We start from the raw sequence: 57,671 nt of genomic DNA, 5'->3' as shown, positions 1-57,671 counted from the left end.
CGCCTGCGGGTTCTCCCCTGTCCCTTCCTCCCGCAGGACAAGGAATACTTCGACAACGATACATCGCACGAAGAAATTGCGATAGCATTTTCGAGGAGTCTTCGAGCCTTCCACTCCGATCAACAAGGATTCTTCTTTTACTTACTCAATTGGAAAATCCCCCATCATTATATGATAGGGGATTGTGAATGCTTAAGCAAATATTAAATCCAGCCTCTAAAGCGGGATGCTTCGGCCATTTTACGAGCACCGACCATATAAGCAGATAATCGCATATCTACACGGCGGCTTTGTGAAGTTTCATACACATTATTGAATGATTTAACCATTACTTTTTCAAGCTTTTCTTCTACTTCTTCTTCCGTCCAGTAGTAGCCTTGATTATTTTGTACCCATTCGAAGTAGGAGACAGTCACACCGCCTGCACTTGCAAGTACATCTGGAACAAGCAGTATGCCACGGTCTGTTAGAATTTGCGTACCTTCAATCGTTGTAGGGCCATTGGCTGCTTCTACCACGATTTTAGCACGTATATTGTGTGCGTTCTCTTCCGTAATTTGGTTTTCAATGGCTGCCGGAACTAAAATATCACATTCAAGCTCAAGCAATTCCTTGTTCGTAATAGTGTTATTGAAAAGTTTTGTCACCGTTCCGAAACTGTCACGACGATCTAATAAATAGTCAATGTCCAGACCATTTGGATCATACAGCCCACCGTAAGCATCAGAAATACCTACAACCTTCGCTCCTGCGTCATGCATGAACTTGGAAAGATAACTACCTGCATTACCAAACCCTTGTACAACAACACGAGCACCTTCAATGTTAATTCCTTTTTTCTTCGCTGCTTCACGAATGCAGATGGTAACACCTTTTGCAGTAGCTGATTCACGACCGTGGGAACCACCTAACACTAAAGGTTTTCCTGTGATGAATCCAGGTGAGTTGAATTCATCTATTCTGCTATATTCATCCATCATCCAAGCCATAATCTGAGAATTCGTAAAAACGTCTGGAGCAGGAATATCTTTTGTCGGTCCTACAATCTGACTGATTGCACGAACGTAGCCACGGCTTAATCTTTCTAGTTCTCTAAATGACATCTCACGGGGATCACAGACAATCCCGCCTTTACCTCCACCATAAGGAAGGTCCACAATACCACATTTCAAACTCATCCAGATGGATAGTGCTTTAACTTCTTTTTCAGAGACATTTGGATGGAAACGGATTCCACCTTTAGTTGGACCAACTGCATCATTATGTTGTGCGCGATATCCAGTAAAGATCTTCACTGATCCGTCATCCATACGAACAGGGATTTTTACCGTAAGCATACGCATAGGTTCTTTTAATAATTCATAAACTTCTTCGGGATAGCCTAGCCTCTCTAACGCTTTATGTATAACAACTTGTGTCGATTTTAATACATCTAACTTATCTTCGTTAGTACTTTTTTTATCATTGCTTTTCTCGGCTACCATAAGTAAACCTCCTAGATTGTCTCACATAATAAGATTGAAAAAAGTCCATCTTCATGACATAGTATACACCTTACTTGAACTTATGCAAAGATAGAAAATAAACTTTTATTAAAAAAATGAAACCGATTACAAAACGTAAGAAATATCTGAAAATACTTACAGCCTACACTACAAATTTATATATGTAGAATAGGCTGTTTTCTAATTAAAATACGTATTAATTTGCTTTATAGCGGAATGTTTCATTATTAACTTTCCATACTCTTCAATTCGATGTATCGTCATGGTCGATGGTGTGCCGTATTCAGACAAAAGTGCGATTAAGGTGTCAATATCCCAATCAGTATCAACATCTTCATCCAGCAGAAGATAGAACATTTGCTCATGAGAATAAATGGTACCGCCATTTATGTTGAGGCCTCGCAGCCTTTTGGCTAAATCAATTAAGTGGTCGAACGATTGGAACACATAAAATAACTCTTGGCATTCATCTACTGTCACTTGCATCTCTATATAATCATCATTGAACTCTTCTTCTAATTCTTCATGTTCTGTTGATGTTACGATAACCACCATTCCCTGAGCTTGAAGAGCGTATACTTCTACATTCAATGATCCGCTCACTTCAAAACCCAGCTCCGCACTAGCTTCATCAATCATGTCTCGAAACAGCTGATGAACCTTTTGCGAATCTTTCCATAGATCCTCTTTTGTTAACCCGCGGTCTTCCAAGTCATCAAATGTGAGGAATATCTTTATCTTGTTGTAGTTTAAACGTTCCAGCCGCATGAAAGACTCCTCCCAACCTTTAACACCATTGAACTTCTTACATTTTATGATAAAAGGTGTAAGTTGGTTCGTGAGTAATTGTTATTGTTGGGGATGAAATCAGTTCATTCTTAATCTCAGCCAATTTTCCCATTCTTTCATTGAATTTCCAATTAAATGTTCATGGTATTGGCTTTTTTTATTTTCAGGCATTTTATCCACAGCTGTGCCACCCAAACCAATAATCAACTCCGGATATTGTTCTTTAAGTGACGTCACTAACTCTAATGTTTTTGGCAGATTTATGGAGAGTGTACATGATAGGAATAGAAACTTAGGTTGTACTTCTTTTAGAACAACATGTATATCATCATCGGCAATACTTGTACCTAAATATATTGTTTCAAACCCTTTTCTACGTACAAACAAAGTATAGATTAGTAAACCAAGCTCATGCCATTCTCCTGGTCCGCACACTGAGACGGTTTTAGGCAGGAACCCATTAACAGGTAATCCATGAAGAATCATTCCTATTCGAGAACGTAAAAATGCAGACGCAAAGTGTTCATGGGCGCTTGATATCTCATCATTCTCCCACATGTCACCAACCTTCACGAGCAGAGTCCCCAAAATATCTATCAAAACTTTTTCTACAGAATATAAGCTAAATATTTTATCCATTAATTCGTGCGCTTGACCTTCATTAAACTCTAAAAGAGCTTCTAGCAACTGGTTTAGCAAATCAGTAGATAAATCTTCTTTATCCGTATGATGTGGGGAATCTGATTCCAAAAGAGCCTGATTGTTTTTTTCAAATAGTGAAACAGCTTGACTGATGGTAAACCCTTTATTTACCCTCTGAATTAACCATTTGAGTATTTTAATATGCTCTTCTGTGTATAAGCGATGCCCAGATTCGTTCCTTACGGGTGCAATAATCTGATATCTTCTTTCCCATGCCCGTAATGTACCCGGTTGGATACCCAGCATTTTGGATGCTGCCTTAATATTATATTTACCTTCGTTATTTGCCATACAGATCCCTTTCTCTCTTTGCAAAATCATTACTTGCATTATATAGTACGAATGTTGTTGTGTAAACTTTGTATAGGTTTTGAATAGGCTGACACAGAAAAAAGCGGCACCTGAAAATCAGGTCTCCGCTCTAGTGGTAATGGTCAATATATGTGTTTCAGGTGGAGCCCCGAGTCTTAACGGCACCAAGGATGTCCCAAAGCCATTACTAATTAACTGTGTTGTATGAGGCAGATGAGTCAGTCCTCCTCTTTCATGGGGACCGAAACCAAAGATCCTAATTTGCCCTCCGTGAGTATGACCACTTAAAACCAGGCTGATTTTTTCCTCATCTGTAAACTTATCGACTATCTCAGGTTCATGACTGACCAAGATTTTAAAACTGTCTCTCTTTGTATCTTCTAGAGCGGTTCCAAGCTCGTCCCGTTCATGTACCATGTCGTCCACACCAACTAACTCAAGCATGTGTCCTTGTTCGCTCTCAAATAAATAGCTCGAGTTATCAAGTATTTTTACTCCGTGTTGAAGAAGAAGGGAGTCTAATTCGTGGTAATCAACCTCGTAGTCATTATTTCCCCATACGAAAAAAACAATGCCCAGTTTCTTTAGTTGTTTGATATTTTCAGAAACTTGCTTTAAAGGTACCTTCTTTTCCGTTAAATCTCCACCTATAATGACCAAGTCTATGTTTTTAATCCTATCAATGAATTCGGGATTAATTTTACGCTTATGAATGTCGGAGATAAAAAAGATTCTAATTTTACCAAAGCTTTGCGGAAAATCTGGAAAAGCTAGCGTTTGCTCCATAATATTTTCTTGTGTTGCTTGCTTATACATATAAAAAAGAAGTGATACTCCAAAAAGAGCTATCACTCCAAGTAGAATCCATAACATTTTGAAGTTCCCCTTTTGCACATAATTGTAAATCAACTATATCATACTCATGGGAAATTGTATTACACTCACTTTGTCTCATGATATAAATTAATATCAAACTCTTTTTTCATTAGATCAAATACGTGGTGTCTTTGCTTCCAATCAGCCGGTTTGGACCAATAGTCGTCACTGCGCTTTACCATTTCCTTTCTGAGGTCATGGTATTCCTTTTCTGCCTTATCTTTTTTATATAGTAGGTATTTTATCATCCCGATTTGATAGGCAATAAACATGACAATCCAAAAATGAATAGAACGATCAAAGAAATAGGAAATGCTTGCTGAAGAAGAAGAGAACTGTTTAAAAATAAAAAAATAAATGTATGTTAAAAAAAGGCCTAACGTCATGCAACAGGAAATTCTCCATCTCCACTCCCGCTTCTTAAATGTATCTTGTTTACGCTTTTTGTCTACTAATAGTTGTAGTGTTTGTTTTGTTGCTTCGTCTGTATGGTGATTTAGTGTTTTTATTACATGTTCCAATGTCATCCCCTCTTTCCAACCTGTCCTACTAGAAAACTATGCAGGACACACCCACTCTATGATTTACTAATGGAGAGATTTAGGGGATATAGAAAAAAACAAACCGAGCAGAAATACCACCCGGTCTTAAAAAGCGAAAATTTTTAGTTATTGGTTAATCACCGCTGTTCCTTTTCGCAAATAGCTACGCTTTCCAAGGGGCGACCTTGAGCCTCCTCGGCAAGCCTGCGGGGTCTCAACATTGTCGCTACTACCCCGTAGGATAAGGAAGGCTTCGACAGCGAATCATCGCACGAAGAAAATGCGTAGCATTTTCGAGGAGTCTCCGCCATTTGCTCCAATATACAGCTGAAAATCACGTAAACTTAACATTAATGCTTTGAGAGCTTTATCAATTAACCAAGTTAAATACCTTAACACAATCCCTATGCGAATGAAGACACCTTGTTGATTGGAGTGGAAGGCGCGCAGACGCCCGCGGGAGGAAGGGACAGGTGAGACCCCACAGGAGCAAGCCGAGGAGGCTCACGGACCACCCGCAGGCAAGCGAAGCGTCTGGAACGGAAATCAACGGTATTATGCTCTCTTTACTTCAAATTTGCTTTGGTGCTTCTTGTTATCTATTTATAGGAATGAGAAGCTTTTGACCGACATTAACTTGGTCGTTTACAAGGTTATTGTGGTCACTGATGATTCTTTCTCCATCTCTGCTGCTGAAGTATTTCATGGAAATACGATAAAGTGTTTCACTTTCTTGGACAATATGCTCTACATATGTCACATTAGATGGTTCTTCTTTCACTTCCTCTTCCGTTATATCTTCTTCTTCGGATTCCGGTTGTGAAACAGGAGATGAATCTGTTTGATTAGTAGAGCTTTGATTCTCTTTATTATCTGCAGTTTTTCCAGAGCCCTCTTCATCATTTCCTTGATTAGTACTTTCATTTGATTCTTTTTCTTGGGTAGACATTTTTTCAACATCTACTGGGTCTTTCTCTTCTTCCTTATCAGCTGGATCTACAGTACTTGCAGAAACATTCGTAGGAATGGAGATTTGCTCCACGTTTTTAACTGCTGGTGTAAACATTTTGTCTAAGAAATTAGTTTCCTGATTATTAAAATGAATGGCCATAATACTGATAGGAATCAACAAAAACAATACACCAATTAGCCTGACGAACGGAAAGTTCACTTTCCACTTTGTTTTCTTGCTTCGCTTTTGTGCGTGAAGTTCACTTCTAGATGGAAGTTTATTTGCTTCTTTTTGTACTTCTTCCCGTAAGCCGTCTGCTTGATCTAAACCTCTATTATTCTCCATCTCTCTCCACTCCCGTCTTCCACTTATTTTTATTTTTTAAATAGTCTGCTCTTATCTTGCAGGCGAGCAACATATCAATTAGAAAATGGGCCCAAATTGTAACCCATAAACTTCCAGTCACCTCATAGGTGTAACCCAGTATAAAGCTGATAATGACAACCGAGATGAACAATACCCATTTATGTAAATACCTGATATGAAGTACTGCAAACAAAATACTGGCAACCCAAATCCCAAAATGAGTTTGAATTACTCCCCTAAAAAGGAATTCCTCTGCAAAGGCTATAATGAATGCTAATAAGATAATGTGCGGGAATGACCTTGTCTGAAACATTTTCTCATTTATACCGCCGTCATCTAAAAGCCTCTTAGGTACCAACTTCATGAGTAAGAGATCAACACCTACCACAATAAGTGCGACTACTGTCCCAATGACAAAGATGTTTATGGGCTGCCATGCAAATATTTCTCTTACGGATTGGATACTGCTAAACAAAAAATAGGCTAGTACTAGTCCGATAACGAAAAAAGCAATCTGAGAAAGATAAAGATGATATAAAAGCTCTCTCGCATTCATATGTTTAATAATTTCTGCTTGTCTGTTTTTCAATTCTCATCTTCCTGCCAAAATATTTTCTTCAAAACCTTCTCCCAGCTTACAGGTTCATCAAAATTACTCGTTGATGTGATACTTAATTCCTTATTATAAATGTCCATATTCAATCCACAGTTATCACAACATTGTTCAATAGGAGTGGACATGTTTTCATCGAAATATAAAAGCAATTCTTTTCTCCTGCAAAGAGATGTTGTAGTCCATTTATTAAATTTCTCAAGCTTGGAGCGTTTCATGGAGGTTCGCTTTTCAATCCTGCTTTGTATCAGGTGTATACATTGTTCAAGGGAAGTGATATTCAGTTTTCCGTATCTTTCTAAGAACTCGTTTAGTTGAAAGAAGAGATACCTCCAATGGGACTCTTGCTCTAGATAATCTTCCATCCATACTTTCATTTGTTGCTTTGATAAAGATTCCATTTCACCATACTTTTTCACGAGGTTTTGAAGAGTAAATGACACCCACTGCGGGTCAGGTAATTCATTACCAATAATAAACTCTGGTAACATCGCATCTTCCTTACTTTTCAGCAAGAGCGCGATACTTTGGTTTCCCCCTCTTCCTGCACGACCAATTTCCTGTACATAAGACTCCATCTGAGTTGGCTGGTGGTAGTGAAGGACATATCGAACATTACTTTTATTGATGCCCATTCCAAAAGCACTGGTACAGCAGATAATATCTATCTGATCCATCAAGAACTGTTGTTGAATTAAAATCCGTTGTTCTTGTGTTAATCCAGCATGATAATAGGCGATCTTATTTGTTCCATTTTCTGTTAGATATGCATATAGCTCTTCCGTTTTTGTTCTGCTTGAAAAGTAGATAATACCAGGAGGTTGCAGGAGAGTCACCAATTCCAATAGTCTTTCCTTCTTTTCTTGATTATTGATGACCTCTTCCACTTTTAAAGCTATGTTTGGCCTGTCCAATGAATTGATATGAAAAGCAGGGTCTGACATGCATAAAAATGTTTGAATATCCTTAATGACGGCTTTAGTTGCTGTAGCTGTCAGAGCCAGAGTTGGTGGCTCCCCAAGCAATTTCTTAACCTTTCCCAATTTTAGATAATCTGTCCGAAAGTCATGACCCCATTGCGATACACAATGCGCTTCATCTACTACGAACAAATCAATTCGTACAGATTGAAGTTTCTTGATCCATTTATCTACCTGAAGCATTTCTGGTGAAATAAAAAGGTATTTATACGAGTTCAAGTCGATGGACAACAGCTTTTCCTTTTCAGAGAAAGTTAAAAAAGAATTTAATGCGACGACACTCTTTTCTCCACTTGACCTCAGTTGTTGTACCTGGTCTTCCATTAGGGATAATAAAGGGGAAACAACGACGACAGTGCCCCGAAGAGCGTAGCCTGGCAGTTGATAACATAGAGATTTACCCCCTCCTGTAGGAAGTAATGCAATGACATCTTTTTTGAAAAGGACATCCTGGATAATTTCTTTTTGCCCAGGTCTAAAAGAAGAAAAACTTGTTTTAACTTCCAGCAGGTTGTCTAGATTCATCGCTATCCCCCATCCTTGTCAGCACTAACCTTATTTGAAAATAGCTGATATCCTGGTTGTTTAACTTCTCTTTTATTCTTCGAAGTTGGTGTGTTTGCAAATCATCAATAACAGCTTTGACTGCTTGAACGTCGTCCTCTTTTACATAAGGAGTTATGGAAAAGTCATGAATCTGCATGGCAATCTCTACAATGTGATCTTCAATCGTACTTTCCTTCAATCTCCGAATATTGGCGATTTCCCTTAAAGTGAGCCCTTGATGAAGCAACTTCAAACTTTTTTGTGTCGTTTCCGTAAGAAGTGGTTTCTCCAGCAAATCACGACATATTTGGAAGAGATGTTTGTTTGTTGACACAGCATCTTTATCTTCTAAGCGTTGAATAATATAGTGCAAAGCAGATTGAAATTCTACATGGATCCATGCATTGTCTTTTTTTAAGGTTCTGGCTATTTGCTCATCTGTATTTCCTGCACGACGATAACCCGATAGTTTAAGTGCAAAAACAGTTGCCTGATCTGCCGGCAATTGAGTTAGCAAACCGTTCGTTTCTTTAAATAAATCGTTTAACAACCGTTTCTTCGAACTGCCTTTTTGACTAAGCAAATAATTTTTTACCCAACTCTGGACATAGTCGTCATATTGAATAGGGATAAAAGTACTTTCTTTCCCTGCCAGATTAGACAAAGTTTGAACGAGTAGTGAATATCTCTTCCAGAATGTCAAACTTTTGTCTTTGTATGCATATCCATTTAAATAGGGAGCTAAATCGAAAAGTTTTTCGTCATTTGACAACTGGATTTTCCCTTTGTGCGTAAGTTCAAAATGCTCGCTATGTACTTCACGTATCAGTTGTTCCGTCTGTAATATTTGTATTGATTGTTGAAGGAAATTTCTGTTTAAATCGGGAAAAATTCCATAAACATTCACCAATGCAAAGATGTTGGCATCCTGTATAGTTTGAGAAGATTTCTTACCTCTAAACAAATGGTATATCGCTGAAATGCTCCGTTCTCCTCTAAATGATTGAAGACATTTCAGGCACAAATATTCGAATGATTTCATCAAATTTCTACACCTTTCTTCCCCTACAGACATTTTATCAAAATTTTGTAAAGGATGACATGTTTATCACATCTTTTCGTCGGGTAATCTAACAATATGTTTCAAAACCCTTGTGTGATAAGCATTCTCATTGAGTTTTCTATTGAAAAGTTGGGAAAACAGTTTTACAATATATAATATGAGGAATTGGTTTCCAACTAAATATTGGAAATCATTTAATTGACTAGTTACTATTTGGGAGGTATATTTTCATGGCAAAATACACGATTGTTGACAAAGATACTTGTATCGCTTGTGGAGCGTGCGGTGCTGCAGCTCCAGACATCTATGATTACGATGATGAAGGTATTGCATTCGTAACACTTGATGACAACCAAGGAATTGTAGAAATTCCAGATGTACTTGAAGAAGATATGATGGACGCGTTTGAAGGCTGTCCAACTGATTCAATTAAAATTGCTGATGAGCCATTCGATGGCGACGCATTAAAATTTGAGTAGTAAATAGTAAGAAGCCCCAATCCTGATATGGAATTGGGGCTTCTTTTATTGAGTATTCATTTATACATTTTTCGTTTCTAACTGACGGTCAAGCCAAACTGCAAGCTTCTTATATAACAATAAGAACAAGAAAGTGACAATCAACCCTTTGATTATGTTAAATGGAAGGATCCCTTTCACAATTCCTTCAATCATCTGAGCTGAAGACCCGGATGGTACATTGAGGAAATAAGTGAATGCGGGTAGGAAGATATAGTAGTTAAGCACACTCATGATTAACGCCATGGAAACTGTACCTGCAACCAAACCTAACCCTAATCCTTTCGTTGTACGAATTTTATTAAAGATGAAATAAGTCGGCAATATAAACAAGATACCTGCTGTAAAATTAGCCAACTGACCAACAGGAACTCCTGTCATGCTTCCTTGCACAATGTAATGCAGGATATTTTTTATTGCTTCGACTGTGATGCCAGCAACAGGTCCAAAGATGATGGCTGCCAGTAATGCTGGAACGTCACTAAAGTCCACTGATAAAAATGGTGGCAACAAAGGCAGTGGAAAACTTAGCCACATAAGCAGGTACGAAATCCCACTTAACATCCCTACTGTTACCATTTTTTTGACGCGTTTTGATTGATTCATTTTTCTTCTCTCCTTTTCAAATGGAGATCCATCTCGTACGAAAAGAGAGAATTCAAAGATGTGTGTTTATTTCTTGATGCCAAACCACGCAAATAACCGTTTGTCAAATAAACAAACGGGAGTACGAAGGCATCAGGAAATAAGCATCGAAAATGAAGAATTTTCGACAACTTTGAACCTCCATCTTCTCCCATCCAGACTATACTGTCGGCTTTGGAATCGCACCAAATCCTGCCCCATTATCAGGCTCGCGGGCTTAGAGAATACCTCTCATCACCGCCGATCGGGAATTTCACCCTGCCCCGAAGATAGATCATATTATTAACTTACGAATTTATTATACTCAAAAAATAGTAAAAAGGGAAGGGAAATGAACTGTTATTCATTTTTTATAGGAATATTGAAACAATAAGCGCTTACATAGGTTCGACCTGTTGTAAAGTTATTGACAGTCCCTCTGATAGATGATAAATTATCAGAAATTTTATATATTTTTGGAGGGATTGCATTTATGTTTCATGTGCTCGTTGTAGATTCTATAAGTTCAGATGGACTGACTCCGCTCTTAGAAGCGGAAAACATTAAAGTATATCGGAAAGATCGTGAAGGAGACAACTACAATCCAGATGACATCGATGCGCTACTCGTACGAAGTGCTACCCAGGTGGATGATGCCCTTCTCTCTTCCCTTACCAATCTCAAAGTAGTCGCCAGAGCCGGAGTGGGCGTAGACAATATTGATATAACCGCTGCAACCAAAAGAGGCATAGTCGTTATAAATGCACCCGACGGGAATACAATTTCCACTGCAGAGCATACTTTTGCCATGATATCTTCATTAGTGCGCCATATTCCTCAAGCAAATATGAATGTGAAAGGCTCCCAATGGAGCAGAAAAAAGTTTATAGGTACAGAGCTATTCGGAAAGACCCTTGGAATTGTGGGATTTGGACGTATTGGCGGAGAAATTGCCAAGCGTGCAAAAGCTTTTCAAATGAAAGTAGTAGTTTACGATCCGTTTTTAACAGACACGCGGGCTGAGAAATTAAGTGTCACCTCCTTACCTCTAGAAGAGGTGATGAAGCAAGCAGATATCATTACAGTACATACACCTCTCACGAAAGAAACGAAAGGTTTATTTAATAAAGAAAATATTCCTCAATTAAAGAAAGGTGTTTATCTAGTTAACTGTGCCCGTGGTGGAATCATTGATGAAGAAGCATTGCTTCACCATTTAAACACAGGCCATGTTGCTGGTGCCGCTCTTGATGTTTTTGAAGTGGAACCTCCAACCAATTATGATTTGGTACAGCATGACCATGTAATTGTGACGCCGCATCTTGGGGCATCCACCAAAGAAGCACAATACAACGTAGCTTTCCAAGTTTCAAAAGATGTACTGGCCTATTTAAATGGCCAATCTGTCAACACAAGCATCAACTTGCCAACCATTCCAAAAGAAATTTACAAAAAGATTCAACCGTTTTATCAACTTGGAAAAACGTTGGGTTCTATCCTTTCACAATCAGCCAAAACACCAATTGAAGAAATTACTGCAACCTACGCCGGTGTAATAACGGAGTGGGAAACATCCATTTTGACTAAAAGTATTATAGCAGGGTTTTTGAGAAATCGTGTCGATACGACTGTCAACGAAGTGAATGCTGCTACCATTGCAAAAGAACGCGGCATCAGTTACGGAGAAAAACATCAAACAGATAGTTATGGATACTCCAATATCATTCAAGTCGAGGCACGGGGAAAAGATGTTAACTTAGTAGTAAGGGCGACTTTCATTGAAGGTTTTGGCGCAAGAATTGTTCATATGAATGGATTTGACATCGATTTTGCACCTAGTGGACATTTACTTTATGTGCAGCATAAGGATCGTCCTGGTGTAATCGGGCAACTCGGACTCATTTTCGGTAAACATGAAACGAATATTGCGACGATGCATGTGGGCCGGATGCTCCAAGGCGGTAAAGCCATAATGATGCTTTCTTTTGACCAGCCGCTTGAAAAAATGCTTGTAGATGAAATCCTTCTCATACCGGATATCTCCTCTGCGATTATATTAGAGTTATAGGCCGAAAAATTATCCCCTCACGTATGTAAGGGGATTACTTGTTGTCATAAAAGGAAAAAGGATTAACCCAATTCCATTTCTCTGCGTTCGCCTCTGTTAAAGGTCATAACTGTCTTGTAACCTACTTCTTTGGCAAGTAGAACAGCTTGGTCATAATCCGCACCAACATGTTCAGGTACATGAGCATCCGAGGAAAGCACAATTGGCACCCCTTTATCATGACACATCTTCAATAACCGTTTATCAGGATATAGTTCCCCAACAGGCTTCCGGAGTCCCGCTGTACTAATTTCCACACATGTTTTTGAGTTGGCAAGTGCAGAGGCTGCTCGATCATATTGCTCCAATAGAAACTCTTCATCCTTCGGCACATATTTGAAAATTTTCACCAGATCTAGGTGTCCTATAATATCAAACAAATTTGACTGTGCTAAGGTGACAACTTGATCAAAATATTTGGTATATACCTCATTGGTATCCCTGAGGTCCCATTCTTTACGAAACTCAGCCAAGTCAATTCCAAAGTCTTCTACCCAATGTATGGAACCGATCACATAGTCAAAAGGATATGTATCAATAAACTTTTTCATCTCTGCGTGCTTGCCAGGTGTATAATCCATCTCTATGGACATTTTTACATTGATCCCTTCATTCCAAGCTTGCTGAAAAAGTTGATAATAATCTGCCATATCATAATATCTTCGTTCTTCCACCCATGGATTACTTAGGATATCCTTTGTTTGATAGAAATGATAGGCATGTTCTGAGATACCAAACTCGTGAATGCCTTTTTGTTGAGCTACTCTCGTAAATTGTTTCAAATAATCTAACGTTAATGTCCCTCTCTCCAGATGGTTATGATAATCAGTCAGCATAGATATATCCCCTCTCTTCTTTTTTGCTAATTATACTATTTATCCAGAGAAAGTTGGTACATATTTTCAAAAAATTCACAAATAAAAAAGATGCTAATCAGCACCTTTTTCCTCATCATTTAATAGTGGAGTACTATCTCCCAGATTGTATAAGCTGCCGTCCTGATGATCTGAATCATGATAGAACTTCTGCTCAAGTTTCATGTTTGTAGCAGTTGCTTCTTCCTGCGCCGTTAGCTTCTCTTTGGATTCCTTCTTCATTCCCTCACCCCTCCATTTTATTGTGCGGTGTACCCTCCATCCATGACAACCGCCTGGCCAGTAACACCTTTCGCCTTATCACTTGCTAAAAACAAAGCATAGTCAGCAATCTCATCTACAGATAATAAACGTTTCTGCGGTACAAGCGGATATATAACCAATTCTAATGCCTTTTCTAATGGTATATTTCTTGTGTTTGCAAGATCTTGTAACTGATTTCTAACAAGTGGAGTATCCACATAACCAGGGCATAATGCATTCACTGTAATGCCATGTTCCGCCCCTTCCAATGCGGCTACTTTCGTAAGGCCGACTACTCCATGTTTTGCACTATTATAGCCCGCTTTACCGGCAAAACCTATTAATCCGTTAATAGATGCCATGTTTAAAATTCTTCCAAATCCGTTCTTTTTCATTAAAGGAAAGACATGTTTAGTAGCCATAAATGGTGCAATGAGCATTATTTTCAACAACAACTCATATTTTTCTGTAGAGAACTCTTCAATTGGGGCAACGTGTTGCATCCCTGCATTATTTATTAAAATATCTACGGATCCAAAGTGTTCATAGGTTTGGTCCAATGCGCTCTTTATTTCTTCTTCGTTTGTCACATCACATTTAACTCCGAACACTTGATGTCCTTTGTCCTTCAATTGTTTAACTGCTTTATCAATTCCTTCTTCGTTGATATCAGAAATAGCCACTTTTGCTCCATTTTCAGCAAAACGCTCTCCAATTTCATACCCTATTCCTTGTGCTGCACCAGTGATAAATACAACTTTATTCTCAACCATCCTATTTCCTCCTTTTCATTTTACATAATCCCAATGCTTGCCATAATAATGGCTACCACAACAGCTACAGTAGGAATTAATAATGCCACAACTGCGATGTCTTTATATGAATCTTTGTGAGTAAGACCCGTTACAGCAAAAAGCGTAAGTAGTGCGCCATTATGAGGTAAAATCGAGGCGCCTGACGCAATGGCTGCTATACGGTGAAAGGCGTCGGGATTCATTCCCGTAGATTGCGCCAATTGATAATACTGATCTCCCAAAGCCTCCAATGCGATACCCATACCTCCCGATGCAGAACCTGTAATCATTGCCATTAATTGAACAGACAAAGCCTCAGAGATAAGCGGATTTCCTTTTATGCCAAGTAAAATATCCGTTAACGTTTCAAATCCTGGAGCCGCTGTTACGACTGCCCCAAAACCTACCGCAGCACTTGTATTAATGATGGCCATTACTGAACCAGATGCACCACCATTTATGGCCCCAATAAATGACTTATATTTCTTTAAATTAAAGAGCATGATCGCGAATGTTCCAACAATCAGAGAAGGAATGATGTCCCATTTAAATCCATTGAGTGTAATTACAACAATTAATAATGGGAGAAAGGACAAAATCCAGTTAGGCAACTCTTCTTCTTTAATTTGTTTTACTTCTTGGCCGCCTTTTGGCTCATCAAATGTGTCACCAGCTTTGGTTAATCTTCCTTCTCTCCACTTTAAATAGAAATAACCCCCGACAGCCATTATTAAGCCCGCTACAATACCCATAATAGGAGCTGATAAAGGCGTTGATTTAAAGTAAGGAATTGGAATAAGGTTTTGAATTTGAGGTGTTCCTGGCAAAGCAGTCATCGTAAATGTGAATGCTCCTAGAGCAAACGTACCAGGAAGCAGTTTTCTAGAAATATCCGCTTCCCTGAATAGCGCAATGGCGAGCGGATAAATGGCAAAAACCACAACAAACAAACTCACTCCGCCATATGTCAGTACAGCTGCAGCTATCAATACACCAAGAATAGCTCTCTTTTTTCCTAACAACTTAGTGATTTTAAATGCAACAGCTTGAGCTGCACCCGTGTCTTCCATCAATTTTCCAAAGATGGCACCAAGCAAAAATACCGGAAACCATTGTTTGGCAAAATCAACAAAGCCCGTCATATAGGTTTGGGTATACGCCGGTAAGAGATCCAAACCGCTTATCAACGCTACAACTGCAGATACAAGTGGAGCTATCCAAATAATGGACCAGCCGAGGTATGCTAGTAACATTAAAAGCACTAGCCCGACAATTATACTGAACATATGTACCCTCCTTTAAGGGGGAGAAATGGTATTCTTCCTATATATGGAGGTAGTATTTGCTTGTGGGATTTTAAATATGTATAAAGTAAAGGGGGGATGGGCGTTGAGATGCCTTATCTTTTACCGTTTTTGTTTTTCTGGAGGAGTTTCGGGTGGAGAGACCACTTCTCTACTACCGTTTTTGTATCTCTGGAGCAGTTTTGGGCGGTGAGACCACCTCTCTACTACCGTTTTTGTTTTTCTGCAGGAGTTTTGGGCGGAGAGATCACTTCTCTACTACCGTTTTTGTTTTTCTGGAGGAGTTTTGGGTGGAGAGATCACTTCTCTGTTACCGTTTTTGAATCTCTGGAGCAGTTTTGGGGGGAGAGACCACTTCTCTACTACCGTTTTTAAATCTCTGCAGCAGTTTTGGGCGAAGAGACCACCTCTCTACTACCGTTTTTGAATCTCTACAGGAGTTTTGGGCGGAGAGACCCCTTATCTGTTACCATTTTTGCTCTTCAAGTAACCATTCGGTCGGAGAGACACCCAAAAAAGTAAAAAGCGTGCTCATCTGCACGCTTTTTCAACTTACTCACTATAAGGAATTGGATTCGGGGAATAAGGAACGCTAACTTCTTCATTGAGTGTGATGTTCCCAATCGTCCCATTTTGAGAGGACTCAAAAACCACACCCCTTAATCCAAATTCTTTAGCTACCATCATCATCGCCTCAAGGGCAAAGATGGTTTCGTCGTTATTTTCAAGTACGCTTCGATCTGATAGCTTAATGCGAACTACCGCACCGTCACTTTCCAACGCCAACCCTTCCACTTTTACCGTATCTGGAATGGATGCCTCTAGCTTACTATAATCTGCTTGCTCTGGTGCAACGGTCATCGCTGTAAGAGCTTCTCCAATTGATAAATACCGTTCATGTCCGGCTACAAGTAAAGGTAGACTACCTATATGATATTTGAAATAAGCCCTCTTGTTTTTTGCCTCTAACTCTACCGGGCTATCATATACATTATTGCCAATTTCCACACTTTTTGTTGATCCATTGTTACTAAACAAAATATGAGTATAGTTAGTACTGAAAGTATCACTAAGTTCTTTAAAGAAGAGATCACCTTGATAGGTTGCTAATCCTTTAGCCATATCAGTTACATCTAGTATCGGCATAGGATTTGCTAACCCTATGTCCCCTTCTGATATTTTTACATTGTCATTAATAATAGGAGATTCAGTTCCATACTCCTCATATGCAATTGTCCCTCGGACTTTATTGAGAGCATCCACGTACGTGTCTTTTCCCACACGAGGAACGATTACTGTCAATGGAGTAGTAGAACCACCGTATTCAAAGTTATCCGCTTCACTCAATGACACCCCTATGGTAACGGCGTACTCTGACTCTACATTAAACGAAGATGTAACAAAACTCTTTCCTTCTGCTGTATTGATCTCCGCTGCAGCAAAGTCACTTGCTTCTTCAGTCTCCTTCATCTCTGTTGAAGAAACTTCCTCTTCCTCTATTGCTTCCCTACTGGTGTCTGCCGCTGAATCATCTAACGTTTCATCTACATTCATGGTCGCCATGTCCATACTTTCTTCTGAACTATTATCAGAACCACTTAAGCTCATGTCAAATTGCATGTTATTGATGAACATCGGTGCCACTATGGCGAAAAGGACTAAAGCAGCAAGCAATGCAAAAGCAGGTACTATTTTTGACCGGCGCGGGGAATTTGATAGTTTCGGTTGTATTTCTTTATATATTTGTTTTGGATCTCGATCATCTTTCATTTTGGGCATTTGCCTTAACAGCTTTTCCATTTGGTCTTCATCATTATGACGCATTGCTGTTTCCTCCTTTCTCTTGAAGTTCTTCCATATATGCCTTCAAGACCTTTAAGGCTCTATGTTGAGTTGTTTTCACCTTACTTTCCGTCCAGCCAAGAATATGGGCTGTTTCTTGAATAGAAAGGGCTTGTATGTACCGCAGGACGAGGACTAGTCTGTGATCGACTTTACACTTATCCAAGCACCGGTACATTTGTTGAACTTGTTCATTTTGTACGGCTATCTCTTCAGGTAGAGGAGCGTGATCTGTGACCTGTTGCTTATTCCAGTCAAAAGTTTCAAGTAGTTTGTTTTTCCATCCTTTTTGTTTGCGAAAGGAATCAATGGCAACATGCTTGGCAATAGAAAACAGCCAGGTCTTTTCGCTGCTCTTCCCTTCAAAACGATCATAGGAACGTAAAACTTTTATATAAACTTCTTGAACGAGGTCTTCCGCTTGCTCCTTGTTGTTCACCATGTAATATAAGAATTGATAAACATCCTGGTGATATTTTTCATAGAGCTCTTGAAAAACGGTATTCATAGTTTCCCTCCGTTCATTTCATTAGTCGTTTATTATAGTAAGAAAGTTACATTACAAATATATTACTAAAATTACAATTTAACTAGGGTTATATGGTAATTATTTCTTATAGATTATTATCTGTAATATAAGTATAAGGGATGTCCATATAGGATTGTAGGGATTTTTGTAGGCTTTTCCTAAGAGGTTTCATACATATTTCGACCTATTTTCGTATTAAGTGATATATGAAGACACCTTTGTTGATTTCCGCAAGGACCTTACCAAAGAAAAAATAAAAGCGCCAATCTAATTGATTTGGCGCTGGGATATTATTTCTTGTACGTGCTGCTCATTTGATATTGTGACACGCTCTCTTTTCTTTTTATTATAAAGGAAGCTCGTTCATTTAAAAGTTTGGAAAGTATCGGATAGAGAATGATAAAAAATACGACGTTTCCTATTGCATGGTTGATATCAAATGGAAGCCCGGCCAGATAATAAGGCAGAAAAGGAAATCCGCCGACTATCATGTTTTGAATGGAAAAAACTAAACCGAAAAAGAGCCCGCAAAGTCCAGCATAGATGGAAAGAATGAATACTGGTATTTTTTTAAACCAGATGCCGATTGCTCCACTTAACAATCCAATAACAGACCATGCAAATATTTGTGTAAATGTCCACATGCCAGTGCCCAGAACAAGGTTCGTTGCAAAGGTGGTGCCTACTGCAAGAATCACACCTGAAACTGGCCCCATCCAGAAAGCACATATTATGATGATTGCTGTGACTGGCTGTACGTTAGGAACGGAGGCGAAGACAATTCTTCCAACCACACATAATGCTATTAGAACACCTAGCAAAGCTATTTTTCTGGTTGCCATCATTATTCCACCTTTTGGTAATCAAAATGAACTTCGTCGTTCTCCTCTAGCACGTAATCACTTGCCCCGACCATTAGACTTTCACCGTTAACGGATATATTCCAGTAATAATCAGACTCTTCTTCGGACCCTAGGCCGTCAATTCCGACGATGAAGTCTCCTCCAAATCCAGTAGTAAGATCAAAGTTTCGGTCCATAACATCCATTAAGGACTCACCTTCTTCAAACTCAACTGTTTCTTCACTAATGACTTCATCACCTTGATTAGTCAGTTTAATGCTTGTAGATAATTTGCTCTCTTGTTGTTCTTGATTTTCTGCAGGTGTTTCATTATTCGCTGTTTGATTTGTTTCATTACTAGCATTAGCACACCCTGTCATTGCAAGAGTTAATGTGAGTAATAGTGTAAGTAAAAGTTTTTTCATCTGTTTTTCCCCTTATGTAAGAAATTTTGTCATGCAAGTAGAATCGTGAAATGAAATTTTCTCCCCCTACCTTTACCCCTGGATGCCTCAATCAATGTGTTGAGCAAAAACAAAAAACCTCACCCAATTCAGGATGAGGTAAAAAACGGCAATGTCATAATACGACAAAAAAGACGGATTTCTGCCGTTTCTCCTACTCAACCCCCGAAGTATTGAAACTGGTATCATAATTGGCAGGTCTACTGACTTATGCTTCTTCCTACTTTGAGCCTTCCCATATGGGGACCTAGTTCTTAAGCCCGTTCATACAGTGGTCATCTCATTTCGTCCACATTTACAGTTGCGGGGACAGTTTTGGCATCGCACCAAATTCCCTATTAAGTCACAAAAGTGACACCAACTATTTCATATCGCTATTCAATTCGCTATGATTCATATTACAAGATATGTCTGGTCTTGACAAGATAATGTTTCATAGAAAACAAGATTTTTCGCTACAGGTCTCCATTTTGAGAGTGTTTTTGCGGAATATACATGGAAAATGTCGTTCCCTCGTTCTCTTTTGAATGAACGGAAATGGTACCACGGTGAGCTTCAATAATATTTTTTACAATAGCCAGACCCAAACCTGTTCCAGCACGGCCTCTTGTCCGAGCCTTATCAGCTTTATAGAAACGTTCAAAAACAAAAGGCAGGTCTTCTTCAGGAATTCCGTGGCCTGAATCTTTTACATCTATTTTGACACCGTTATTTATCAATTTTGCATGAATGGTAATGGTCCCACCATCGGCTGTATGGCGAATCGCATTGTCCACTAGATTCGTCATTACCTGTTCCATACGGTCCACATCCATTTGGATTGCGCCTTCACCATCTACATGAGACTGCAACACAATTGACTTCTCTTTTGCAAGTCCTTGAAACTTTCTGGTTATTTTTTCGACAAAAGCGACAATATTGGCTTTCTCATAGTTCAATGATATATGACCTGCTTCCATTCTTGCCAAATCAAGTAAATCATTTACGAGGCGGCCCATCCTGAGGGATTCATCATAAATAACAGAAGCTAACTCTTTTTTCTCTTCATCTGTTCCGGCTATATCATCCACAATCGCTTCGCTGTAGCCTTGGAGCATGGAAATGGGGGTACGCAATTCATGAGACACATTGGCAATAAAGTCTTTACGAAGTTTGTCTAGCCTTCTCTCTTCCGTCATATCTCGGATTACGGCAACTGCACCTCGAATATGGGTTTGTGTATATAATGGACTCATTACAATAACCCACGTACGCCCTTGATAGGTTAATTCAATAGTTTGTTCTTTTTCAACAGATATCGCCCGTTGGAACATTTCTTTCACTTCTCCAGGCAGGTCTTCCCCGCTGGCATTGCCTTCTTGGTAGAACCAGGCTTGCAAAAACTTCTCCGCAGGGGGGTTCGTTACAAGAATGGTGCCATCTCTGTTTAAGGTGATAACCCCATCCGCCATACTGCTAAGAATGTTGGCCAAATGTTCCTTCTCTTGGTTCAATGCATTAATATTAAATTTAAGTTGTCGTCCCATTTGATTAAAAGCCATTCCAAGTTCTCCAATTTCATCTGAAGTTAATATTGGAACCTTAGTATCAAACTTTCCTCTTGCTACTTCGAACGCAGCCTCTCGCATATTACGCAGCGGTGCTGTTATCCTTGTAGATAAGAAGAAGGCGAAAATAGTCGTTAAGAAGATCGCAAAACCTGCGGCAAGCAAAATGAGTTTTGTTGTTTGCTTGGTTGTTTCTTTAATTGCAAGCAATGACTGATAAACAAACACAGCTCCATCTTTATCCTCATTGATATGCAAGGGAATACCGACGATCATGACTTCGCCTTGCATTTCATCTGTGATTTGAAAATCAGGCAGGTATGTTTTTTTCGTCACGATAGGCTGATCTTCAAACACAAGGGAAAGGTCCGGGTCGTTTAGGAAGAATTCAGCCGGCAGATGGTCAAATTGAGATGTCGGGGAATGAGAGTACTCCCCTTTGTCTGTAAAAATGACCACCCGAGATACTTCATCTACGAGTTCCCATGCTATAGATTTGGATTGCTCCATGTCTTCATGTTGTTCAAGGATTAACGAAATCTTGCTTGCTGCCTGCGTCAAATCCTTCTCCGCTTCCTGCACATGATAATTCTCAAAGAACTCTAGCAAAAGAATAGTTAAAACAAATAATACAAATGAAACTAAGAGTAACACGGTAAGCCAAAGCTTACCAACTACACTTCTCCAAATCATGATTCATTGCCAACCTCAAATTTATAGCCTACGCCCCATACTGTTACAATCATTTTGGAGGCTGGTTCAGACACTTTGTTCAGCTTCTCGCGAAGACGTTTTACATGCGTGTCGACTGTTCGTAAATCTCCAAAAAATTCGTATTGCCATACTTCTTTTAACAGCTGTTCGCGGTCGAAAACTTTGTCCGGAGATTTTGCCAGGAAGTATAGTAGCTCATATTCTTTAGGAGTAAGATTTATTTCTTTTCCTTCTGATGTTACTCTGTGTGCATCATTATCGATGGTCAGATGAGGGAAGACAATGACATCCTTTGTTGTTGTTTCCGTAGTCAAGAAGGTGGTGCTAGAAGAACGACGTAATAACGCTTTCACTCTAAGCACTACTTCCCTTGGGCTGAAGGGTTTTACAATATAGTCGTCTGTTCCCATTTCAAAACCTTGTACTCTGTTTGTCTCTTCTCCTTTGGCTGTAAGCATAATGATTGGGGTGGCCTTTTTTTCCCTGATTTCTTTGCACACTTCCATACCATCCATACCAGGCATCATCACATCCAACAGGATGACATCGTATTCTTTTTCAAGTGCCAGCTCTAGCGCAGTGTTTCCATTATCAGCTTCTTCAATAACGTAATTTTCTCTTTCTAGGTACATTTTCAACAATCTTCTAATACGGTCCTCATCGTCCACTACAAGAATTCTCACTTCTTTTTCCATTTTCCTTAAACCCCCTTTGGATATCTGTAAGAAAAGCCCTCACAATATTGTGAAGGCAGGTTATTTGTTTTACATTGCATAGGAATGAAGACCAGCAATGATTAAGTTAACGCCGATTAAGTTGAACAGGATAATCGCAAAACCAACAAGCGTGAGCCATGCGGATTTTTCGCCTTCCCATCCTTTAGAGAGACGTAAATGTAGGTATCCTGCATAAAATAACCATGTTATGAACGCCCATACTTCTTTAGGATCCCAAGCCCAGAATCTTGACCAGGCTATTTGAGCCCAAATCGCGGCAAAAATAAGTCCACCGAGTGTGAAAACTGGGAAACCAATTGTTACTGCCCGATACCCGATTTCATCTACCACATCAAGATTCACCTTAGCTACTGCAGGCTTTAATGCTTTTCCAATTGGTTTTCTAAGGACTACTCTAAATAATAGGTACAGTAATGCTCCTCCAAGAAGAGACCATATTACTGTGTTAAGTTTTACTGTATTAATCCAAGGAGAAAGATTGACAAGGGAATCCATTCTGTTTTCCGTCAGCAATTCCCCTTCATTAGGCCCTACAATTGGATATAAGTTATATGCTACCTGTTCTTGTTTCCCATCTTTGTTGATATAAGAAAACTGCGCTTCGTAATCCGCTGCGCCGAACCCAATGGAGATAAGTATAAAGCCTAGGAAAGAAATTAACACATATAGGGTAAATTCAACCCAGAAAGGTTTTTGTCCCTTTTTACTATAATCTACCACTTTCACTAAATAAATTAAACCTGCTGCAAAACTGACAGACAGAATTGCAATTCCTAGTGCTACCGTTGATACGTGAATGGCAAGCCAATGACTTTGGAGTGCTGGTATCAATGGAGAGATATCGCTTGGAAACATTGCTGCATAAGCAATCAATAGCAATGCTATTGGCAGAGTGAAAACTCCAAGTGTACTAGTTTTATATATGAAATAAATGACGATAAAAGCCAATACCATCATCATGCCAAAGAAGGTTGTAAATTCGAAAAGATTACTTACAGGTGCATGTCCTCCAGCAATCCAACGGGTAATAAAATAGCCTAGTTGAGCTGTAAAACCTAGGATTGTAATAAAAATTCCTATTTTCGCGGCTTTATTCCCTTTTTTCCCACGGATGGCCCCACCGAAGAAGGCTGTACCAATCAGATAAAGTATAAATGCAGTATATAGCAAATTACCACTTAGCTGAGCCATTATTATGCCTCCTCATTCTTTTCTATCTTCTGTTCCTGCGCTTTTTCTGCTTCAACTTGATCGACAGGAATAGTAATAGAAGTATTTTCTAACGCTTTATTAATTTCATTTTTTAACCCAAACCAGTTCTTGTTGGTATGACCTGCTAACATAATTTCATTTCCGTTCCTTCTAATCCAAACACGACGGTGATTCCAATACATTCCTTGAATGACACCAATCATGAAGATGGCTCCACCTGTGCCTAGTATCCATAAAGTCAGGTCTTTTCGAACAGTCAATCCGGATACATTGCGGGTTTCTACTCCAGCGAATGTCATCTTATTCTGGTTTGTACCATTAGGTTCAATGTTTTGTCGTATTGCTACAAGTGCAATTTCCCCTTCAGGTGTCTCAGGTGTTATCATTCTGAAAACAAATGCAGGATTATTTGGTACCCGAGTTTTTGTTGCTGGTTCTCCACCCTCTAAAGTGAAATCTGGAAAGTAGTTTACCAATTCCACAGACACGCCTTCACCAAGGTCGTATGTTTCTTGCGGATTTAGCAAGTCCACTTTTATAGGACCAAAACTTTCACCAGTGTCCTTGTTTTCAAGGTTGAATGACATGCTCTTAAATTCGTTTAACTTATAGTCTACCTGATAGAGCGCATAGTTATCATGTTTCAAAGGTTGATTTACTTGAACGGCATGCTCTTTTACTTTTTCAAGTTCGGGTTCAGCCCCGACAATATATTCTCCTTTGCGCTCATATAATACGGCGTTAGTTTGGAAGTTACTCGCAATGGCATCTTCACCCGCTCTAGAGATAGCGGAATTAAATATTTCGTCAGATGATTCACTATTATACGTTTCAAAAATAAAGCCTTCATTTTTCAAATAATATTGACCACCGGTTCCAGGGATAAGCTCTGTCTCCCCTTCACGCACCCAAACCGTTTCGTCTACATACATACCTGGGAAAAACCGAAGCATAGCACCAATAAGGAAGATGATGATCCCTATATGGTTCACATATGGACCCCATCTGGAAAATCGATTTTTCTCTGCTAAAATGTTTCCATCTTCTTCTCTTACGTTAAACTTACGCTTAAGTAGGCCTTGCTTAGCTTTTTCAATATCCTCACTTGGATCTTTATCTACAACAGTTATCCCATATACACGCTGGCGTTTCATAAAGCTCTCATGTCTTGTCACCTTTTGTGTTTTCAGCGATTTATGTAAAGGGATAAATCGGTCTAAACTAGCAATAACTAAGGAAATTCCTAAACCTGCAATCAATAGCATATACCACCATGACCCGTATAGATCATGAAAACCTAACGTATAATACAACTTTCCTGCAAACCCGTATTCCTGCTCATAGTAAATTTCAGCTGGAATTGCCTGATTGATATAATCTTTTTGTGGAAAAATGGTTCCGATGGAAGAGGCAACTAGAATGATAAAGATGATCCAGATACCAACTTTTACAGATGAAAAGAAATTCCATACTTTATCTATAATTGTTTTGTTATAGGTCTGTGAACGTCTAGCACTACCCTCATAGCGCATATCCAATAGTTTTTCCTTACTTTGATCATTTTCCGTCGGTTTTCCGCACGCTTCACAAAGTATAGTACCCTCTGGATTTATGTGTCCACATTCACATTTTATTTCATTCATTCGTAAAACTCCCTATTATTCCGGTTTAATCATTTCCATGAATTCTTTAACTTCTTCCTCTGTTAAATCACCTGAGTGTTTTTTTACGATCTTGCCGTTCTCATCCAGAAGAATAGTCGTCGGTAATGGTAAAATTCCGTAGGCCTGTCTTACTTGGTCACGCTTATCCATCGGGATAGGAAAAGTTAGCCCATGACGATCTCTGAACTTCTCGACTGCCAGGTTCGTTTCTCTGATATTTACAGCAAGTACTTCTACGCCTTGGTCTTTAAATGCTTGATATTGATTTTCCATATAAGGCATTTCTCTTTCACACGGCTTACACCATGTTCCCCAGAAATTAAGGAACACACCTTTTCCACGGTAATCTGAAAGCATCACTTCATTACCTTCAAGATCGGTAAGTACAAAATTTGGTGCCTCATCTCCCACATCCACTATTTCTTTGGATTGGAAGAAGTTTGTATACATGGTATATCCGATTGCTACTAAAAGAATCAATAGTATGCTTGTCCGCATCAGCAAACGTTTCTTTTTATTCATATACATACTCTCCTAAAACTGAGACATTTCATCCTTGTTATTATAACATTTACTACTTTTTGCATAGATAATAGAATATGAAGGTTTTGTGACTGAAAAACATAGGTTCCCTTACACCTGGTGCCAGCAACAAACAAAAGCGGAAGCTGCCCTATAAGCTTCCTCCGCTTTCACTACTATTTTTTCGGTTTTGTCGCCATCACACGAAGCTGCTTCACTTCATGCGGAGTCAACTCTCTTGCTTCGCCCGCAGACAGTCCATGCAAGTTCAAGAAACCATAACGCTCCCTTTTCAGTTTCATGACCGGATGGCCGATCGCTTCAAACATACGACGAACCTGTCTGTTACGGCCTTCATGAATGCTAATTTCAAAGATAGATGTGTTCTTCGTTCTCTCCATGGAAAGCAACTTAATTCGAGCTGGTGCCGTCTTGCCGTCCTCTAGCTTGATACCCTTTTCCAGACTTTTAATAGCTTCTCTTGTAGGAATTCCTTTTAGCTTTGCTACATAGACCTTTTCTACTTCTGAAGTGGGATGCATTAGTGCATTGGCAAACTCACCGTCATTGGTCATTAGCAACAACCCGGAAGTATCATAATCTAGTCTACCAACAGGATAAATGCGCTCCTCAATGTATGGAAAGAAATCAGTCGCTACTTTTCTACCTTTGTCGTCACTAACACTGGAGATAACGCCTCTTGGTTTATATAGTAAGAAGTAAACTGGTTCCTCGCGTTCAACTGGAATTCCTTCTACTTCAATTTTGTCATTTGGGGTAACTTTTACGCCTAGTTCTTTTACCACTTTATCATTAACTTTTACTTTGCCTTCTTTTATCAATTCTTCTGCTTTTCTTCTGGACGCAATTCCTGCGTGTGCAATTACTTTTTGTAACCGTTCCATATCTTTCACCTCATTCAACATCTTACCTGACTTTCACAATAAAAGCCAAGATTTCTCTACTTCTATGATTCCCAATGTTTGCAAACTCTAATTATACCTGTTGTTGTTTGCAAAAAGAAAGAGGAAATAATAGATAACTGTATTTGGCCCAATAAGTTAGGGAAAAACCAAGACAAAGCACCGTTCCTCTTTTAGTTGCTGGTTATGCGCCGCTGTTCCTTTCCGCAAATGGCTTTGCTTTCCGCGGGACGGTGCTTGAGCCTCCTCGCTGCGCTGCGGGGTCTCAATCTACCGTTACTCCCCCGCTGGAGTCTTCACCATTTTCTCCAAGACATCTGAAAATTACATAAACTATACGTTGATGCTTATTTAATTATCACAATTATTGCTTTTCATATAGCCTTCAATAAATGTTGTTTCCTTGTTGATTGGAGTGGAAGGCGCGCAGATGCCAGCGGGAGGAAGAGACAGGCTAATAACCCGAAAAGGAGGAAGCCACGGAAAATCGATAACGTTAAGTTTCTAATAATTCCTAGCTGTTGATTAGAGCAAAAGGCGAAGACTCCTAGAAAATGCTACGCATTTTCTTCGTGCGATGTTTTGCTACCGAAGCCTTCCTTGTCCTGAGGGAGATAGCGCTAGGTGGAGACCCCGCAGTCGTAGCCGAGGAGACTTCAGCAGCGCCCTAGGAAAGCGAAGCCATTTGCGGAAATCAACAGCGGTGTCTTAACAACATCTAAAATCAAAGACTGATTAGAGCATTATCCTTTCAAATCGGATGGAAAGGAACGTGTTAGGGGACTTTTTCATATCCAAAATGTAAATAATTATCATAGCCGTCTGAAAGGTTGGATGGACCGTTTTAATGGTGTGGAAACTAAATACCTCGACCCTTATTTGGGCTGGTTTCAGTTCCTGGACCTAATCAGATTCCGTAACGATTCTACAATGGTAAGCAAAATGATTATTGATAGTTGCTTGTTCACAATAAATGTTACGAATCGCACGCTCAGACTATCTGGTTTCAGGTTATAATATGGTCAACTGCTTAGTTACTCAAATAAGAAAGGTGGTTATTTAATGAAGAACTGGATTCCGTTTTCTGACCAAGAATACGACCAAATTTGGGACAGGATATATAGAGATATTAAATTCGAACCAAGTTTGTCTAACTTCCCGTCATTTCAGGTGCCGTATCCTTTTATAACATATAATATTTCCGATTATTTCGGGGGTTCGGCAGATTTAGATGCTTATGATGACCTTGAAGAAAATGCGTTAGATGCATTTATAGAGACCACATTAGTGGACGAATATATACTGGCACTCGATTGGCAACACGAATGTTATTGGGTAAATCCACGCTTAGAATTCGAAAAGGATGAATTCGGAGAATGGACAATACCAATCTTTCCGAATGGTGATTACTATTTCTTTATCCAGAAGGATTTTAAATGGGGCTATTTAGGAAACCCTTGGGAAAGAAGTATAACTATATTTGGAAAAGAATTAATAAATGCTTTTGAAAAGCACAAGCCAAAAATGTTTCATAAGATTTTAAGACAAGGCTAATTTATTACCTATATTAAGGTCCCAAATTGGGTCCCTTATCTTTTGAGAAAATCAACACTATTATTTCACAGAACAAAAAAAATAAAAACGCCGAGATTTGCCTCGGCGCAAAATAATTACATTGCAAAGAAAATGGTAACGACTAAGATAGATACAATTATACCGACTACATCCGCCAGCAAACCTACTTTCAAAGCATCCCCCATCTTCTTAATACCAACTGCCCCAAAATAAACCGTAATGACATACAACGTAGTATCGGTACTCCCTTGGAGTACCGAAGCTAACCTGCCCATAAATGAATCTGGTCCGTAGGTTGCTATCATATCTGTCGTCATACCAAGGGCTGCTGTACCTGATATAGGTCGGATGATGGAAAGTGGAACTATTTCAGCAGGAACGCCAATTGCCTGCATGGCCGGTCTGACAAATTCTACGAGAAAATCCAATGCACCGGAAGCCCTGAAGATGGAGATGGCAACCAACATCCCAACTAAGAATGGAACGATAGATATCGCTATCTTGATTCCTTCTTTTCCTCCTTCAACAAAGGTTTCGTAAGTAGGAACTTTTTTAAACGTAGCATACAAGAGAATGAACCCAATAATTAGAGGTATCATCCATAAGGATATGAGCGAAATGAGTTGCATGGTCTACCTCCTTTTCGCCATTCGCCGGTAATAGAATAATCGGTCGATGGTAATGGCTGCGATAGTGGAGCAAAGTGTCGCAACCAGGGTAGGGCCGACTATTTCTGTAGGAGAAGCAGATCCATAGTTCATTCTGATGGCAATGACCGTGGTAGGAATCAAGGTAAGACTTGATGTATTTATAGCTAAAAATGTAATCATAGAACGGCTTGCTTCTATTTTCCCACCGTTCAGCTCCCTAAGTTGTTCCATCGCTTTTATACCCATTGGAGTAGCAGCATTACCAAGGCCGAACATATTAGCAATCATATTAGAAAGCATATAGCCCATTGCAGGATGATCTGGTGGTACCTCCGGAAAAATCCTTCGAACCACTGGTTTAAAGAGAGATGCTAATTTTTCAAGAAGTCCCGCTTCCTGAGCAATCCTCATTAGTCCCAGCCAGAAAACTAGGATACTGATAAAACCGATGCAAATCGTTACCGCTTCCTTTGCACCTGTAAATATTGCTTCGTTCACTTTATCCATCGTTCCATTAATCATCGCAAACAAGATTCCGATAATGGTCATGGCCACCCAAATAATATTTACCATGGGGTCTTTCCTGCCATACTGAAAAAGATATTCTTGAAGATGCTCCAGAAACCGCCTTCCTTTTCTTGTTTTTGTTCGAAGTAAATCGGTGTTTCCACAACAGCCTCATCATGGATAATTATTGTATACTCCCCTACCACTTCCGGTACATTTTTCTCATCTTTCCACTCTTTTTTTGGTTTTTCTAAAGTAACCTTAATTCTTACATTTTCTCTTTCCTTTTTCGTCATAGGATATTTCACATCACGGGAGAGGGAGACCTTCCCTTTATAGAATTCATCTTTCACATTGTCGAGTTCTCCCTTTTCCGCAATATCATACAATTTATAGTCTGTAAAAGCCCGGTTAAACATATAAATATGATCTTTCCAATCATCCGGTCCATTCAATGTCACTGCAATAACATCTAATCCATCTTTTGTGGCGGTCGTAATAAGGGTCCGCTTTGCCCGCTTTGTATATCCCGTTTTACCACCTGTTGCGTATTCGTACATACCTGTCACTAACCGGTGTTTATTAGTCCAACTCCTGTCCCATGACTCACCAGGGGCAGCAGGTGCTCTGTACACTTTAGTGCCTGCGACTTCTTTGAATTTATCATTTTCCATGGCATATCTAGTCAATAGAGCCATGTCGAATGCTGTAGAGTAATGGTTCTCATGGTCATCCAAACCATGTGGATTAGCAAATTCTGTGTTGGTCATACCAAGCTCTGCTGCTTTTTCGTTCATCATGAATACAAAGCCTTCCAAACTTCCTCCAACATGTTCGGCTATGGCAACAGCAGAGTCATTTCCAGAACGGAGCATCAACCCATAAACGAGATGTTCCAGTTTAATTTTTTCTCCTGGTTTCAAGTACAGGGACGAGCCTTCTGCACGAACAGCTTTATCACTGACCTTCACAATTTCATCCAGTTTTCCGGATTCAATTGCCAGGATTGCTGTCATGACCTTGGTGATACTGGCAATTCTCTCCTTTTCATGTGCATCCTTTTCGTAAATGATCCTGCCGCTTTCCTGTTCAATCAAGACTGCATTTCGAGCACTGACCCCTACTTGTTCTGCAAATACATTTATGGGTATGCATATGGAGAAAATCAGCAGCGAAGCTAACGCAATGCTGAACATTTTTCTTTTGAGAGACATCCAATCCCATCCCTTATCTATTTTTGTACAAGTTTATGCACAACCTGTCCTAGATTATGAGTGGTTTTTATGTCGATTGGATGGAAAAGAAAAAGAGAAGCCTGGGCTCCCCTCACTTATCAAAACGGTTTCCACTTCAATTTTGACGCTTCTTGGTAGCGTTTTTCAACGTCTTTCCAATTTACAAGATTCCACCACTTATCGATATAATCTTTCCGATTATTTTTGTATTGGAGATAATAAGCATGTTCCCATACATCTAACCCAAGAAGCGGGATGGTGTCCCACTGAGTAAATAGTTGTTGTTTTTCCGTTTGCAATATTTCTAGTCGGTGTGCACGTGGAGACCAAACAAGTAAAGCCCATCCAACCCCCTCCACTTTGTCAGCAGCTTCTGAAAAATGCCTTTTAAACTTCTCATAACTACCAAAATCCTGAACTATTTGCTGCATTAATCTTCCGCTAGGGAGACCCCCACCATTTGGTGACATGTTATCCCAGAACATGGTGTGCAAATAATGGCCGGATCCATGAAACGCCGCTTCCCGCTCCCAGTGCTTGATAAGATCATAATTGCCAGTTTCCCGTGCCTCTAGCATCTTCATTTCCGCTTTATTCAGCCCATCCACATAGCTTTTATGATGTTTCTGGTGATGCAGTTCCATTATCTCTCTAGAAATGTATGGTTCTAGTGCATTATATGGATATGGAAGTGGTGGCAGTGAATGCTGCCCTATTGGCACTCTCCCATTATAAGCACGTCTGCCTGAAACAGTACGCATCTCTTCTGCCGTCTCTTCCACACACTTTTTAATTTCCAGGATATCAGTCTCAAAAATATACTGTTGCTCTTGTGTATGTTGAGCCCTCTTGAGTATCCCTCTTACCTCAGGTAACCAACTGTTACGAATATCTTCTTTGCTACCCTGATTGGAGGTCAATATTTCCAAGCACCAATCTTCCACATCGCTTAAGAACTGCTTAAAAACAAGCTGATTTTGTTTGATTTTCCTCACCCTCCCTTGCACTCATCGTTTAATTGTATGCAGCATCTGGGCGATATGGAACAGGAGTGCAAGAGGTAGGAAAACAAAAAACACCAACCCTAAAAACAAGGGTTGGTGCTATAAAATCAATTACTTTGCATCATTTTTGTCCGGTAGTCTGTTTCATAATATTCAAGTTCTTCACGAACTGCTTGAAAATCACTTTCCAAGCCTCGAATCACCAATTTCAATGATTCTGGTGGCGCCTCATGGAACTGAATAGAATTTTTCCCGGTATATGCAGAACGGCTGTCCTCATACCAAGCATCGTTTCTCGGAGCAAAGAACTCTTCAATACATTGATGATAAATGTTATATAAAACTTTCTCAGCAGCTGATTTTCTGAACGGTTCACTTTTCAGGATAACTTGACAAGCATTCAACCCTTCGTCACAGAATACAGCAAGTCGACGAGTATTCAATAAAAGAAGTTCTACATAACCCTGGTTCGTTGATGACTCTTCCATCAACGTCGAAAGCGTAGCTTCATTCAAGAACGTGTTCAATTGATGTACCGTATTTCCTAAAAAGCTCTCAACCTGTTCTGTTTGTGATTTTACAATTGTATTTGCCATTGAAAAATGACCCTCCAAGTATTAGTTTTTTCTTATTGTGGGTTTCTACTACGTTACGTACCTTAACATAAAAGTATTACTAGCAAAGATAGAATGTACTTTTAGCTTGGCCTACTTCAAGAAGAAGGTTGTGCTAAAAAGTGAAGTGGAGAGGTAAGTTTATAGTCACCCTGTTGGTGAATACCTTCAAAGATTTCTCTTACTTTAGGGACATCCACTCCTTCAAAATAAGCAGCAAACTCTTCTTTTGTATTGATGTAGATCCGTTTTCTTTGACGAAAACTTGGGTTTTTTATTAAACAAACAATGGCTACCAAATCTTTAAAAGTAATTTGTTTTTCACCAATCTTGAAAATAGGATCTGCTTCTCCACTCATGGAGGGGATTAACTCAGCAAAGGTTTCGTCATAGTACCGAATATACAGTACATGTAAGGTCTTTTCTTGTCCATCATCTTCAAAAGTCACTTCAGAGCGGTTAAAAAAATCCTCAGAAGTGTTGGGTTGTGCCTTTTCTAATTCATACCCTCTACATTTTATTATACGCATACGGTCACTCCCACCTGCTAATCTGTCCTAGGGGCTTTTTAATTTGCAGCCTCCCATACTACTATTTTACCATAATAGGATTAAATAATCTTAAGATTCAAACGTTTCTTGAAACTTTTCAAAAAACAAATCAGCTTCTTCGTCCATTTCTTCCATATTGACAGATAGGGGCGGTAATTCTTTAATATTTTTTAACCCAAAATAATCGAGGAATTCCTTGGTCGTACCATATAAAATTGCCCTTCCCGTTCCTTCCGCTCTCCCGACTTCTTTTACAAGCGCTTTTGCTGCCAATGTTTGTAGAGGTCTTTCACTTTTCACACCACGGATGCTCTCCACTTCGGTCCGGGTAATTGGCTGCTTATATGCGACAATGGCCAGTGTTTCAAGGGCCGCCTGTGAAAGTGTTTGGGAAGAAGGAGATTCCACTAGCTTTTTCAGATAGATAGAATGCTCTTTTTTGGTAGTCAATTGATACGTACCTGCAAGTTCTATGAGGGTGATGCCCCTCTCTTTCTTCTGATAACCTTTTTTTAACTCATCTAAAATATCCCTAGCGACATGTTCCTCCACTTCAAGAACATTTGTAAGTTCTTTTAACGTGAGCCCTTCGTCTCCTGCAGCAAATAGGAGGCTCTCCACAATCGCTTTCCAATTAATAATAGCCACTTTCCTCGTTTCCTCCTTCCTTATAAGACACATATATATCTGAGAAATTATTATCTTGTTCCAAAAGAATACTATTCTTTTTTAGTAGTTCGAGTATCGCTAAAAACGTCACGACAATATACTCTTTACTTGATTCTGGGAATAGCTCATAAAAATGCTTGCGACCCTTGAATTGACGCAGATCCTGAATCAGTTCTTCCATTCGCTTCTCAATCGGGATTTCCTGGCGTGTAATCCTCGTTTGCATTGGTTTTTGTATTTTTTTCCTACGCATTAGTTTCTGCAAAGCACCAAGCATGTCATATAAAGAAACATCCAGTTTTACTTCCTCGGGCTTTACTTCCTTCATCAGGTTGCTCAAATCACTTGGAGGCTTCGTAAAAAGATGGCTGCGTTCTTCTTCCATCTCTTTGAGGTCATCTGCTGCCTCTTTATATTTTCTGTACTCTATTAGTCGATTCATTAATTCCTCACGAGGATCCTCTTCATATTCTGGAAATTCATCCTCTTCGTCCAGGATTTCATCATCATGTTTTGGAAGCAGCATTTTGCTTTTAATTTCAATAAGGGTAGCCGCCATGACAAGATACTCACTGGCAACATCTAACTGCAGTTCTTTCATAGTATGTATGTATAATAAGTATTGCTCGGTAATTTGAGCAACCGGAATATCATATATATCAATTTCCAACCTGTTTATTAAATGTAATAATAAATCCAACGGGCCTTCAAAGGCCTCTACTTTCACATTGTATTCCTGCACAATCATTCATCCACCTAACATAAACATCAAACTATACAATAGTATAGAGTATTGTAGCAAGATTTTATAGAGTTTTCATGATTATGTTAAAATATTATTAGAATTGTATTAAGGAGGAAATCCTTTGTATCCTAAAGCTTACCTCGATTATTTATATCATTTTCATTGTGATAGAGACTATTTTGAATGCCATGAAGTACTCGAAGAATATTGGAAGGAAAAAGACGCGAGTGAACGCGAAGTTCATTGGGTCGGTCTTATCCAAATTGCGGTGGGTCTTTACCATCAACGACGGGGGAATTTCAATGGAGCATCGCGAATGCTTCAAAATGCGTCTCGGATTTTGGGCAACGAGGCGGTAGCTATTGAGGCGTTGGGGCTTGATAGTGGAGAGTTGGTTAAATTGCTTGAAGAGCGGATTGTATGTGTAACGAAACATGAACCCTATGTGAGTATGAATTTGCCGATAGTAGATCCTGACCTGCAACTGTCTTGTGATGCTATGGCGATAAGTGGGGGAAAAGTTTGGGGAGCAGCCAGCGATTTGCATGACGGATCCTTGGTGAACAGGCATACTCTTCGTGACCGTTCGGATGTGATTGCGGAAAGGCAGAGGCAACTTGAATTGCGGAAGCGAGGGGTAGATTGATATAGGGGTTGCAACATACGACTGATAGGATCGGTCTGTCGGATTTTGACTACTTTTGTCGAACGGCATGTATTTGATGCATTTCGGCTCGTATTTTCGTTTTTCGGACAGTATATACTCCGGTTTCGCTCGTATTTTTATTTTTCGGACCGTATTTTAGCTAGTTCCGCTCGTATTTTTATTTTCGGGCCTTTTACAGTGGCTATCCGATCAAGAAAATGCATCTCCACAACACAAAAACGACGCGCTTTCACAATGAAAGCCGTCGTTTTTATCATATATGCAGTTAATCACTGCATTCATCTTCATTTAAATCACATTTTTCAATAAATGCAGTAGTATATTGTGTTGTTTTGACCACTTTGTTTGGATAGGTCTGCGTGAGCGCGACAACCATTTTCTTCCCGAACCCTTGACCACGGTGGGACGGGATCACACTAATGTGTTGAATGGTGAAGCTATCCTCTTCCAACTCAATACCAATCAAACCAATGATATCGTCTTCCTTCCAAAGGAAAAGCTGCCAGTTTTCTTTCTCTTCGTAGTCTCTCATCGATTGCTGTAATTTCTTCAGCTCTTTTTCAGTTGGCATAAAGGACATAAGACCCATAGCAATTTTCTCAAAGCTCTTCTTATAACGAATTAACATAAATTACCCCTCATTATCGAAAAAACTTTCATAAGTATAACTACAAGTAGTATAGGAAAATGGATGAAAAATGTTCCTATCTGAAAGATTTTCTTACTCTTAAGTATACATTCTATCCAAACAAAGCTTTAAAGTACACCTTTTTAAAATAAAACTTAAAATTCGCGTAATAAATTTGCCATTTCAATGGCAGCTGCTGCAGCTTCCCAACCCTTGTTTCCTGCTTTCGTACCTGCTCTTTCAATTGCCTGTTCAATAGTTTCTGTGGTAAGCACGCCAAAAATTACCGGAATGCCTGATTGCATAGATGCTTGGGATACACCTTTAGCCGCTTCATTACATACGTAATCAAAATGAGGAGTTGATCCACGAATAACGGTTCCAAGGGTGATCACCGCATCATATTTTCCTGAGTCAGCCATTCTTTTGGCTACCAATGGAATTTCAAATGCACCAGGTACCCATGCTACATCCACTTGGTCCTCTTCTACACCGTGTCGTTTAAGTGCGTCTTGTGCTCCGCCGAGAAGCTTGCTTGTAATAAATTCATTGAATCTGCCCACTACGATTCCTACTTTAAGTCCTGTTCCTACTAAATTACCTTCAAATACTTTTGCCATGTTTAGTTCCTCCTAATTTAACTTTTATACTTCTTATTAAACCGTTGTTACTTTTCTCAAAATGATTCGCTTTCCGCCGTGTGACCTTGAGACTCCTCGGCTTCGCGGAAGCCACTGAAAGAGACCTTGATTTTAAAATTTTACTATACACCGCTGTTGATTTCCGCAAATGGCTTCGCTTTCCTAGGGGCACTGCTGGAGCCTCCTCGGCTACGCCTGCGGGGTCTCCACTTAGCGCTAATTCCCTCAGGAGTCTTCGCCTTTTGCTCCAAGTAACAACTAAGGGTCTATACTATTTAAAAATGCAACATATGCCCTAGTTTTGAATGCTTGGTTTTTAGATAACTTTCATTCGCTTCTTTGGTTGGCATTTGGAGTGGCACACGGTCAACAACCTCTAGCTCATATCCTTTTAATCCTGCAATCTTTCGAGGATTGTTCGTCAGAAGCTTCATTTTGGATACACCAAGGTCTCTTAAGATTTGTGCTCCAATACCGTAATCGCGCAAATCTGGTCCAAAACCCAGTTTCTCGTTAGCTTCAACCGTGTCGTAACCTTCTTCCTGCAACTTATAGGCGCGCATCTTATTAAGCAAGCCGATGCCACGTCCTTCTTGTCTCATATATAGAAGCACTCCATTGCCTTCCTTCTCGATTTGAGCCAGTGCAGCATGAAGTTGTGGGCCACAATCACAACGATTGGAACCAAACACGTCCCCTGTCAAGCATTCAGAGTGAACACGGACAAGGGTTGGAGATGCAGAGTCGATATCTCCTTTTACTAAAGCTACATGTTCTTTTCCATCCACTACATTTGAATAACCGATAGCTCGGAAATCACCGAACTCAGTTGGGAGCTTTATTTCTACTTCCCGTTGGACAAGCTTATCTTTACGATTTCGATACTGAATCATGTCCTTGATGGTAATCATCTTCAAATCAAATTTGTCCGCAATTTTTCTTAATTCTGGCACACGTGCCATTGAGCCGTCTTCATTCATAATTTCACAAATGACACCAGCTGGATAAGAGCCGCTCATTAACGCCAAGTCCACTGCTGCCTCTGTATGACCTGCTCTTCTTAACACTCCGCCCTTTTTAGCTACAAGCGGAAAAATATGTCCAGGACGTTTGAAGTCTCCTGCCTTTGAAGTCGGGGACAAGAGCTCTAAAATGGTCGTAGAACGCTCAAAGGCAGAAATGCCGGTCGTTGTGGATTTATGATCAATGCTGACAGTAAAAGCAGTGCCATGTGAATCTGTATTATGATTCACCATCGGTACAAGATCCAGTTTCTCAGCCAATTCTTCTTGTACAGGGACACAAATCAGTCCACGTCCGTGGGTTGCCATAAAATTCACTACAGCAGGTGTTGATTTTTCAGCTAAAGCCACGAAATCTCCCTCGTTCTCTCTATCTTCATCATCACATACAATGATAACTTTGCCTTGTTGCAAATCTTCTATTGCTTCTTCAATTGTATTAAATATTTCACTCATCGTTCTCACCCACCTTATTTATATCCATGCTCTTCTAAAAATGATGCAGAAATACTAGATTTATGAGAAGGAGTTCCGTTCTGTTGTTTCAACAGATGCTCCATATATTTTGCCAACATGTCCACTTCAATATTGACGGTATCACCTTTACTTTTTTCACCAAGAATTGTTTCATTCAAGGTGTGGGGAATAAGAGAGATAGTAAAGCTATTATCTGTGACTCCAAATATAGTCAGGCTTGTACCATCTACCGTTACCGACCCCTTGAGCATCAAATAGCGAGATAATTCATTTTCAACCGTGATAGTATAGTAGACCGCGTTGCCCATTCTCTTCTTATCTTGAATGGACCCTGTTCCGTCAACATGACCGCTGACAAAGTGCCCTCCGAATCTGCCATTGGCAATCATCGCTCTTTCAAGGTTTACCCCGGAGCCCGCGTTTAATATCTTTAACGAAGTTGCACGTATCGTTTCAGGCATAACATCTACTGTAAACCGGTTTTCAGTAAAGCTTGTAACCGTTAGACAGACACCATTGACTGCTATACTGTCTCCCAGCTTTACGTCCTCTAACACTTTCTTGGCTTCAATCTCTAGAATAATTGCTTGATCGCCCCGAATAATTTGTTTAATTGTGCCTATTTCTTCAATGATCCCTGTAAACAAATGCTCACCTCCGTTTATCTACCTTAGGTGTTGAAATAATTTTTAGGTCGGGGCCAATTTGACTAACCTCTTTTATTTCAAGCTCCATCACTTCATCCATTATTGCAAAGCCTTCCCCACCAATAACTGTAGGAGCTTCTTTACCACCTATCAATTTAGGAGCGATATATGTTATTACTTGCTGAATGGCATTATTTTTCATAAAACTGCCATTTACTGTCGCTCCTCCTTCTACGAATAAAGAGGTGATTCCATTCTCCCCAAGCAACGAAAGAAGAGTGTTGACCTCTACCTTTTCCATCGGGAGAGTAAAAACTCTAACGTCTTCTTGTCCCTCTAATATAGCCACTTTCTCAAGATCCGGTGTGGAGCCGGTAATGATCCAGGTAGGCGCCTTACCATCTGTAACCACTTTAGAGTCCAGAGGAGTTCTAAGATGAGAATCCAGGATGACTCTTATCGGGTTTTTACCGCCATTTGGCAGTCTAGTGTCTAAACTTGGGTTATCGGCAAGTACCGTCCCAACTCCCACAAGGATCGCATCATGCTGATGACGATATTGATGAACATCCATACGTGCGTCAGGTCCAGTGATCCACTTACTCTCCTTGGTATGAGTGGCCGTTTTTCCATCCAGGCTGGCAGCTGTTTTTAATGTAACAAATGGTTTCCCTGTTTTTATATGATGGAAGAAAACCTGATTCAAGGCCAGAGCTTCATCCGCACATACACCAACTTCCACCTTAATCCCTGCCTTGCGAAGCTTTTCCATTCCTTTTCCTGCGACCAATGGGTTTGGATCTGTTGATGCTACGACTACTCTGCTAACCTGTGATTGAATGAGAAGATCTGAGCAAGGAGGCGTTTTTCCAAAATGACTGCAAGGTTCTAGTGTTACATAAACAGTTGACCCTTTTGCTTTTTCCTCGCCTGCCATTTGAATGGCATTGACTTCTGCATGAGCCTCCCCTGCTCGCAAGTGTGCCCCAAATCCTACAATTTCTCCTTCTTTCACTACCACACAACCGACAACCGGGTTTGGAGAGGTTTGACCTGTTGCACGCTTGGCCAAATCAATAGCAAATTTCATATAATACTGATCTTCCAAAGCTAATCCCCTCCTTAGATACATCAAAAAAATAATAAAAACCTCTAAGCATATCGCCTTAGAGGTTTGAGTGGATTAAAATTGCGTATAGGAAAATAAACAGTGCTCATAAATGAATTTTTCACTGCTTGCAATCTATAATCCTTCTCCCATCCAGACTTTCACTGTCGGCCCTGGAGTTGCACCAGATCCACCGCTTTTCTTATTCAAGAAAACCGGGTCACGGACTAAGAAGCATAAAGCTTCATCACCGCCGGTAGGGAATTTCACCCACCCCCGAAGGACATTCATATGTAGTTGTATACCGTTATTATTTTAGCATATCTTCCAGATAAGTAAAATTTAAAGTTTCAGATAAGTTTGTTACACGATGAAAAACCAGTAAATGATGCCCCAGACTAGGGACATTGCCAACAACACGCCTAGTAAGATCCAATTCTTTTTATTCATGGTAGTTACCTGCTTTCTTTTCTTGTAAAAAAAGAGAGAGCATCTCTGCTCCCACTTTTAAAACTATTATTCAGCGTCTGTTACTTCTACTTTCTCCATAACGTCGCCATTTTTCATGTTTCTAGCTGTTTCAAGTCCAGAAGTCACTTTACCAAAAACAGTGTGAACACCGTTTAAATGAGGTTGTGGCTGGTGTACGATGAAGAATTGGCTAGAACCAGTGTCTCTTCCAGCGTGAGCCATGGAAAGGCTTCCTGCTTCATGCTTATGTGGGTTACCTTCTGTTTCACATTTGATCGTAGTGCCGCTACCGCCTGCACCAGTACCAGTTGGGTCTCCACCTTGGCTTACGAAACCAGGGATAACACGGTGGAATGTCACACCGTTGTAGAATCCTTCGTTTGCTAATTTTTCAAAGTTAGCAACTGTGTTAGGAGCTTCGTTTGGGTAAAGTTCGAATTCAATTTTTTCTCCGTTTTCCATAAGTATGTATCCTGTTTTTGCCATTATGAACATCTCCTTGTATATAAAATTAAAATGAACCAGTTATTATCATACATGATTATAGTAGGAAAAGGAAGTCAGACGGCCGGTAAAGCTGCTATTTCGTTAGTAGATCTCATATTCACCGCTGTTGATTTCCGCAAATGGCTTCGCTTTCCTAGGGGCGCTGCTGGAGCCTCCTCGGCTTCGCCTGTGGGGTCTCCACCTAGCGCTATCTCCCTCAGGAGTCTTCGCCTTTTGCTCCAATCACCAGCTAGGAATCAATAAAAACTTTACGTTATCAGTTTTTCAGTGGCCTAAAACGGAAATCAATAGTGTTGAATAGTATCTTAAATCAAAAAATGCGCACCCTTATTTAAAAGAGTGCGCTTTTGTTGGATTGGGTTTATTTTGTTAGCTTAGTTTTCGCTTGAAAAGGTAAATCCAATCTTACCAAGTCTTCAAAGGTTTCTCTTCGGATGACCAGTTGAGCTTCGCCGTCTTCTACAAATACAACTGCCGGTTTGGTTATTCGGTTATAGTTGTTTGCCATTGCATACCCATATGCTCCGGTACAGAATACTGCCAAATAGTCTTCATGATTGGCTTTTGGTAACGGAAGGTCCCAAATCAACATGTCACCAGATTCGCAGCATTTACCTGCTATGGAAACCTTGTCATCTGCTTCATCTTCCACTCTGTTTGCAAGTACCGCTTCGTATTTTGCCTGATACAACGCCGGACGAATATTATCCGTCATTCCGCCATCGATGGCCAAATAATGCCTAATATTAGGAATCTCTTTTTTCGAGCCGACAGAATAGATAGTCGTCCCCGCATCTCCAACCAATGAACGGCCGGGTTCAATCCATATTTCCGGCATTTTTAATTCATGATCTTTTACAAAGGATTGAACGTCGGTGATGATTTCTTCCACGTACACCGATGCAGGTAGAGGATTATCTTCTTCTGTGTAACGGATTCCAAATCCTCCGCCTAGGTTTACTACGCGTGCTTCAAACCCTTCATTATCGTTCCATTCTTTTAACGTTTCAAATAGTTTGCCTGCAGCGAGTTTAAATCCTGTTGTTTCAAAGATTTGAGAACCAATATGACAATGAATTCCCAGCAAGTCCAAATGAGTTGCATTAGATGCAATCTTCATTGCTTCGTGCGCCTGACCGCTTTGCAAGTCAAAACCAAATTTGGAATCCTCTTGTCCAGTCAAAATATAATCATGTGTATGTGCGTTGATTCCAGGTGTAACACGAAGCAAGATTGGCATAGTATAATCATGCTTTTCACATATATCCTGTAACAATGTCAATTCCAAAAAGTTATCTACAACTACACAGCCAATTTTCTTCTCCACTGCCATTTCTAGTTCTTCCACACTTTTGTTGTTGCCATGAAAGTGGATGCGATCTACAGGAAAATCCGCAACGAGAGCAGTATAAAGCTCCCCACCAGATACCACATCTAGAGATAACCCTTCTTCTTTTATTAGCTGAAACATAGCAACAGAAGAAAATGCTTTGCTTGCATATGCAACCTGTGCTTTAACACCTAGATTTTTAAAAGTGGTCTGAAAATCTCGTGCACGCTCTCGAATTAGCGCTACATCATAAACATATAGTGGAGTGCCATAATCCTCCGCAAGTTTAATTGTGTCGACTCCTCCTATTTCCAAGTGCCCTTTTGTGTTTACCTTACTTGTTCCATGAAAATACATATGCCGTTTCCCCTCGCGCAGTTAGTTTATAAGTAACTCTATCTAATACCATATTCTCTAGTAGAGAATTGTGGATGTGTTCTAGCCCTGTTTAAAAAATTTAAGCAAAAGACAGCTAAACAGAATCTTTAGCTGCCTGCAAACTCTTTCATTCTGTACTTGATTAAACTAAACTTTACCACACATAAATGCCTCTATCAAGCGAATATTCTTACTAGTTTGTTATTGAGGTTGCCTGAAACGATTTCTGGGATGCACGATACTCGGACGAATCTTTGCACCGGGTGTACTTCTTCTTACTAGGATCATTAGCAATGCTTTTGGACTAAATGGAATGAATGGCCATAAGTATGGCGTATTTAACGAACGAGTTCCTGCAAGGAATAATATTAATAATGTTATCCCGACAACCAATCCTGGCACGTGGAATAAAGCAACCAGTAGTAAAAGACACAATCGCATTATTTTATTGGCGACACTAAGTTCATAACTTGGGGTTGTAAATGAGCCAATAGCTGCTACCGCAACGTATAAGATAACCTCAGGTACGAAAAGTCCGACATCAATTGCAATTTGCCCAATCAATACGGCGGCAATTAAACCCATCGCAGTGGATAGCGCGGTTGGTGTGTGAATTGCTGCCAGTCTTAGAAACTCTACCCCGATATCAGCAATAAATATTTGAAAGACCACAGGAATATTAGACTCTTCATTTGGTCCGATAAAACTAATCTGTTCTGGAAGTAGACTAGGTTCTAAAATCATTAAGAACCAAAGTGGCAAAAGGAATAAAGAAGCAAAGATACCGCAAAAGCGGACCCAGCGGACAAAAGTACCTACAGCTGGAGACTGTCTGTATTCCTCTACATGTTGCACATGGTGAAAGAATGTAGTCGGGGTGATGATGACACTTGGGGACGTATCTACCATCACAATGACATGGCCTTCTAACAGATGAGTCGCTGCAATATCAGGCCTCTCTGTGTAACGTACGAGCGGGAATGGATTATAGCCTTGTTTTACAATAAATTCTTCTACCGTTTTATCTGCCATGGTCAGTCCGTCTATATCAATATTTTTCGTTTCTTTACGAACTATATCGACCAAATCAGGGTCTGCTACATCTTTTATGTACGCAAGACAAATGTCTGTTTTTGATCGTTCGCCTACTTGAAAAATTTCGTAGCGAAGCCTCTCATCTCTTATTCTTCTCCGTGTTAGGGCCGTGTTGACAATAATATTCTCAACATACCCATCCCTAGCTCCCCTGACCACTTTCTCTGTATCAGGCTCTTCTGGACTTCTTCCTGGGTATGCACGAGTATCAATGACAAATCCGCTGTCTTCGCCTTCAAGCAAGATAACTACGAGTCCGCTAAGCACTTGGTCGACAACTTCATCCATATACTCAATATTGTTAACTTGCTGATTTACCAAACGATTGTTAACAATTTCTTTTACTTTGTAAGTCTTTTTTTCAAAGTCATTGATATGAAGCAATTCTTCCATAAGTTCGATGATAAACATTGTGTCACAAAGACCATTCACATAATAGAGGTTCAACTCTTTTCCAAGAATGGTGAACTTCCTTACGCCAAGGTCAAAGCTGACATTTAGCCCAACCTCGTCTTTGAAAAATTTCTCATTATTCGTCAGCTTCGGTGATATCGGTACTTTTTCCATTCCATTGTGAGACATCATACCCATTCCTCTCTAAAATGATTTCGACCGCTTTGCTGGTAATGGGAGCTCCTCGTTTTACATCATCTCTCCTTGCCATTTTGCCTATATCGCCTATTCCGACAATAAGCGGAAAATGCAATTCATCTAAACAATACACGGTATCTCCATTTATTCTTCCAATATCCATTTCCTGTATTCCACTTTTGTCAACTCCATAAGAGGAGACTTGCAAATCACGATCAACTGTCAGGTGCACTCTTGTCCATTCCGACTGATGTGTTTTAGAAGCAACCGCGATTACTCCTAATACTTCAATTTGTTCGTGGGTGGCAACATAACGGAGAGCCCGTTCTCCTGCCCCCTCGCCAAGAAAACCACTGTCATCAAACATTACAAAAACGGGTTCACTTTTCGCCTGCAATATCAGCTTTACTAACTCCTCCCCACTTAACAGGGTAGGATTCCCAAAGGAAGCGGAAATACATCTGCCACCATAATGTTTAGCAACAAGCTGTATCGTCTTCTTGGCATATACATCTCCATCTGTTATTAAGATGACCCGTTTAGTAATCACATCTATCTACCCTTTCGGTTTAAAGATAAGTGCGGCGATAAAAGCGAACAGAATGGCAGCTGAAATACCCGCAGAGGTTAATTCGAATATCCCCATTCCAATTCCAATAAAGCCATGTTTCTCTGACTGATGCATGGCACCGTGTAATAAGGAATGACCAAAGCTTGTAATTGGTACGGTTGCACCAGCACCAGCAAAGTCAATCAGCTTATCATAAATCCCAAAACCGTCCAGGATTGCTCCAGCTACAACAAACGTACTCATCACATGCGCAGGTGTAAGCTTGGCAAAATCCAGTAATAATTGTCCAATTACACAAATTAATCCTCCGACTACAAATGCGATTAGATATTCCATTATGGATCCACCCTCTCTAATACCACTCCATGTGCGATCGTTGGAATCGATTCTTTTTGCTGTATCATCGTAGGGCTTAACAGTGCTCCAGTTGCGACTACAAGAACTTTCTTCATCATTCCGGTCATCAGTTCATTAATCAGATGGGCATAGGTTACAACGGCACAACATCCACAACCGCTTCCGCCGGCAAAAACCTCCTGATCTGGCCTAAAAATCATCAACCCACAATCACTATGCTTCACCGTGATATCATAACCTTCTTCTTTTAGAAGTTCTTTCAGAATAGGACTTCCTACACCAGATAGGTCGCCTGTCACAATCAGATCATAACTATCAGGATTTACATTTAGATCTTGAAAATGAGCTTGAATAGTATCAGCTGCAGCAGGTGCCATGGCAGAACCCATGTCGAATGGGTCTGTGATGCCAAGATCCATAACCCTGCCAATAGTGGCTGAGGTAATGCGTATTGGACTTGGCTCTTTGCTGACTAGCGCAGTTCCTGAGCCTGTGACTGTAAAGGTTGCAGAATCCGGTTTTTGCCCGCCATATTCAGTCGGATAGCGAAACTGCCTTTCTGCAGTGGCATTATGGCTGCTGGTGGAGGCTAGCACCCTGTTTGCAAAGCCACCGTCCACAAGCGCTGCACCGACTGCTAATGTTTCCATCGAAGTAGAACAAGCACCAAACATACATAGAAAGGGAATTTGATGATGCCTTGCCACATAATTAGCCGTTACATTCTGATTGAGTAAATCTCCGGCAAGGAAAAAATCAATGTCCTTATATTCTAAATTCACTTTATTGAGACATGTTTGAACGGACTGTTCCATCAATCTTCTTTCTGCAAGCTCCCAATTATCTTCACCGCAGTGGAGCTCATCATATGTTTTATCAAACAAGGAACCAAGCGGTCCTTCTGCTTCTTTCGGTCCAACGGCGGTCCCGGTTGAATTGATATAGATTGGACGTTCGAATACCCAACTTTGTTTTCCAGTGAATCGCACTACTTTTACCTCCTAACCAGTAAAGCTCATATTTAATAGATATCTGATCATGCCTACCACATAAGCAGCCACCACTCCAAAAACAATGACACTACCTGCAAGCTTAAACATATTTGTCGCCACTCCAAGTACGATGCCTTCACTTCTATGTTCCATAGCTGCACTTGTCATGGAATTTGCAAAGCCAGTTACAGGCACTGCAGAACCTGCGCCAGCAAATTGACCAAGTTTATCGTAAATGCCAAGACCTGTTAGCAAGGCAGATATTAGAATAAGAGTAGCAACAGTAGGGTTTCCTACATTTTTTTCAGAGAAGTTAAACACCGACATATAAAAATTTTGAATACCTTGGCCAATTAAACAAATTAGCCCACCTACAAGAAAAGCCTTGACGCAATTAATAACGTAAGGTGTTTTAGGCTGATATTTTTTTATATTATTTTTATAATTATCCTTAAGCTTTTCACTCATGATTGTCCTGCCTCCCTACAAATTGACAAACACTAGCCAGTGATATAATGATCCTATTATTTTTCCGAATACAATGGCCATTAAAAGAATTGCCATCTGACCATCCACCCCGATTCTTTTTGCCAAAATCGGCAACACATTCAACACTTCCGTCAAAGCTGCAGCCAGTAAACCTACAAACACCCCACAAAACAAGCCGATCGGTATCGCAATGATCGAAGGAAGATGAAAAGTCACGCTATTTAAACTGATCCAACTTCCAAACAACGCGCCTCCAATTACCCCCCATTCGTAGCCATACACAAACTTGGTTGTTTTGGTCAATTGAGTCAACCTAGGAATGATCCCCAGCACCGCAAGAAACGCAACAAATCCAGATCCAACAGCAAGCCCCCCAGCCAAACCGAGAAATACAACAAATACGATATTAATCGTCATCAATTTTCTTTGAGCTCTCCTTGTTTTCATGCATAATCACATATTGATCAAGGTCCTGTTGATAGTTGAACATTTCCACTTCAAGGGGGCTTGGCTCTTCGTTAATCCGTTTACGGAAAACATGATTAAAAAACAAGATCATCCCCAAACCCAAACCAATGGAATAGGGAATCTGAAGAAGAAGCGGTTTGTCATCCTCAAGGCCAGTGATGGTTTTAAAAATCTTCTGATGAACGATTCGCATGCTAACATCTTCATGAAAATTCATGATGGCGAGAGCTGCACCTAGAAAAAGCAGGAGCCAAACACCGACAAAAAACATCGGGCGGAAACGTTTTTTCTTATATACAATCTCCACTATGGTCTGCGCCGGCCCAAAGGTCTGAATATCCAGTTCTCCATCTACTTTTCTCATCTCTTTTATCAACCGCATCACATCTAAAACGACAATAGACTTATCACTCATGTTTATCTGATGGATGGGAATATTCCGTACCTTGTCCAAAATTCCCTTGTCTGCAATTAACTGGGCAACATCTTCAATTTTTATCGTTTGATTGGGACGGGCCTGAATACGATGACGAAGGCGAACATATAGCGATTTATCCATCTTCCAAACACATCCTGCCAAAAGATATTGTATATGTAGTATGGATTAGTGGGAGATTTACCATGCAAAGGAAAAAAGAACACCAAGAATTACCACGTTTGCTACACAAGAAAAAACCGTACGGACATCACTCATCCATACGGTCTTTCATTTGTTGCAATATTTTCTTTTCCAATCGGCTTACCTGCACTTGGGATATACCAAGACGCTGTGCAACCTCGGTTTGAGTTTGATCCTTATAGTAGCGTAAATATACAATCAGTTTCTCCCGCTCATCAAGCTCTTCAATGGCCTCTTTCAAGGCAATTTTGTCGAACCAGCGATGCTCGGAATGATCGGCGATTTGATCCAAAAGTGTTATAGGGTCCCCATCATTTTCATAGACAGTTTCATGGATAGAAGAAGGAGCGCGTGCAGCCTCTTGGGCAAGGACCACTTCTTCCGCTGTGATCTCCAAGAACTCCGCTATCTCATTGATGGTCGGCACTCTACCATACCTTTTGGATAACTCATCTTTCGCTTTTCTTATTTTGTTTGCAACTTCCTTCAACGAGCGGCTAACTTTCACACTTCCGTCATCTCGAATGAATCGCTGGATTTCACCGATGATCATCGGAACGGCGTAGGTGGAAAATTTCACGTCATAGGAAAGGTCAAACTTATCCACTGATTTCAAAAGGCCGATACACCCTATTTGGAATAGGTCGTCAGGTTCATAACCTCTATTCATAAAGCGCTGAACGACCGACCAGACAAGCCTCATATTCTTTTGCACAATCGTATCTCGTGCTTCTTGTTCGCCAGATTGACTTCTTTTAATCAGTTCTTTCACTTCATGATCTTTTAGGTATGTTTGTGTTTGGTTCTTAACCTCAACATCCATAGGTTTAGCTCCTTAATTACAAAGCGCTTTGCTCTTAGCTAAATACTTGGTCATACGGATTGAGGTGCCTGTTTCTCTTGATGAATGAATTTCTACATAATCCATAAAGTTTTCCATGATGGTAAACCCCATACCAGAACGCTCGAGCTCAGGCTTAGTAGTATATAACGGCTGTCTAGCTTCCTCTACATCATCAATTCCCATACCTTCATCTCTGATGGTGATATGGACAGCTCCGTCTTCTAGTTCGACAGAAATGTATACAGTGGCGTTAGGGTCGTTGTCATAACCATGAATGATGGCATTTGTTACAGCCTCTGAAACGACTGTCTTGATTTCCGTCAATTCATCCATAGTCGGATCCAATTGCATGATGAAAGCCGCTACCGTTACCCTTGCGAACGATTCATTTTGGCTTAGTGCAGAAAATTGAAGATTCATGTGATTTTTCATCATGCCACCCCCAATTTTTGCAGGGCGTTTTCTTCACTTTCTTCTAAACGGATAATTTTAAATAGCCCGGACATTTCAAACAGACGCTTAACAGCAGGTGAAATAGAACAAACCACCATTTCTCCCCCATTATTTTTAATTTGCTTATAACGACCCAATATGACTCCGAGCCCTGAGCTATCCATGAAGGACAACTGTTCCAAATTTAAAATAATATGAGTGATCTGATGTTTTTCAATTATAGCTGTAGCTTGGTTCCGTAAGTTTTCAGCTGTATGGTGATCCAATTCACCTGCTAAACGTACACAAAGAACATTTTGTTTGACTTCCAAATCAACGGTAAGACTCACTGCACTTTCCCCCTTGTGGAAACTTTGTTCAGTGAGTCAATTTCTATATTTTATTTCCGTTTTCCTGCCTACAGACAAAACTAGTGTTTATTCGCTAAAAAAACAGGTTCTATTTTGGTAGAATTCGAAATTATCCTAACTTGGAGAAGTGCCCCATAGAACGTTTGAAGAGTTGCCACCAGCTTGCTTCGTTACTGTCTTTTGCAGCTACAAGGTCACTTTCAGATAGAACCTTTCCACCTTTTTTCAAAACAATCTTTCCTACTTTGTCTCCTTTTTTCACAGGGGCTTTCACATTTTCATCCACTGTAATTTCTTTCTCTACGTCATCGGTATTCTCGCCTTTTTTCGTGAGTACAGATATTGGTTCACTTGTTACAGCATCTACTTCTTTTTCAGAACCTTTACTAATTTCCACCCTACCTACGGCTACGTTTCTTTCATACATCGGGTGTGTTTTGTACTGACTGAATGCAAAATCCAGCATGTTCGTGATCTGAGCATTTCTGTCTTTCGGTGTCGGTGCACCAAATACAACTGCAATCACTCGCATGTTGTCTTTTTTGGCAGTAGCAGTTAAACAGTATTTTGCTTCTTGTGTAAATCCTGTTTTCACTCCATCGACTCCAGGATAGAATCTAACCAGTTTATTCGTATTCACCAACCAGAATTTCTTTTCCGAATCTTGTCGGAGATAGTCTTCATATTGACCTGTATATTTGGTGATGCCTTCATATTTCAATAGTTCTTTTGCCATTACCGCCATGTCATTTGCTGTGCTGTAATGATCTTTTGCCGGTAAGCCTGTTGGGTTTTGGAATAGTGTGTTTTCAAGTCCAAGATCTTTTGCTTTCGCATTCATTCTGTCTACAAATGCATCTTCAGATCCTGCGATACGCTCTGCCATAGCCACAGAAGCATCATTACCTGATGCTATTGCAATACCGCGAAGCATTTCATCTGTCGTCATTTCTTCACCTGGCTCAAGGAAAATTTGAGATCCTCCCATAGAGGCTGCATATTCACTTGTCCTGATTTTTTCATCCCACGTAAGTTCACCTTTATCAATAGCTTCCATAATTAAGAGCATTGTCATGATTTTTGTCATACTCGCCGGAGGCAATTTTTCGTGTCCGTTTTTTTCATACAACACTTGACCAGTGTCGCGTTCAATCAATATAGCAGATCTAGCATTTTCAGTAAGTTGAACACTTTTTTCTTCCGCCCCTGCAACAGGACTAAATGCGGAAAAAGCAAAAGCAATTGCGATTACTGCAGTAATTAACTTTTTCATCCTTAGACCTCCATTCATATTCCTACTTCACATTTTTTCCAAAAAAACATGTTTTATACTAAGTTTTGGAAATGGAGGGAAATAATTTTGGATACCATGGTTGCTCAGGGCTGCTCTGCTACCTTATGGGACTCTGAGATGGTTTTTCGGGTGGGGAGAGAACCTCTCTCTACTACCATTTGGGTAATGCGGATGACTTTTTGGGCAGAGAACCTCTCTCTACTACCATTTGGGTAATGCGGATGACTTTTTGGGCGGAGAGAACCCCTCTCTACTACCATTTGGGTAATGCGGATGATTTTTTGGTGGGAGAGAACCCCTCTCTACTACCATTTCGGTAATGCAGATGACTTTTCGGGTGGAGAGAACCCCCTCTCTACTACCATTTGGATAATGCAGATGACTTTTTGGGCGGAGAGAACCTCTCTCTACTACCATTTGGGTAATGCGGATGACTTTTTGGGCAGAGAGAACCCCTCTCTACTACCATTTCCGAAATACAAATGACTTTTCGGGCGGAGAGAACCTCTCTCTACTACCATTTCCGTAATGCAAATGACTTTTCGGGCGGAGAGAATCCCTCTCTACTACTATTTCCAGAATACAAATGACTTTTCGGGCGGAGAGAACCTCTCTCTACTACCATTTCCGTAATGCAGATGACTTTTCGGGCGGAGAGAGCCCCTCTCTACTACCATTTCCAAAATACAATTGACTTTTCGGGCGGAGAGAACCCCTTTCTACTACCATTTCCGAAATACAAATGACTTTTCGGGCGGAGAAAACCCCTCTCTACTACCTGTTTCGACTTAAAGATAATCAAGAGGATAAAAACTTAAAAAAACAACCCCACCAAAAAGGCAGGGCTGCTCTCAAAGCAATTAAACATTATTCAGAAATCGTATCATACACAAGTGGTGGAACCTTTGCGTCGCCACTTACCACTTTAATGCTTTCATACAACGCTTCTTTTACTTTTGTTAAATCTTCTTGGTTACTGTGGATCGTTGCAAGAGACTCGCCTGCTTCCACTTTATCACCAATCTTTTTGCGTAGAACAATCCCTACTGCAAGATCGATTTCAGAGTCTTTTGTTGCGCGGCCAGCACCAAGTAACATAGCTGCAGTTCCCACAGAATCAGCTACTATCTCAGATACTACTCCAGCTTCTTTTGCTTCAAGTTCCACAACATGCTTTGCTTGCGGCAATTTTTCTGGATTATCTACAACTGAAGCGTCTCCACCTTGGGCTTCTAGGAACGTTTTTAGCGTTTCAATTGCTGCTCCAGAACGGATAACTTCTTCTAGCATACCACGAGCTTCTTCCAAAGTAGATGCTTTTTCCGCTAATAGAACCATGTAGCTACCTAACTCTAGGCATAGCTCTTCCAAATCTTTTGGACCTTCGCCACGCAAAGTGTCGATGGCTTCTTTAATTTCCAAAGCGTTACCAATTGCAAATCCAAGTGGCTGACTCATATCAGAAATAACAGCCATTGTTCTGCGACCTACATTGTTTCCGATATCCACCATTGCTTTTGCAAGTTTTTTTGCTTCATCCAAGTCTTTCATAAATGCGCCGGCACCAGTTTTTACGTCCAGTACAATTGCGTCTGCACCTGCGGCAATCTTTTTGCTCATGATGGAACTTGCAATTAACGGAATGCTGTTAACAGTAGCTGTTACATCTCGTAATGCATAAAGCTTTTTGTCTGCAGGTGTTAGGTTCCCACTTTGTCCAATAACAGCCACTTTATTTTTGTTTACGTAGTCGATAAATTCTTGATTGTCGATTTCCACGTGGAAGCCTGGTACAGATTCAAGTTTATCAATTGTCCCACCAGTATGGCCAAGTCCGCGTCCACTCATTTTAGCAACTGGAACACCAACAGCAGCTACTAATGGTGCAAGTACTAATGTAGTCGTGTCGCCTACGCCTCCAGTACTATGTTTGTCAACTTTGATACCTTCAATAGCAGATAGGTCGATAGTGTCACCGGAGTGCACCATTGCCATGGTAAGGTCTGCACGTTCTTGGTCACTCATTCCTTGGAAGAAGATGGCCATAGAGAAAGCGCTCATTTGATAGTCAGGAATGGATCCGTCTGTGAATCCTGTTACGATGAATTGGATTTCTTCTGTTGTTAGTTCTTTTCCGTCACGTTTCTTTTGAATAAGGTCTACCATTCTCATGCCAAAACACCTCTATTTTCTATAAAATAAATACCTTAAAACTCCGCTGTTGATTTCCGCACCAGGCTTCGCTTTCCACGGGGCGGTGCTTGTGACTCCTCGCCGCGCTGCGGGGTCTTAAGTCTACCGCTACTTTCCGCCGGAGTCTTCGCCCATTGCTACAACCAACAGCTAATGTATTCTTTTTTTACATACCTTTAACAATTGTTTTTAAGAATTGTAGGAAGTTTGCTTTTACCATTTCCGTTGTTTCCATAACTTCGTCGTGTGTTAATGGCTGGTCAAGGATTCCTGCTGCCATATTGGAGATGCAAGAGATCCCAAGTACTTTCATGCCACTATGACGGGCAACAATTACTTCTGGTACAGTGGACATTCCAACCGCGTCTCCGCCGAGTGTGCGAAGCATTCTAACTTCTGCAGGAGTTTCATAGGAAGGACCTGTGTTCCCAACATATACTCCTTCTTGTACCTTTAAGCCGATTTCTGCAGCAACGTCTTTAGCCAATTTACGAAGATTTTTGCAATATGGTTCTGACATGTCCGGGAAGCGTGCGCCAAGCTCATTATTGTTCGGTCCAATAAGCGGGTTCGTCCCCATATTGTTGATGTGATCAGAAAGAATCATTAGATCTCCCGCTTCGAAGCTTTCGTTCACTCCGCCGGCAGCATTAGTTACGATTAACTTTTCGACACCAATATATTTCATCACGCGGACAGGGAACGTTACTTTCTCCATTGCATAACCTTCATAGAAATGAAAACGGCCTTGCATCGCGATAACTGTTTTTCCTTCCAAATCACCAATAACAAGCTGCCCTGCATGACCTTCGACAGTGGATACTGGGAATTCAGGAATCTCTGCGTATGGAATTACAACAGGATTTTGTATTTCTTCTGCTAACACGCCAAGACCTGACCCAAGGATTAGGCCGATTTCAGGTTTGTTAGATATTTTCGCATTAATATATTCAGCTGATTTTTTAATAGCTTCTAAATTCATTTGTAGGTTCCTCCTAGTTTAAATCTTGTAAAAAGCTTTTTCCGTGCTTAGGCATTCTTGTATTAAAGTTGTCCGAAATTGTAGCGCCGATATCTGCAAAAGTTTTACGGATATCTAACTGTTTACCTTCTTTATGTTGAGGGGAGTACGCTAATAATGGCACATATTCTCTCGTATGATCTGTTCCAGGCGCTGTTGGATCGTTGCCGTGGTCAGCAGTAATAATCAAAAGATCATCCTCTTTTAAATTGGCAAACACTTCAGGTAAGCGCGCATCATACTCTTCTAATGCTTTTCCATAACCTTCTGGATCTCTTCTGTGACCGTAAACTGCATCAAAATCAACCAGGTTCAAGAAACTGATACCGGTAAAGTCCATAGTTGTCGTTTCCACCAATTTGTCCATTCCGTCCATGTTGGAGACAGTGCGAAGTGATTTCGTCACACCCTCCCCATCAAAAATATCAGAGATTTTCCCAATGGAAATAACGTCAAATCCACTATCTTTCAGTTCATTCATAACAGTACGTTCAAATGGTTTCAATGCATAGTCATGACGGTTAGAGGTACGCTTCCAGTTACCTGCTTCACCAATAAATGGACGTGCAATTATACGACCGACCATGTATTTTTCATCTAAAGTTAATTCACGTGCAATTTTACAAATGTCATATAGCTCTTCAATAGGAACAACATCTTCATGCGCTGCAATTTGTAGAACGGAATCTGCAGAAGTATAAACAATTAATGCTCCTGAATCTACGTGTTCCTGACCAAGTTGATCAAGAATCTCCGTTCCACTAGCAGGAATGTTCCCAATAATTTTACGACCAGTACGTTCTTCCAACTCTTCAATAAGCTCATCTGGGAATCCATCAGGGAAAACACGGAATGGTGTATCAATACGCAAGCCCATAATCTCCCAATGACCTGTCATCGTATCTTTTCCGCTTGATGCTTCTTCCATTTTCGTAAAATAAGCTAAAGGCTTTTCTGCCTTAGGGACACCTTTCACTTCTTCAATATTACTTAGACCAAGCTTGGCCATGTTCGGCATGTTCAACCCGTTCATGCGCTCTGCAATATGCCCTAGGGTATCGGCACCCTTATCACCGAACTTTTCAGCATCCGGTGCTTCGCCGATTCCAACAGAATCCAGCACTACTAAAAACACTCTTTTATATGTATAAGAACTCATTTTTTTACCTCCTACAAACTTTCGATCTGATTTTACCTCTTGTATTTTCCCCTTTTTTATCTAGGATAGTCATACAAGACTACACTTCTATTTGTCAGAAGTCTGACCTCTGATACCAGTATAAACAAGCGCTTTCAATGTTGCAATTAAAATGATAAAAAAAGACTGTTCAGATTGTTCGAACAGCCTTTTCTTCTGTTCCCGCAAAAGAATCAATTATTAAGCTCTTGGATGGAACATGGAGTAAACATCCTTCATTCGGGTCTTGGTGACATGTGTGTATATTTGAGTAGTTGAAATATCCGCATGACCTAACATCTCTTGAACGGCACGAAGATCTGCCCCATTTTCCAAAAGGTGTGTAGCAAAGGAATGTCTCAATGTATGAGGAGTCAACTCTTTTTCAATACCTGCTTCCTTTGTCAACTTCTTTAATATTTTCCAGAAGCCCTGTCTAGTAAGACGGTTACCATAAAGATTCACAAACAAAGCATCAGTGGTCTTTTTCTTTAACAGTTGGCTTCGACTTTCTTCTATATAATTGGTGATCGCATTTTGAGCCATTGATCCAAGCGGAATGATTCTTTCCTTGTTTCCCTTTCCAATGCAACGGACGAACCCCATAGTTAAATGCACATCACTAAGATTCAGGGATATTAGCTCGGAGACACGCATACCAGTTGCATACAATAGTTCTAGCATCGCTTTATCGCGAATTCCGAACACTTTGGTTGTATCAGGTGAATCAAGTAATGCTTGCACCTCTTCTAAAGACATCACTTGTGGAAGCTTTTGTTCTTGTTTAGGACGGTCAATATGTACGGTTGGATCTTGAGTTGTGACCTTTTCTCTAAGCAAAAATTGATGAAATGAGCGTATAGAGGCAATATGTCTGGCAATGGTTTTGGATGATTTCCCATTTTCGGTGAGAAACTTTAAAAATTGTATGATGGTAGAACGAGTCACCGCGTCTAACGAGGATATCTCCTCTACCTTATTCAAATACAAAAGATAAGATTTCAAGTCTCTCTCATAGGAAACGACTGTGTTTGATGCCAGGCCTTTTTCCACTACTAAAAAATGAATAAAATCTTTTAATTGATCCTGCAATACCCTCTACTCCCCGTAATGATAAAAGAATACCAAGCGCTGCAACCAGCCCTCATCCCTCTCTTCTACCATTTTTGTCACTTTCACCGCTGCCCCTTCAGGCTCGTCATAGCGGTGATAATTTTGATACTCTTGATTAATCCACATGATTCCATAGTAAAATAGAACTGTACAACCGGTGAATAATATAAATACTTTAAATGTATTATAGCATGAATCTATAATTTTCTTCATGAAAGTCTACCTCCAAATATGCAAGTTAAGCAAATAAACTTGTCTTATTAGAAGGTATGACAAATTCAAGCACAATTATACCTTTAAAACAAAATAAAAACCTTTTCCGTGTTTGTCGGAAAAGGCTTATGTACTTTCTTCTTCAGTTTGATCTTCCGGATCTTGGCATCGATGGCAAACTCCATGAAAGGTTAAACGATGATCCTTAATTTTGAAATTCCAATCACGTTCTACAATTGCCTCTACATCTTCTAAGAGATCGTCTTGAATCTCATCAACGGCTCCACACTCTATACAAACTAAGTGATGATGGAAATGCTTAGCGCCCTCTTGGCGTAAATCATAGCGTGATACTCCATCGCCAAAATTTATTTTATCGACAATTTTCAATTCCGTCAGTAGTTCCAAAGTTCGGTATACAGTAGCCAGTCCAATTTCAGGTGACTTTTCTTTCACGAGGAGGTATACATCTTCCGCGCTCAAATGGTCCTCTTCATGTTCCAGCAAGACTCGGACTGTTGATTCTCGCTGAGGAGTTAGCTTATAGCTTGCGGAATGCAGTAGCTTTTTTATGCGATCTATCCTTGTTTCCATTTCGTTCCCTCCCTCGCTATACCACTTTATTTTATCGAAAGCGCAGGGAACTGTCAAAGAAAAAAATAATGATTATAAATAAGCAAAGATAATTATTATTATTTAATTATTATTCTAATATAGAAATGACTGACTTCATGAATATTGGTGAAGCCAACGCTTCGATTAATGAAGCACCGACAAGCAGTAAGCAAATGAGCCCCATCGCCATCGTGTACCTCATAAATTGCTGAAAAAACGGTTCTTGTATTCTTTTTACAAATTGCTGCCTGATCATTTTTAAGGTAAAGGCGACGGATAAAGTTCCGATAATAATGTAGGCTGGAATGGCAATCATGTTCTGTGGAAGAATAGCCACAAAGGAAAACAGGAACCCTTTCCAGCTAAGTTGATTTACTAAGAATCCAACGGTAAATCCTACTACCACTCCTTTTAAAAACAGTAGGATTAAAATTACTGGAAGTCCAATGATGGATATGCCAAGTACCCACATGAGAAGTACGTATTTAATATTATGAAAATAACTCTGAAAAAATATATCTTTCGAGCTTGCAAACTGTCCTTCTTCCACTTGACCAAAGAACCTGCTCAAATAGACAAACAGATCCTGTTTTTGCGAAAAATTCATGCTATTGACCACAATGGCCCCAAAGATTACTCCCATAAAAAAAAGTACCACTATAAACAAATATAGAGAGGAGTGTTCTTTTATATGCCCTAGTAAAATAGTAAACCGCGACTGTTTTTTCATCCCTCTTCCTCCTATCACTCTCTTACTAGATTGTATGATAGAGGCAGGGAAGTATGACTTGTTTTAGAATTAGAATTTTTAAAAGGGCGGATTGCGTCTACTGTGAGGGGAACTTGTGGGATTTAAGTTTTATGAGGACAAAGTTTCTTGTGTTTGACCTGTTGAGGGTGTCATTGGGACTCTATGGGGACATTGTTCCATGTATTTCCCTTCTTGAGGGAGTCATTGGCGCTCTATGAGGACAATGTTCCTCGCATTTCCCTTCTTGAGGGAGTCATTGGGACTCTATGTGGACAATGTTTCATGCATTTCCCTTCTTGAGGGAGTCATTGGCGCTCTATGAGGACAATGTT

General features: G+C 40.1%; 62 protein-coding genes, 1 pseudogene and 3 riboswitches. Of the genes and pseudogenes, 5 read left to right on the top strand and 58 right to left on the bottom strand.

Features of this window, described 5'->3' with window-relative positions:
• Nucleotides 1-203: 203 nt before the first annotated feature.
• The 9 genes from HF078_RS13245 to HF078_RS13200 all read right to left on the bottom strand — a co-directional run bounded on the left by HF078_RS13245 (nt 204) and on the right by HF078_RS13200 (nt 9,225).
• A complete protein-coding gene (locus tag HF078_RS13245) occupies nt 204-1,484 on the bottom strand; it encodes a Glu/Leu/Phe/Val family dehydrogenase (RefSeq protein ID WP_148988335.1) in 1,281 nt (426 codons plus the stop codon).
• A 201-nt stretch (nt 1,485-1,685) separates the two neighbouring features.
• The gene (locus HF078_RS13240) at nt 1,686-2,273 is read right to left on the bottom strand and encodes a genetic competence negative regulator (protein WP_169291581.1); all 588 of its coding nucleotides are present in this window, start codon (nt 2,271-2,273) and stop codon (nt 1,686-1,688) included.
• Between the two features lie 99 nt (nt 2,274-2,372).
• Nucleotides 2,373-3,287 carry a MerR family transcriptional regulator gene (locus HF078_RS13235; protein WP_169291580.1) on the bottom strand — a complete coding sequence of 305 codons (915 nt, stop codon included), beginning with the start codon at nt 3,285-3,287 and terminating at the stop codon, nt 2,373-2,375.
• Nucleotides 3,288-3,404: 117 nt separating this feature from the next.
• Nucleotides 3,405-4,181, bottom strand: a complete 777-nt coding sequence (locus HF078_RS13230) for a metallophosphoesterase (protein WP_169291579.1) — start codon at nt 4,179-4,181, stop codon at nt 3,405-3,407.
• A 68-nt stretch (nt 4,182-4,249) separates the two neighbouring features.
• A complete protein-coding gene (locus HF078_RS13225) occupies nt 4,250-4,705 on the bottom strand; it encodes a DUF2663 family protein (protein WP_169291578.1) in 456 nt (151 codons plus the stop codon).
• Nucleotides 4,706-5,321: 616 nt separating this feature from the next.
• Nucleotides 5,322-6,023, bottom strand: a complete 702-nt coding sequence (locus HF078_RS20905; RefSeq protein ID WP_240951751.1) for a LysM peptidoglycan-binding domain-containing protein — start codon at nt 6,021-6,023, stop codon at nt 5,322-5,324.
• Complete coding sequence (locus HF078_RS13210; protein WP_169291575.1) at nt 6,013-6,633, bottom strand: CPBP family intramembrane glutamic endopeptidase; 621 nt, start codon at nt 6,631-6,633, stop codon at nt 6,013-6,015. Before HF078_RS13210 ends, HF078_RS20905 begins: the two co-directional genes overlap by 11 nt.
• Complete coding sequence (locus HF078_RS13205) at nt 6,630-8,162, bottom strand: RecQ family ATP-dependent DNA helicase (RefSeq protein WP_169291574.1); 1,533 nt, start codon at nt 8,160-8,162, stop codon at nt 6,630-6,632. Before HF078_RS13205 ends, HF078_RS13210 begins: the two co-directional genes overlap by 4 nt.
• On the bottom strand, nt 8,134-9,225 hold the full coding sequence (locus HF078_RS13200; RefSeq protein WP_169291573.1) for a YpbB family protein: 1,092 nt from the start codon (nt 9,223-9,225) through the stop codon (nt 8,134-8,136). Before HF078_RS13200 ends, HF078_RS13205 begins: the two co-directional genes overlap by 29 nt.
• Before the next feature lie 251 nt (nt 9,226-9,476).
• On the opposite strand from HF078_RS13200, the gene HF078_RS13195 reads away from it, so the two are divergent.
• Complete coding sequence (locus HF078_RS13195) at nt 9,477-9,725, top strand: ferredoxin (RefSeq protein WP_010194489.1); 249 nt, start codon at nt 9,477-9,479, stop codon at nt 9,723-9,725.
• A gap of 60 nt (nt 9,726-9,785) precedes the next feature.
• On the opposite strand, the gene HF078_RS13190 is transcribed toward HF078_RS13195, so the two are convergent.
• Nucleotides 9,786-10,370 carry an ECF transporter S component gene (locus HF078_RS13190; protein ID WP_169291572.1) on the bottom strand — a complete coding sequence of 195 codons (585 nt, stop codon included), beginning with the start codon at nt 10,368-10,370 and terminating at the stop codon, nt 9,786-9,788.
• A gap of 178 nt (nt 10,371-10,548) precedes the next feature.
• A riboswitch (FMN riboswitch) is annotated at nt 10,549-10,684 on the bottom strand.
• Nucleotides 10,685-10,881: 197 nt separating this feature from the next.
• Here HF078_RS13190 and serA point away from each other — a divergent pair.
• On the top strand, nt 10,882-12,456 hold the full coding sequence (gene serA / locus HF078_RS13185) for a phosphoglycerate dehydrogenase (protein WP_169291571.1): 1,575 nt from the start codon (nt 10,882-10,884) through the stop codon (nt 12,454-12,456).
• Between the two features lie 62 nt (nt 12,457-12,518).
• On the opposite strand, the gene HF078_RS13180 is transcribed toward serA, so the two are convergent.
• The 14 genes from HF078_RS13180 to rluB form a co-directional block, all read right to left on the bottom strand.
• Nucleotides 12,519-13,331, bottom strand: a complete 813-nt coding sequence (locus tag HF078_RS13180; protein WP_169291570.1) for a histidinol-phosphatase — start codon at nt 13,329-13,331, stop codon at nt 12,519-12,521.
• Between the two features lie 93 nt (nt 13,332-13,424).
• Nucleotides 13,425-13,592, bottom strand: a complete 168-nt coding sequence (locus HF078_RS13175; RefSeq protein WP_169291569.1) for a hypothetical protein — start codon at nt 13,590-13,592, stop codon at nt 13,425-13,427.
• A 17-nt stretch (nt 13,593-13,609) separates the two neighbouring features.
• The gene (locus tag HF078_RS13170; RefSeq protein ID WP_169291568.1) at nt 13,610-14,386 is read right to left on the bottom strand and encodes a 3-hydroxybutyrate dehydrogenase; all 777 of its coding nucleotides are present in this window, start codon (nt 14,384-14,386) and stop codon (nt 13,610-13,612) included.
• Between the two features lie 20 nt (nt 14,387-14,406).
• Nucleotides 14,407-15,693: a GntP family permease gene (locus HF078_RS13165; RefSeq protein ID WP_169291567.1), complete on the bottom strand. Its 1,287-nt coding sequence runs from the start codon at nt 15,691-15,693 to the stop codon at nt 14,407-14,409.
• A 570-nt stretch (nt 15,694-16,263) separates the two neighbouring features.
• Nucleotides 16,264-17,535: a hypothetical protein gene (locus tag HF078_RS13160; protein ID WP_169291566.1), complete on the bottom strand. Its 1,272-nt coding sequence runs from the start codon at nt 17,533-17,535 to the stop codon at nt 16,264-16,266.
• Nucleotides 17,525-18,061, bottom strand: a complete 537-nt coding sequence (sigX, locus tag HF078_RS13155) for an RNA polymerase sigma factor SigX (protein WP_168864157.1) — start codon at nt 18,059-18,061, stop codon at nt 17,525-17,527. The genes HF078_RS13160 and sigX overlap by 11 nt, the downstream gene beginning before the upstream one ends.
• Before the next feature lie 311 nt (nt 18,062-18,372).
• Nucleotides 18,373-18,927 (bottom strand): ECF transporter S component, encoded by a 555-nt coding sequence (locus HF078_RS13150; protein WP_240951750.1) that lies wholly within the window; start codon nt 18,925-18,927, stop codon nt 18,373-18,375.
• Nucleotides 18,927-19,349: a DUF4430 domain-containing protein gene (locus HF078_RS13145; RefSeq protein ID WP_169291565.1), complete on the bottom strand. Its 423-nt coding sequence runs from the start codon at nt 19,347-19,349 to the stop codon at nt 18,927-18,929. The genes HF078_RS13150 and HF078_RS13145 overlap by 1 nt, the downstream gene beginning before the upstream one ends.
• Nucleotides 19,350-19,564: 215 nt before the next feature.
• Nucleotides 19,565-19,765: riboswitch (cobalamin riboswitch) on the bottom strand.
• A gap of 78 nt (nt 19,766-19,843) precedes the next feature.
• Nucleotides 19,844-21,628 (bottom strand): ATP-binding protein, encoded by a 1,785-nt coding sequence (locus HF078_RS13140; RefSeq protein ID WP_169291564.1) that lies wholly within the window; start codon nt 21,626-21,628, stop codon nt 19,844-19,846.
• Complete coding sequence (locus HF078_RS13135; RefSeq protein ID WP_060667004.1) at nt 21,625-22,344, bottom strand: response regulator transcription factor; 720 nt, start codon at nt 22,342-22,344, stop codon at nt 21,625-21,627. The genes HF078_RS13140 and HF078_RS13135 overlap by 4 nt, the downstream gene beginning before the upstream one ends.
• A 69-nt stretch (nt 22,345-22,413) precedes the next feature.
• Entirely contained in the window at nt 22,414-23,577 is a 1,164-nt protein-coding gene (gene ccsB / locus HF078_RS13130; protein ID WP_169291563.1) for a c-type cytochrome biogenesis protein CcsB, read from the bottom strand.
• Between the two features lie 2 nt (nt 23,578-23,579).
• Nucleotides 23,580-25,241 (bottom strand): cytochrome c biogenesis protein ResB, encoded by a 1,662-nt coding sequence (gene resB, locus HF078_RS13125; protein WP_169291562.1) that lies wholly within the window; start codon nt 25,239-25,241, stop codon nt 23,580-23,582.
• Nucleotides 25,242-25,256: 15 nt separating this feature from the next.
• On the bottom strand, nt 25,257-25,784 hold the full coding sequence (gene resA / locus HF078_RS13120) for a thiol-disulfide oxidoreductase ResA (protein ID WP_169291561.1): 528 nt from the start codon (nt 25,782-25,784) through the stop codon (nt 25,257-25,259).
• Between the two features lie 176 nt (nt 25,785-25,960).
• Nucleotides 25,961-26,689 (bottom strand): 23S rRNA pseudouridine(2605) synthase RluB, encoded by a 729-nt coding sequence (rluB, locus tag HF078_RS13115; RefSeq protein WP_169291560.1) that lies wholly within the window; start codon nt 26,687-26,689, stop codon nt 25,961-25,963.
• A gap of 753 nt (nt 26,690-27,442) precedes the next feature.
• On the opposite strand from rluB, the pseudogene HF078_RS13110 reads away from it, so the two are divergent.
• Together HF078_RS13110 and HF078_RS13105 are read left to right on the top strand one after the other, a co-directional pair.
• Nucleotides 27,443-27,724, top strand: a pseudogene (locus tag HF078_RS13110) (IS1595 family transposase); the annotation flags it as partial.
• 45 nt (nt 27,725-27,769) lie between these two features.
• A complete protein-coding gene (locus HF078_RS13105) occupies nt 27,770-28,261 on the top strand; it encodes a DUF2716 domain-containing protein (RefSeq protein ID WP_169291559.1) in 492 nt (163 codons plus the stop codon).
• A gap of 116 nt (nt 28,262-28,377) precedes the next feature.
• Here HF078_RS13105 and HF078_RS13100 read toward each other — a convergent pair whose 3' ends face one another.
• The 8 genes from HF078_RS13100 to HF078_RS13065 all read right to left on the bottom strand — a co-directional run bounded on the left by HF078_RS13100 (nt 28,378) and on the right by HF078_RS13065 (nt 34,260).
• Nucleotides 28,378-28,911: a spore maturation protein gene (locus tag HF078_RS13100; RefSeq protein ID WP_169291558.1), complete on the bottom strand. Its 534-nt coding sequence runs from the start codon at nt 28,909-28,911 to the stop codon at nt 28,378-28,380.
• A 3-nt stretch (nt 28,912-28,914) separates the two neighbouring features.
• Nucleotides 28,915-29,505: a nucleoside recognition domain-containing protein gene (locus HF078_RS13095; RefSeq protein WP_148988313.1), complete on the bottom strand. Its 591-nt coding sequence runs from the start codon at nt 29,503-29,505 to the stop codon at nt 28,915-28,917.
• Nucleotides 29,499-30,653, bottom strand: coding sequence for a D-alanyl-D-alanine carboxypeptidase family protein (locus HF078_RS13090; RefSeq protein ID WP_169291557.1), 1,155 nt, complete (start codon nt 30,651-30,653; stop codon nt 29,499-29,501). Before HF078_RS13090 ends, HF078_RS13095 begins: the two co-directional genes overlap by 7 nt.
• A 119-nt stretch (nt 30,654-30,772) precedes the next feature.
• A complete protein-coding gene (locus HF078_RS13085; RefSeq protein WP_169291665.1) occupies nt 30,773-31,660 on the bottom strand; it encodes a Fe-Mn family superoxide dismutase in 888 nt (295 codons plus the stop codon).
• Nucleotides 31,661-31,785: 125 nt separating this feature from the next.
• Nucleotides 31,786-32,274: a YpuI family protein gene (locus HF078_RS13080; RefSeq protein ID WP_148988310.1), complete on the bottom strand. Its 489-nt coding sequence runs from the start codon at nt 32,272-32,274 to the stop codon at nt 31,786-31,788.
• A gap of 116 nt (nt 32,275-32,390) precedes the next feature.
• Nucleotides 32,391-32,822, bottom strand: a complete 432-nt coding sequence (locus HF078_RS13075; protein ID WP_169291556.1) for a hypothetical protein — start codon at nt 32,820-32,822, stop codon at nt 32,391-32,393.
• A 90-nt stretch (nt 32,823-32,912) separates the two neighbouring features.
• On the bottom strand, nt 32,913-33,491 hold the full coding sequence (scpB, locus tag HF078_RS13070; protein WP_169291555.1) for an SMC-Scp complex subunit ScpB: 579 nt from the start codon (nt 33,489-33,491) through the stop codon (nt 32,913-32,915).
• Nucleotides 33,478-34,260 (bottom strand): segregation/condensation protein A, encoded by a 783-nt coding sequence (locus HF078_RS13065; RefSeq protein WP_169291554.1) that lies wholly within the window; start codon nt 34,258-34,260, stop codon nt 33,478-33,480. Before HF078_RS13065 ends, scpB begins: the two co-directional genes overlap by 14 nt.
• Before the next feature lie 118 nt (nt 34,261-34,378).
• On the opposite strand from HF078_RS13065, the gene HF078_RS13060 reads away from it, so the two are divergent.
• A complete protein-coding gene (locus HF078_RS13060; RefSeq protein ID WP_169291553.1) occupies nt 34,379-34,903 on the top strand; it encodes a DUF309 domain-containing protein in 525 nt (174 codons plus the stop codon).
• Nucleotides 34,904-35,189: 286 nt separating this feature from the next.
• Here the strand turns inward: HF078_RS13060 and HF078_RS13055 are convergent, their stop codons facing one another.
• The 26 genes from HF078_RS13055 to spoIIM form a co-directional block, all read right to left on the bottom strand.
• Nucleotides 35,190-35,552 carry a GNAT family N-acetyltransferase gene (locus HF078_RS13055; RefSeq protein WP_169291552.1) on the bottom strand — a complete coding sequence of 121 codons (363 nt, stop codon included), beginning with the start codon at nt 35,550-35,552 and terminating at the stop codon, nt 35,190-35,192.
• Between the two features lie 155 nt (nt 35,553-35,707).
• The gene (gene ribH, locus HF078_RS13050) at nt 35,708-36,172 is read right to left on the bottom strand and encodes a 6,7-dimethyl-8-ribityllumazine synthase (protein WP_060667020.1); all 465 of its coding nucleotides are present in this window, start codon (nt 36,170-36,172) and stop codon (nt 35,708-35,710) included.
• Nucleotides 36,173-36,468: 296 nt separating this feature from the next.
• Complete coding sequence (locus tag HF078_RS13045) at nt 36,469-37,662, bottom strand: bifunctional 3,4-dihydroxy-2-butanone-4-phosphate synthase/GTP cyclohydrolase II (protein ID WP_169291664.1); 1,194 nt, start codon at nt 37,660-37,662, stop codon at nt 36,469-36,471.
• Between the two features lie 23 nt (nt 37,663-37,685).
• A complete protein-coding gene (gene ribE / locus HF078_RS13040; RefSeq protein ID WP_169291551.1) occupies nt 37,686-38,339 on the bottom strand; it encodes a riboflavin synthase in 654 nt (217 codons plus the stop codon).
• A gap of 4 nt (nt 38,340-38,343) precedes the next feature.
• Nucleotides 38,344-39,447, bottom strand: coding sequence for a bifunctional diaminohydroxyphosphoribosylaminopyrimidine deaminase/5-amino-6-(5-phosphoribosylamino)uracil reductase RibD (ribD, locus tag HF078_RS13035; RefSeq protein ID WP_205831619.1), 1,104 nt, complete (start codon nt 39,445-39,447; stop codon nt 38,344-38,346).
• A 137-nt stretch (nt 39,448-39,584) separates the two neighbouring features.
• Nucleotides 39,585-39,735: riboswitch (FMN riboswitch) on the bottom strand.
• 228 nt (nt 39,736-39,963) lie between these two features.
• Nucleotides 39,964-40,404: a peptidylprolyl isomerase gene (locus HF078_RS13030; protein WP_060667024.1), complete on the bottom strand. Its 441-nt coding sequence runs from the start codon at nt 40,402-40,404 to the stop codon at nt 39,964-39,966.
• Nucleotides 40,405-40,786: 382 nt separating this feature from the next.
• The gene (lysA, locus tag HF078_RS13025) at nt 40,787-42,112 is read right to left on the bottom strand and encodes a diaminopimelate decarboxylase (protein WP_169291550.1); all 1,326 of its coding nucleotides are present in this window, start codon (nt 42,110-42,112) and stop codon (nt 40,787-40,789) included.
• A gap of 222 nt (nt 42,113-42,334) precedes the next feature.
• Nucleotides 42,335-43,810 carry a spore germination protein gene (locus HF078_RS13020; RefSeq protein ID WP_169291662.1) on the bottom strand — a complete coding sequence of 492 codons (1,476 nt, stop codon included), beginning with the start codon at nt 43,808-43,810 and terminating at the stop codon, nt 42,335-42,337.
• On the bottom strand, nt 43,758-44,369 hold the full coding sequence (gene spoVAEA, locus HF078_RS13015; protein WP_169291549.1) for a stage V sporulation protein SpoVABEA: 612 nt from the start codon (nt 44,367-44,369) through the stop codon (nt 43,758-43,760). Before spoVAEA ends, HF078_RS13020 begins: the two co-directional genes overlap by 53 nt.
• Nucleotides 44,370-44,375: 6 nt before the next feature.
• A complete protein-coding gene (spoVAE, locus tag HF078_RS13010) occupies nt 44,376-44,726 on the bottom strand; it encodes a stage V sporulation protein AE (RefSeq protein ID WP_148988299.1) in 351 nt (116 codons plus the stop codon).
• On the bottom strand, nt 44,726-45,736 hold the full coding sequence (spoVAD, locus tag HF078_RS13005; protein ID WP_169291548.1) for a stage V sporulation protein AD: 1,011 nt from the start codon (nt 45,734-45,736) through the stop codon (nt 44,726-44,728). The genes spoVAE and spoVAD overlap by 1 nt, the downstream gene beginning before the upstream one ends.
• A 12-nt stretch (nt 45,737-45,748) precedes the next feature.
• Complete coding sequence (gene spoVAC, locus HF078_RS13000) at nt 45,749-46,207, bottom strand: stage V sporulation protein AC (protein ID WP_169291547.1); 459 nt, start codon at nt 46,205-46,207, stop codon at nt 45,749-45,751.
• Between the two features lie 15 nt (nt 46,208-46,222).
• On the bottom strand, nt 46,223-46,645 hold the full coding sequence (locus tag HF078_RS12995) for a stage V sporulation protein AB (RefSeq protein ID WP_169291661.1): 423 nt from the start codon (nt 46,643-46,645) through the stop codon (nt 46,223-46,225).
• The gene (locus tag HF078_RS12990) at nt 46,635-47,255 is read right to left on the bottom strand and encodes a stage V sporulation protein AA (RefSeq protein WP_169291546.1); all 621 of its coding nucleotides are present in this window, start codon (nt 47,253-47,255) and stop codon (nt 46,635-46,637) included. Before HF078_RS12990 ends, HF078_RS12995 begins: the two co-directional genes overlap by 11 nt.
• A 127-nt stretch (nt 47,256-47,382) precedes the next feature.
• Nucleotides 47,383-48,138: an RNA polymerase sporulation sigma factor SigF gene (gene sigF, locus HF078_RS12985; RefSeq protein WP_010194391.1), complete on the bottom strand. Its 756-nt coding sequence runs from the start codon at nt 48,136-48,138 to the stop codon at nt 47,383-47,385.
• Between the two features lie 12 nt (nt 48,139-48,150).
• A complete protein-coding gene (gene spoIIAB / locus HF078_RS12980; RefSeq protein WP_010194390.1) occupies nt 48,151-48,591 on the bottom strand; it encodes an anti-sigma F factor in 441 nt (146 codons plus the stop codon).
• A complete protein-coding gene (spoIIAA, locus tag HF078_RS12975; protein ID WP_060667032.1) occupies nt 48,591-48,941 on the bottom strand; it encodes an anti-sigma F factor antagonist in 351 nt (116 codons plus the stop codon). The genes spoIIAB and spoIIAA overlap by 1 nt, the downstream gene beginning before the upstream one ends.
• Nucleotides 48,942-49,071: 130 nt before the next feature.
• Complete coding sequence (locus HF078_RS12970) at nt 49,072-50,235, bottom strand: D-alanyl-D-alanine carboxypeptidase family protein (RefSeq protein ID WP_169291545.1); 1,164 nt, start codon at nt 50,233-50,235, stop codon at nt 49,072-49,074.
• An 888-nt stretch (nt 50,236-51,123) separates the two neighbouring features.
• Nucleotides 51,124-52,428 (bottom strand): pyrimidine-nucleoside phosphorylase, encoded by a 1,305-nt coding sequence (locus HF078_RS12965; protein WP_169291544.1) that lies wholly within the window; start codon nt 52,426-52,428, stop codon nt 51,124-51,126.
• A 187-nt stretch (nt 52,429-52,615) separates the two neighbouring features.
• Nucleotides 52,616-53,431: a purine-nucleoside phosphorylase gene (locus tag HF078_RS12960; protein ID WP_169291543.1), complete on the bottom strand. Its 816-nt coding sequence runs from the start codon at nt 53,429-53,431 to the stop codon at nt 52,616-52,618.
• Nucleotides 53,432-53,444: 13 nt separating this feature from the next.
• Nucleotides 53,445-54,629 carry a phosphopentomutase gene (gene deoB / locus HF078_RS12955; protein ID WP_169291542.1) on the bottom strand — a complete coding sequence of 395 codons (1,185 nt, stop codon included), beginning with the start codon at nt 54,627-54,629 and terminating at the stop codon, nt 53,445-53,447.
• Nucleotides 54,630-54,716: 87 nt separating this feature from the next.
• Nucleotides 54,717-54,845 carry a hypothetical protein gene (locus tag HF078_RS21070; protein ID WP_277350519.1) on the bottom strand — a complete coding sequence of 43 codons (129 nt, stop codon included), beginning with the start codon at nt 54,843-54,845 and terminating at the stop codon, nt 54,717-54,719.
• A gap of 3 nt (nt 54,846-54,848) precedes the next feature.
• Nucleotides 54,849-55,739 carry a site-specific tyrosine recombinase XerD gene (xerD, locus tag HF078_RS12950; protein ID WP_169291541.1) on the bottom strand — a complete coding sequence of 297 codons (891 nt, stop codon included), beginning with the start codon at nt 55,737-55,739 and terminating at the stop codon, nt 54,849-54,851.
• 6 nt (nt 55,740-55,745) lie between these two features.
• Entirely contained in the window at nt 55,746-55,973 is a 228-nt protein-coding gene (locus HF078_RS12945) for a YqzK family protein (protein WP_060667166.1), read from the bottom strand.
• A gap of 126 nt (nt 55,974-56,099) precedes the next feature.
• Complete coding sequence (gene fur / locus HF078_RS12940) at nt 56,100-56,567, bottom strand: ferric iron uptake transcriptional regulator (protein WP_168862539.1); 468 nt, start codon at nt 56,565-56,567, stop codon at nt 56,100-56,102.
• Nucleotides 56,568-56,676: 109 nt separating this feature from the next.
• Nucleotides 56,677-57,318 (bottom strand): stage II sporulation protein M, encoded by a 642-nt coding sequence (gene spoIIM / locus HF078_RS12935; protein ID WP_169291540.1) that lies wholly within the window; start codon nt 57,316-57,318, stop codon nt 56,677-56,679.
• Nucleotides 57,319-57,671 lie beyond the last annotated feature (353 nt).

Origin of the sequence: Bacillus sp. RO2 (assembly GCF_012911845.1) — a bacterium.
Lineage (GTDB): Bacteria > Bacillota > Bacilli > Bacillales > Bacillaceae_I > Sutcliffiella_A.
Note: the sequence above shows the minus strand (reverse complement) of the source record. Positions and strands in the feature narration are given on the sequence as shown.

Excerpts from the sequence above, each read along its gene's own strand:
- HF078_RS13245 (WP_148988335.1), bottom strand. The coding sequence starts at position 1,484 with ATGGTAGCCGAGAAAAGCAATGATAAAAAAAGTACTAACGAAGATAAG.
- HF078_RS13240 (WP_169291581.1), bottom strand. The coding sequence starts at position 2,273 with ATGCGGCTGGAACGTTTAAACTACAACAAGATAAAGATATTCCTCACA.
- HF078_RS13235 (WP_169291580.1), bottom strand. The coding sequence starts at position 3,287 with ATGGCAAATAACGAAGGTAAATATAATATTAAGGCAGCATCCAAAATG.
- HF078_RS13230 (WP_169291579.1), bottom strand. The coding sequence starts at position 4,181 with ATGTTATGGATTCTACTTGGAGTGATAGCTCTTTTTGGAGTATCACTT.
- HF078_RS20905 (WP_240951751.1), bottom strand. The coding sequence starts at position 6,023 with ATGGAGAATAATAGAGGTTTAGATCAAGCAGACGGCTTACGGGAAGAA.
- HF078_RS13205 (WP_169291574.1), bottom strand. The coding sequence starts at position 8,162 with ATGAATCTAGACAACCTGCTGGAAGTTAAAACAAGTTTTTCTTCTTTT.
- HF078_RS13200 (WP_169291573.1), bottom strand. The coding sequence starts at position 9,225 with ATGAAATCATTCGAATATTTGTGCCTGAAATGTCTTCAATCATTTAGA.
- HF078_RS13195 (WP_010194489.1), top strand. The coding sequence starts at position 9,477 with ATGGCAAAATACACGATTGTTGACAAAGATACTTGTATCGCTTGTGGA.
- HF078_RS13190 (WP_169291572.1), bottom strand. The coding sequence starts at position 10,370 with ATGAATCAATCAAAACGCGTCAAAAAAATGGTAACAGTAGGGATGTTA.
- serA (WP_169291571.1), top strand. The coding sequence starts at position 10,882 with ATGTTTCATGTGCTCGTTGTAGATTCTATAAGTTCAGATGGACTGACT.
- HF078_RS13180 (WP_169291570.1), bottom strand. The coding sequence starts at position 13,331 with ATGCTGACTGATTATCATAACCATCTGGAGAGAGGGACATTAACGTTA.
- HF078_RS13175 (WP_169291569.1), bottom strand. The coding sequence starts at position 13,592 with ATGAAGAAGGAATCCAAAGAGAAGCTAACGGCGCAGGAAGAAGCAACT.
- HF078_RS13170 (WP_169291568.1), bottom strand. The coding sequence starts at position 14,386 with ATGGTTGAGAATAAAGTTGTATTTATCACTGGTGCAGCACAAGGAATA.
- HF078_RS13165 (WP_169291567.1), bottom strand. The coding sequence starts at position 15,693 with ATGTTCAGTATAATTGTCGGGCTAGTGCTTTTAATGTTACTAGCATAC.
- HF078_RS13160 (WP_169291566.1), bottom strand. The coding sequence starts at position 17,535 with ATGCGTCATAATGATGAAGACCAAATGGAAAAGCTGTTAAGGCAAATG.
- sigX (WP_168864157.1), bottom strand. The coding sequence starts at position 18,061 with ATGAATACCGTTTTTCAAGAGCTCTATGAAAAATATCACCAGGATGTT.
- HF078_RS13150 (WP_240951750.1), bottom strand. The coding sequence starts at position 18,927 with ATGATGGCAACCAGAAAAATAGCTTTGCTAGGTGTTCTAATAGCATTA.
- HF078_RS13145 (WP_169291565.1), bottom strand. The coding sequence starts at position 19,349 with ATGAAAAAACTTTTACTTACACTATTACTCACATTAACTCTTGCAATG.
- HF078_RS13140 (WP_169291564.1), bottom strand. The coding sequence starts at position 21,628 with ATGATTTGGAGAAGTGTAGTTGGTAAGCTTTGGCTTACCGTGTTACTC.
- HF078_RS13135 (WP_060667004.1), bottom strand. The coding sequence starts at position 22,344 with ATGGAAAAAGAAGTGAGAATTCTTGTAGTGGACGATGAGGACCGTATT.
- ccsB (WP_169291563.1), bottom strand. The coding sequence starts at position 23,577 with ATGGCTCAGCTAAGTGGTAATTTGCTATATACTGCATTTATACTTTAT.
- resB (WP_169291562.1), bottom strand. The coding sequence starts at position 25,241 with ATGAATGAAATAAAATGTGAATGTGGACACATAAATCCAGAGGGTACT.
- resA (WP_169291561.1), bottom strand. The coding sequence starts at position 25,784 with ATGAATAAAAAGAAACGTTTGCTGATGCGGACAAGCATACTATTGATT.
- rluB (WP_169291560.1), bottom strand. The coding sequence starts at position 26,689 with ATGGAACGGTTACAAAAAGTAATTGCACACGCAGGAATTGCGTCCAGA.
- HF078_RS13105 (WP_169291559.1), top strand. The coding sequence starts at position 27,770 with ATGAAGAACTGGATTCCGTTTTCTGACCAAGAATACGACCAAATTTGG.
- HF078_RS13100 (WP_169291558.1), bottom strand. The coding sequence starts at position 28,911 with ATGCAACTCATTTCGCTCATATCCTTATGGATGATACCTCTAATTATT.
- HF078_RS13095 (WP_148988313.1), bottom strand. The coding sequence starts at position 29,505 with ATGGTAAATATTATTTGGGTGGCCATGACCATTATCGGAATCTTGTTT.
- HF078_RS13090 (WP_169291557.1), bottom strand. The coding sequence starts at position 30,653 with ATGTCTCTCAAAAGAAAAATGTTCAGCATTGCGTTAGCTTCGCTGCTG.
- HF078_RS13080 (WP_148988310.1), bottom strand. The coding sequence starts at position 32,274 with ATGGCAAATACAATTGTAAAATCACAAACAGAACAGGTTGAGAGCTTT.
- HF078_RS13075 (WP_169291556.1), bottom strand. The coding sequence starts at position 32,822 with ATGCGTATAATAAAATGTAGAGGGTATGAATTAGAAAAGGCACAACCC.
- HF078_RS13065 (WP_169291554.1), bottom strand. The coding sequence starts at position 34,260 with ATGATTGTGCAGGAATACAATGTGAAAGTAGAGGCCTTTGAAGGCCCG.
- HF078_RS13055 (WP_169291552.1), bottom strand. The coding sequence starts at position 35,552 with ATGTTAATTCGTTATAAGAAGAGCTTTGAGAAAATTGCTATGGGTCTT.
- ribH (WP_060667020.1), bottom strand. The coding sequence starts at position 36,172 with ATGGCAAAAGTATTTGAAGGTAATTTAGTAGGAACAGGACTTAAAGTA.
- HF078_RS13030 (WP_060667024.1), bottom strand. The coding sequence starts at position 40,404 with ATGGCAAAAACAGGATACATACTTATGGAAAACGGAGAAAAAATTGAA.
- lysA (WP_169291550.1), bottom strand. The coding sequence starts at position 42,112 with ATGTATTTTCATGGAACAAGTAAGGTAAACACAAAAGGGCACTTGGAA.
- HF078_RS13020 (WP_169291662.1), bottom strand. The coding sequence starts at position 43,810 with ATGTCTCACAATGGAATGGAAAAAGTACCGATATCACCGAAGCTGACG.
- spoVAE (WP_148988299.1), bottom strand. The coding sequence starts at position 44,726 with ATGGAATATCTAATCGCATTTGTAGTCGGAGGATTAATTTGTGTAATT.
- spoVAC (WP_169291547.1), bottom strand. The coding sequence starts at position 46,207 with ATGAGTGAAAAGCTTAAGGATAATTATAAAAATAATATAAAAAAATAT.
- HF078_RS12995 (WP_169291661.1), bottom strand. The coding sequence starts at position 46,645 with ATGACGATTAATATCGTATTTGTTGTATTTCTCGGTTTGGCTGGGGGG.
- HF078_RS12990 (WP_169291546.1), bottom strand. The coding sequence starts at position 47,255 with ATGGATAAATCGCTATATGTTCGCCTTCGTCATCGTATTCAGGCCCGT.
- sigF (WP_010194391.1), bottom strand. The coding sequence starts at position 48,138 with ATGGATGTTGAGGTTAAGAACCAAACACAAACATACCTAAAAGATCAT.
- spoIIAB (WP_010194390.1), bottom strand. The coding sequence starts at position 48,591 with ATGAAAAATCACATGAATCTTCAATTTTCTGCACTAAGCCAAAATGAA.
- HF078_RS12970 (WP_169291545.1), bottom strand. The coding sequence starts at position 50,235 with ATGAAAAAGTTAATTACTGCAGTAATCGCAATTGCTTTTGCTTTTTCC.
- HF078_RS12965 (WP_169291544.1), bottom strand. The coding sequence starts at position 52,428 with ATGAGAATGGTAGACCTTATTCAAAAGAAACGTGACGGAAAAGAACTA.
- HF078_RS12960 (WP_169291543.1), bottom strand. The coding sequence starts at position 53,431 with ATGAATTTAGAAGCTATTAAAAAATCAGCTGAATATATTAATGCGAAA.
- deoB (WP_169291542.1), bottom strand. The coding sequence starts at position 54,629 with ATGAGTTCTTATACATATAAAAGAGTGTTTTTAGTAGTGCTGGATTCT.
- HF078_RS12945 (WP_060667166.1), bottom strand. The coding sequence starts at position 55,973 with ATGAAGAAAATTATAGATTCATGCTATAATACATTTAAAGTATTTATA.
- fur (WP_168862539.1), bottom strand. The coding sequence starts at position 56,567 with ATGGAAACAAGGATAGATCGCATAAAAAAGCTACTGCATTCCGCAAGC.
- spoIIM (WP_169291540.1), bottom strand. The coding sequence starts at position 57,318 with ATGAAAAAACAGTCGCGGTTTACTATTTTACTAGGGCATATAAAAGAA.